General features: G+C 58.8%; 57 protein-coding genes and 2 pseudogenes (2 of these 59 running past the window's edge). 24 read left to right on the top strand and 35 right to left on the bottom strand.

All coding sequences use genetic code 11. The features are described from left to right. The 6 genes from FHT86_RS14700 to FHT86_RS14725 form a co-directional block, all read left to right on the top strand. Positions 1-1,298 carry the 3' portion of a PLP-dependent aminotransferase family protein gene (locus FHT86_RS14700; RefSeq protein ID WP_133707537.1) on the top strand. It extends 124 nt beyond the left edge of the window, so the window shows 1,298 of its 1,422 coding nt (coding positions 125-1,422); its start codon lies beyond the left edge, outside the window; it ends in the stop codon at positions 1,296-1,298. 97 nt (positions 1,299-1,395) lie between these two features. After that, on the top strand, positions 1,396-1,830 hold the full coding sequence (locus FHT86_RS14705) for a carboxymuconolactone decarboxylase family protein (RefSeq protein ID WP_133707538.1): 435 nt from the start codon (positions 1,396-1,398) through the stop codon (positions 1,828-1,830). A 205-nt stretch (positions 1,831-2,035) separates the two neighbouring features. Beyond that, complete coding sequence (locus tag FHT86_RS14710) at positions 2,036-2,356, top strand: DMT family transporter (RefSeq protein ID WP_133707539.1); 321 nt, start codon at positions 2,036-2,038, stop codon at positions 2,354-2,356. A 296-nt stretch (positions 2,357-2,652) separates the two neighbouring features. After that, a complete protein-coding gene (locus FHT86_RS14715) occupies positions 2,653-2,862 on the top strand; it encodes a cold-shock protein (RefSeq protein WP_133707540.1) in 210 nt (69 codons plus the stop codon). A 136-nt stretch (positions 2,863-2,998) separates the two neighbouring features. Beyond that, positions 2,999-3,223: a hypothetical protein gene (locus tag FHT86_RS14720; protein ID WP_133707541.1), complete on the top strand. Its 225-nt coding sequence runs from the start codon at positions 2,999-3,001 to the stop codon at positions 3,221-3,223. A 403-nt stretch (positions 3,224-3,626) separates the two neighbouring features. After that, entirely contained in the window at positions 3,627-3,902 is a 276-nt protein-coding gene (locus tag FHT86_RS14725) for a hypothetical protein (RefSeq protein ID WP_133707542.1), read from the top strand. A gap of 187 nt (positions 3,903-4,089) precedes the next feature. On the opposite strand, the pseudogene FHT86_RS14730 reads toward FHT86_RS14725, so the two are convergent. The 3 genes and pseudogenes from FHT86_RS14730 to FHT86_RS14740 form a co-directional block, all read right to left on the bottom strand. Then, positions 4,090-4,969 (bottom strand): annotated as a pseudogene (locus FHT86_RS14730) (SMP-30/gluconolactonase/LRE family protein). 51 nt (positions 4,970-5,020) lie between these two features. Beyond that, a complete protein-coding gene (locus tag FHT86_RS14735; protein ID WP_133707543.1) occupies positions 5,021-6,052 on the bottom strand; it encodes an L-idonate 5-dehydrogenase in 1,032 nt (343 codons plus the stop codon). Positions 6,053-6,062: 10 nt separating this feature from the next. After that, on the bottom strand, positions 6,063-6,446 hold the full coding sequence (locus FHT86_RS14740) for a hypothetical protein (protein WP_133707544.1): 384 nt from the start codon (positions 6,444-6,446) through the stop codon (positions 6,063-6,065). Positions 6,447-6,534: 88 nt separating this feature from the next. On the opposite strand from FHT86_RS14740, the gene FHT86_RS14745 reads away from it, so the two are divergent. Beyond that, positions 6,535-7,293: an SDR family oxidoreductase gene (locus tag FHT86_RS14745; protein WP_133707545.1), complete on the top strand. Its 759-nt coding sequence runs from the start codon at positions 6,535-6,537 to the stop codon at positions 7,291-7,293. Between the two features lie 203 nt (positions 7,294-7,496). Continuing rightward, positions 7,497-8,528 (top strand): LacI family DNA-binding transcriptional regulator, encoded by a 1,032-nt coding sequence (locus FHT86_RS14750; protein WP_133707546.1) that lies wholly within the window; start codon positions 7,497-7,499, stop codon positions 8,526-8,528. 84 nt (positions 8,529-8,612) lie between these two features. On the opposite strand, the gene FHT86_RS14755 is transcribed toward FHT86_RS14750, so the two are convergent. Continuing rightward, a complete protein-coding gene (locus FHT86_RS14755) occupies positions 8,613-9,941 on the bottom strand; it encodes a pilus assembly protein TadG-related protein (RefSeq protein WP_133707547.1) in 1,329 nt (442 codons plus the stop codon). Between the two features lie 530 nt (positions 9,942-10,471). On the opposite strand from FHT86_RS14755, the gene FHT86_RS14760 reads away from it, so the two are divergent. Together FHT86_RS14760 and FHT86_RS14765 are read left to right on the top strand one after the other, a co-directional pair. Next, a complete protein-coding gene (locus tag FHT86_RS14760) occupies positions 10,472-11,458 on the top strand; it encodes an AraC family transcriptional regulator (RefSeq protein ID WP_133707548.1) in 987 nt (328 codons plus the stop codon). Positions 11,459-12,017: 559 nt separating this feature from the next. After that, the gene (locus tag FHT86_RS14765) at positions 12,018-12,365 is read left to right on the top strand and encodes a helix-turn-helix domain-containing protein (protein ID WP_133707549.1); all 348 of its coding nucleotides are present in this window, start codon (positions 12,018-12,020) and stop codon (positions 12,363-12,365) included. 109 nt (positions 12,366-12,474) lie between these two features. On the opposite strand, the gene FHT86_RS14770 is transcribed toward FHT86_RS14765, so the two are convergent. Then, on the bottom strand, positions 12,475-12,951 hold the full coding sequence (locus tag FHT86_RS14770; protein WP_133707550.1) for a cupin domain-containing protein: 477 nt from the start codon (positions 12,949-12,951) through the stop codon (positions 12,475-12,477). 401 nt (positions 12,952-13,352) lie between these two features. Then, entirely contained in the window at positions 13,353-14,249 is an 897-nt protein-coding gene (locus FHT86_RS14775; RefSeq protein ID WP_133707551.1) for an SDR family oxidoreductase, read from the bottom strand. Positions 14,250-14,343: 94 nt separating this feature from the next. Between FHT86_RS14775 and FHT86_RS14780 the strand changes: the two genes are divergently transcribed. After that, the gene (locus FHT86_RS14780) at positions 14,344-15,168 is read left to right on the top strand and encodes a helix-turn-helix transcriptional regulator (protein WP_133707552.1); all 825 of its coding nucleotides are present in this window, start codon (positions 14,344-14,346) and stop codon (positions 15,166-15,168) included. 221 nt (positions 15,169-15,389) lie between these two features. Continuing rightward, a complete protein-coding gene (locus FHT86_RS14785) occupies positions 15,390-16,493 on the top strand; it encodes a porin (protein ID WP_133707553.1) in 1,104 nt (367 codons plus the stop codon). Positions 16,494-16,555: 62 nt separating this feature from the next. Here FHT86_RS14785 and FHT86_RS14790 read toward each other — a convergent pair whose 3' ends face one another. From FHT86_RS14790 to FHT86_RS14810, 5 genes are all read right to left on the bottom strand, one after another. Next, on the bottom strand, positions 16,556-16,855 hold the full coding sequence (locus tag FHT86_RS14790; protein WP_133707874.1) for a hypothetical protein: 300 nt from the start codon (positions 16,853-16,855) through the stop codon (positions 16,556-16,558). 388 nt (positions 16,856-17,243) lie between these two features. Next, positions 17,244-17,813 carry a hypothetical protein gene (locus FHT86_RS14795; protein ID WP_133707554.1) on the bottom strand — a complete coding sequence of 190 codons (570 nt, stop codon included), beginning with the start codon at positions 17,811-17,813 and terminating at the stop codon, positions 17,244-17,246. 123 nt (positions 17,814-17,936) lie between these two features. Further along, positions 17,937-18,587 (bottom strand): helix-turn-helix domain-containing protein, encoded by a 651-nt coding sequence (locus FHT86_RS14800; RefSeq protein WP_133707555.1) that lies wholly within the window; start codon positions 18,585-18,587, stop codon positions 17,937-17,939. A gap of 68 nt (positions 18,588-18,655) precedes the next feature. Next, complete coding sequence (gene fixJ, locus FHT86_RS14805; protein ID WP_133707556.1) at positions 18,656-19,285, bottom strand: response regulator FixJ; 630 nt, start codon at positions 19,283-19,285, stop codon at positions 18,656-18,658. Beyond that, positions 19,275-20,627: an ATP-binding protein gene (locus tag FHT86_RS14810; protein ID WP_133707557.1), complete on the bottom strand. Its 1,353-nt coding sequence runs from the start codon at positions 20,625-20,627 to the stop codon at positions 19,275-19,277. The genes fixJ and FHT86_RS14810 overlap by 11 nt, the downstream gene beginning before the upstream one ends. On the opposite strand from FHT86_RS14810, the gene FHT86_RS38890 reads away from it, so the two are divergent. Next, positions 20,596-20,931, top strand: a complete 336-nt coding sequence (locus FHT86_RS38890; protein WP_409527600.1) for a hypothetical protein — start codon at positions 20,596-20,598, stop codon at positions 20,929-20,931. The genes FHT86_RS14810 and FHT86_RS38890 overlap by 32 nt on opposite strands. Before the next feature lie 87 nt (positions 20,932-21,018). Here FHT86_RS38890 and FHT86_RS14820 read toward each other — a convergent pair whose 3' ends face one another. The 16 genes from FHT86_RS14820 to FHT86_RS14890 all read right to left on the bottom strand — a co-directional run bounded on the left by FHT86_RS14820 (position 21,019) and on the right by FHT86_RS14890 (position 33,900). Continuing rightward, complete coding sequence (locus tag FHT86_RS14820; protein WP_133707559.1) at positions 21,019-21,693, bottom strand: VIT1/CCC1 transporter family protein; 675 nt, start codon at positions 21,691-21,693, stop codon at positions 21,019-21,021. A 74-nt stretch (positions 21,694-21,767) separates the two neighbouring features. Beyond that, positions 21,768-22,238 (bottom strand): hypothetical protein, encoded by a 471-nt coding sequence (locus tag FHT86_RS14825; protein WP_133707560.1) that lies wholly within the window; start codon positions 22,236-22,238, stop codon positions 21,768-21,770. Between the two features lie 160 nt (positions 22,239-22,398). Then, positions 22,399-22,983 (bottom strand): OmpA family protein, encoded by a 585-nt coding sequence (locus FHT86_RS14830; RefSeq protein WP_133707561.1) that lies wholly within the window; start codon positions 22,981-22,983, stop codon positions 22,399-22,401. Positions 22,984-22,987: 4 nt separating this feature from the next. Continuing rightward, positions 22,988-23,407 (bottom strand): hypothetical protein, encoded by a 420-nt coding sequence (locus FHT86_RS14835; protein WP_133707562.1) that lies wholly within the window; start codon positions 23,405-23,407, stop codon positions 22,988-22,990. Between the two features lie 310 nt (positions 23,408-23,717). Further along, positions 23,718-24,377 carry a 3-methyl-2-oxobutanoate hydroxymethyltransferase gene (locus FHT86_RS14840; protein WP_409527590.1) on the bottom strand — a complete coding sequence of 220 codons (660 nt, stop codon included), beginning with the start codon at positions 24,375-24,377 and terminating at the stop codon, positions 23,718-23,720. Positions 24,378-24,448: 71 nt separating this feature from the next. Then, positions 24,449-25,534, bottom strand: coding sequence for an ABC transporter ATP-binding protein (locus tag FHT86_RS14845; RefSeq protein ID WP_133707563.1), 1,086 nt, complete (start codon positions 25,532-25,534; stop codon positions 24,449-24,451). Next, positions 25,527-26,564 carry an ROK family protein gene (locus tag FHT86_RS14850; protein ID WP_183868809.1) on the bottom strand — a complete coding sequence of 346 codons (1,038 nt, stop codon included), beginning with the start codon at positions 26,562-26,564 and terminating at the stop codon, positions 25,527-25,529. Before FHT86_RS14850 ends, FHT86_RS14845 begins: the two co-directional genes overlap by 8 nt. Further along, positions 26,561-27,286 (bottom strand): ribulose-phosphate 3-epimerase, encoded by a 726-nt coding sequence (locus tag FHT86_RS14855; protein WP_133707565.1) that lies wholly within the window; start codon positions 27,284-27,286, stop codon positions 26,561-26,563. The genes FHT86_RS14850 and FHT86_RS14855 overlap by 4 nt, the downstream gene beginning before the upstream one ends. Beyond that, on the bottom strand, positions 27,283-28,113 hold the full coding sequence (locus FHT86_RS14860; protein WP_133707566.1) for an alpha/beta fold hydrolase: 831 nt from the start codon (positions 28,111-28,113) through the stop codon (positions 27,283-27,285). The genes FHT86_RS14855 and FHT86_RS14860 overlap by 4 nt, the downstream gene beginning before the upstream one ends. Beyond that, positions 28,113-28,931: a sugar phosphate isomerase/epimerase gene (locus FHT86_RS14865; RefSeq protein WP_133707567.1), complete on the bottom strand. Its 819-nt coding sequence runs from the start codon at positions 28,929-28,931 to the stop codon at positions 28,113-28,115. The genes FHT86_RS14860 and FHT86_RS14865 overlap by 1 nt, the downstream gene beginning before the upstream one ends. Next, on the bottom strand, positions 28,931-30,007 hold the full coding sequence (locus FHT86_RS14870) for a Gfo/Idh/MocA family protein (RefSeq protein ID WP_133707568.1): 1,077 nt from the start codon (positions 30,005-30,007) through the stop codon (positions 28,931-28,933). Before FHT86_RS14870 ends, FHT86_RS14865 begins: the two co-directional genes overlap by 1 nt. A gap of 11 nt (positions 30,008-30,018) precedes the next feature. After that, the gene (locus FHT86_RS14875; protein WP_133707569.1) at positions 30,019-30,837 is read right to left on the bottom strand and encodes a sugar phosphate isomerase/epimerase family protein; all 819 of its coding nucleotides are present in this window, start codon (positions 30,835-30,837) and stop codon (positions 30,019-30,021) included. 4 nt (positions 30,838-30,841) lie between these two features. Continuing rightward, positions 30,842-31,591, bottom strand: coding sequence for a carbohydrate ABC transporter permease (locus FHT86_RS14880; RefSeq protein ID WP_312862343.1), 750 nt, complete (start codon positions 31,589-31,591; stop codon positions 30,842-30,844). Then, complete coding sequence (locus tag FHT86_RS38470) at positions 31,552-31,677, bottom strand: hypothetical protein (RefSeq protein WP_281413668.1); 126 nt, start codon at positions 31,675-31,677, stop codon at positions 31,552-31,554. The genes FHT86_RS14880 and FHT86_RS38470 overlap by 40 nt, the downstream gene beginning before the upstream one ends. Beyond that, positions 31,674-32,606, bottom strand: a complete 933-nt coding sequence (locus tag FHT86_RS14885) for a carbohydrate ABC transporter permease (protein ID WP_133707570.1) — start codon at positions 32,604-32,606, stop codon at positions 31,674-31,676. Before FHT86_RS14885 ends, FHT86_RS38470 begins: the two co-directional genes overlap by 4 nt. Before the next feature lies 1 nt (position 32,607). Continuing rightward, complete coding sequence (locus tag FHT86_RS14890) at positions 32,608-33,900, bottom strand: ABC transporter substrate-binding protein (protein ID WP_210297688.1); 1,293 nt, start codon at positions 33,898-33,900, stop codon at positions 32,608-32,610. 233 nt (positions 33,901-34,133) lie between these two features. Between FHT86_RS14890 and FHT86_RS14895 the strand changes: the two genes are divergently transcribed. Both FHT86_RS14895 and FHT86_RS14900 read left to right on the top strand, forming a co-directional pair. Then, positions 34,134-35,282, top strand: a complete 1,149-nt coding sequence (locus FHT86_RS14895; protein ID WP_133707571.1) for a Gfo/Idh/MocA family protein — start codon at positions 34,134-34,136, stop codon at positions 35,280-35,282. 21 nt (positions 35,283-35,303) lie between these two features. Next, complete coding sequence (locus FHT86_RS14900; RefSeq protein ID WP_133707572.1) at positions 35,304-36,254, top strand: alpha/beta hydrolase; 951 nt, start codon at positions 35,304-35,306, stop codon at positions 36,252-36,254. A 14-nt stretch (positions 36,255-36,268) separates the two neighbouring features. Here FHT86_RS14900 and FHT86_RS14905 read toward each other — a convergent pair whose 3' ends face one another. After that, positions 36,269-37,303, bottom strand: coding sequence for a LacI family DNA-binding transcriptional regulator (locus tag FHT86_RS14905; RefSeq protein WP_133707573.1), 1,035 nt, complete (start codon positions 37,301-37,303; stop codon positions 36,269-36,271). A gap of 242 nt (positions 37,304-37,545) precedes the next feature. Here FHT86_RS14905 and FHT86_RS14910 point away from each other — a divergent pair, with 242 nt between their 5' ends. Then, entirely contained in the window at positions 37,546-38,499 is a 954-nt protein-coding gene (locus FHT86_RS14910) for a sugar kinase (RefSeq protein WP_133707574.1), read from the top strand. Beyond that, positions 38,496-39,794, top strand: a complete 1,299-nt coding sequence (locus FHT86_RS14915) for a D-tagatose-bisphosphate aldolase, class II, non-catalytic subunit (protein WP_133707575.1) — start codon at positions 38,496-38,498, stop codon at positions 39,792-39,794. Before FHT86_RS14910 ends, FHT86_RS14915 begins: the two co-directional genes overlap by 4 nt. A gap of 48 nt (positions 39,795-39,842) precedes the next feature. Here FHT86_RS14915 and FHT86_RS14920 read toward each other — a convergent pair whose 3' ends face one another. Together FHT86_RS14920 and FHT86_RS14925 are read right to left on the bottom strand one after the other, a co-directional pair. Continuing rightward, positions 39,843-40,547 (bottom strand): HAD-IA family hydrolase, encoded by a 705-nt coding sequence (locus tag FHT86_RS14920; RefSeq protein ID WP_281413669.1) that lies wholly within the window; start codon positions 40,545-40,547, stop codon positions 39,843-39,845. Continuing rightward, positions 40,544-41,461 carry a sugar-binding transcriptional regulator gene (locus FHT86_RS14925; RefSeq protein ID WP_133707576.1) on the bottom strand — a complete coding sequence of 306 codons (918 nt, stop codon included), beginning with the start codon at positions 41,459-41,461 and terminating at the stop codon, positions 40,544-40,546. The genes FHT86_RS14920 and FHT86_RS14925 overlap by 4 nt, the downstream gene beginning before the upstream one ends. Before the next feature lie 237 nt (positions 41,462-41,698). Between FHT86_RS14925 and FHT86_RS14930 the strand changes: the two genes are divergently transcribed. The 5 genes from FHT86_RS14930 to FHT86_RS14950 all read left to right on the top strand — a co-directional run bounded on the left by FHT86_RS14930 (position 41,699) and on the right by FHT86_RS14950 (position 47,176). After that, complete coding sequence (locus FHT86_RS14930; protein ID WP_133707577.1) at positions 41,699-42,640, top strand: tagatose-bisphosphate aldolase; 942 nt, start codon at positions 41,699-41,701, stop codon at positions 42,638-42,640. Continuing rightward, positions 42,633-44,045, top strand: a complete 1,413-nt coding sequence (locus FHT86_RS14935) for an ROK family protein (protein ID WP_133707578.1) — start codon at positions 42,633-42,635, stop codon at positions 44,043-44,045. Before FHT86_RS14930 ends, FHT86_RS14935 begins: the two co-directional genes overlap by 8 nt. A 228-nt stretch (positions 44,046-44,273) precedes the next feature. Beyond that, the gene (locus FHT86_RS14940) at positions 44,274-45,263 is read left to right on the top strand and encodes a substrate-binding domain-containing protein (RefSeq protein WP_133707579.1); all 990 of its coding nucleotides are present in this window, start codon (positions 44,274-44,276) and stop codon (positions 45,261-45,263) included. Between the two features lie 109 nt (positions 45,264-45,372). After that, positions 45,373-46,437: an ABC transporter permease subunit gene (locus FHT86_RS14945; protein WP_133707580.1), complete on the top strand. Its 1,065-nt coding sequence runs from the start codon at positions 45,373-45,375 to the stop codon at positions 46,435-46,437. After that, positions 46,430-47,176, top strand: a complete 747-nt coding sequence (locus tag FHT86_RS14950) for an ATP-binding cassette domain-containing protein (RefSeq protein WP_133707581.1) — start codon at positions 46,430-46,432, stop codon at positions 47,174-47,176. The genes FHT86_RS14945 and FHT86_RS14950 overlap by 8 nt, the downstream gene beginning before the upstream one ends. A gap of 173 nt (positions 47,177-47,349) precedes the next feature. Here FHT86_RS14950 and FHT86_RS38050 read toward each other — a convergent pair whose 3' ends face one another. After that, a complete protein-coding gene (locus FHT86_RS38050; RefSeq protein ID WP_246779514.1) occupies positions 47,350-48,387 on the bottom strand; it encodes a mechanosensitive ion channel family protein in 1,038 nt (345 codons plus the stop codon). Positions 48,388-49,716: 1,329 nt separating this feature from the next. Here FHT86_RS38050 and FHT86_RS14960 point away from each other — a divergent pair. Both FHT86_RS14960 and FHT86_RS14965 read left to right on the top strand, forming a co-directional pair. Then, positions 49,717-50,429, top strand: a pseudogene (locus tag FHT86_RS14960) (SDR family oxidoreductase). Positions 50,430-50,434: 5 nt separating this feature from the next. Beyond that, entirely contained in the window at positions 50,435-51,757 is a 1,323-nt protein-coding gene (locus tag FHT86_RS14965; RefSeq protein WP_246779515.1) for a multidrug effflux MFS transporter, read from the top strand. A 51-nt stretch (positions 51,758-51,808) separates the two neighbouring features. On the opposite strand, the gene FHT86_RS14970 is transcribed toward FHT86_RS14965, so the two are convergent. The 4 genes from FHT86_RS14970 to FHT86_RS14985 form a co-directional block, all read right to left on the bottom strand. Beyond that, the gene (locus FHT86_RS14970) at positions 51,809-53,062 is read right to left on the bottom strand and encodes a flavin monoamine oxidase family protein (RefSeq protein ID WP_133707583.1); all 1,254 of its coding nucleotides are present in this window, start codon (positions 53,060-53,062) and stop codon (positions 51,809-51,811) included. 203 nt (positions 53,063-53,265) lie between these two features. After that, positions 53,266-54,378 carry an ABC transporter permease gene (locus FHT86_RS14975; RefSeq protein ID WP_133707584.1) on the bottom strand — a complete coding sequence of 371 codons (1,113 nt, stop codon included), beginning with the start codon at positions 54,376-54,378 and terminating at the stop codon, positions 53,266-53,268. Position 54,379: 1 nt separating this feature from the next. Continuing rightward, positions 54,380-55,531 (bottom strand): ABC transporter permease, encoded by a 1,152-nt coding sequence (locus FHT86_RS14980; protein WP_133707878.1) that lies wholly within the window; start codon positions 55,529-55,531, stop codon positions 54,380-54,382. Further along, on the bottom strand, positions 55,531-56,056 hold the end of the coding sequence (locus FHT86_RS14985) for an ATP-binding cassette domain-containing protein (RefSeq protein ID WP_133707585.1). 1,217 nt of this gene lie beyond the right edge of the window; the window shows 526 of its 1,743 coding nt (coding positions 1,218-1,743); its start codon lies off the right edge, out of view; it ends in the stop codon at positions 55,531-55,533. The genes FHT86_RS14980 and FHT86_RS14985 overlap by 1 nt, the downstream gene beginning before the upstream one ends.

The following is a 56,056-nucleotide window of genomic DNA, read 5'->3' on the forward strand; positions in this document are numbered from 1 at the left end:
GAATCCCCTCGGCAAGAGCGCTGACAAAGGAGCTAGGCCTGGCAAGAGGCACCATCGAGGCGGCTTATTCCCTGTTGGCTGCCGAGGGCTACATTCAGGCCCGCGGCCAGGCAGGAACAATTGTCACGCCGGACCTCAAAGCACGAACGCCTGTTTTAAGCCCGATCCCTCCGTCGGATGGCGGCATGGCATCAACGAGTTTTCGTCCCAACTCGATTTTGCCCTTCCAGATGGGTTTGCCGGCGCTCGATGCGTTTCCCCGTAAGATCTGGGCGCGGTTGGGGGCACGATGCGTGCGCGCCATGCAACCATCCGACATGGTTCACCCCTCCGTCTACGGCTTGCCGGCCCTGCGCGCCCAGATCGCGGCCTACCTGCAGGTCTCGCGCGGGATCAATTGCTCGCCATCTCAGGTGTTCGTGACGTCGGGATATCGCCACTCCATCGCGTTGATCGCTCATGCATTGTTGAAGGCGGGCGATCGCGTCTGGCTCGAAAACCCCGGATATCCGCCGACGCGTGACCTATTCGGACATATGCATATTGCGAGTGTCGCAGTGCCGGTCGATCGGGATGGCATGGTGATTTCCGATGGGATCAAGCTGGCGCCCCGGGCGCGTGCGGCGGTGGTGACGCCGGCGCATCAGAGTCCGCTGTGCGTGTCGCTATCCTTGCCCCGGCGCCTGGCGCTGCTGGACTGGGCTGGCCGAAACAACGCCTGGATCATCGAGGACGATTACGATGGCGAATACCGATATGTCAGCCGCCCTCTGCCTGCGCTGAAGAGCCTGGATCGGGATGGGCGAGTGCTCTATGCCGGCACCTTCAGCAAGTTGCTTTTTCCGAGCATCCGGCTTGCCTATCTCGTTGTGCCGGAAGCGCAGATTGAGCGATTTGAAGAGATTGCCGACGTCTTTGTGGGCGGCAGTCCCGAGCTTACACAAGCTCTCGTCACCGCCTTTATCACGGAAGGGCATTTCGCGCGGCATATCCAGCGCATGCGCAGGCTCTATTCCGAGCGTCGGGACCTAGCGGCAGCCGGCTTGGAAAACGTGCTCGCCAAACATATGCGAGTTGATTCACAGCCCGGCGGAATGCATCTGATCCTGCGGCTGCAGGGCAAGCAGTCGGATCGCGAGCTTTCCGCGCGTATGCGAAAGGAAGGCCTCTATGCGGAAGCATTAACGGACTGGATGCTGGAGGGCGAGGGGGCCTCGGCCCTGCTTCTCAATTTCACCAACATCAACTCTGAGAGCACCGCCGAAAATCTCGCAACGCGTATTTCAAGGCTGATATGACCTCGCGTCATGGCCTAGTACAGAATGCGGTTCTTGGATCTTCTGACATAGGCCAAGATGCGCCATGCTGGGCTCCTTCAATGAGAAAGGAAGCGTCATGACCAATCGTATCGACTACGCAAATGCCTCGCCTGAAGGTTATAGGGCTTTCGGGGGCGTGTACGTCACTGTTCAGAAAAGCGGCCTGCCGAAAGAACTGGTCGATCTGGTGTATCTCAGGGTGTCGCAGATCAATGGCTGTGCATTCTGCATCGATATGCATTCCCGCGATCTGCTCAAGTCCGGCCTGACGGTGGACAAGCTCGTGCTGGTGCCTGTGTTCAGCGCCCGCGAACGCGCGGCGCTTGCTTGGGCGGAGACCGTAACGCGCGTCGCAGAGACTGGCGTTCCCGATGCCGACTATACAGCTGCTGCCGCCGAGTTCGACGACAAGGAACTTGCTGATCTCACATATGCGATTGGCTTGATGAATGCCTTCAATCGGTTCGGGATCAGTTTCCGCTCGACCCCCGCTGCGGTCGCCAAGGCCTGAAGCGCCTCTGACGCCGGGGCTCGCGGCTTGGCAGTGTCTATTCGCGAGCGCCCGCTGCTCCAGGAAGCATCCGGTTTTTAAAGCCTCTCCGGTCCGTCTTTGCGTTACCCGATCGAACCGGATGCGGTTTCCTGTCTGACAATGGCTCTCACCAAAGCTCGTCCGGCCAGTAGGCCTGGCCGGTCAATGAATGGATCAGTTTCTCATGGCTTGGGCACTTCTCAGCATCGCCGGTATTCTCGAAATCGCCTTTGCCTTCAGCATGAAGGCGTCGGACGGTTTCACGCGATTGATACCCGGGTTCTTGACGGTCGCCACCGGCCTGTCGAGTGTTTTTCTTCTTTCGCTCTCGCTCCGTACGTTGCCGGTGGGGACAGGCTATGCGGTCTGGACCGGTATCGGCGCGGCAGGTACCGCGGTCCTCGGAATGGCGGTGCTGGGCGACTCCGTCGAACCGACGAGGGTGGGTTGCATCGTTCTCATTTTGGCAGGCGTTGTCGGGCTCAGGCTCGTTTCGGGAAACTGAGATCCTCTTTATGTCAACTGATGTTGGTCATGCGCTGTCTCGTATCGCCGCAACGGCGATGGAGGGAAGACGTCGTGGATACAACCATATGCCGAGAATGCCTGTTATGGAAAACTAAAAGTTGACAAGATGATGCAGGAACCCTATATACCGGTTGTCGATATTTGCTTGCTGAGCTTTGGTTACCGCGTGTTTGGCACCGCGCCCTGAACGAACCTTCCTTTCAAAAATCGCTATCATCATCTGCAGCGCCGTTTGGGCGTTGTGGTCCCTCTATTGCTATGAAAGGGTTCATCATGACCACTGGCACAGTTAAATGGTTTAATTCCGCCAAAGGCTTCGGCTTTATCCAGCCTGACAATGGCGGCACTGACGCATTCGTCCATATCTCTGCCGTCGAGCGCGCTGGTATGCGCGAAATCGTCGAGGGCCAGAAGATCGGCTACGACCTTGAGCGCGACAACAAGTCGGGCAAAATGTCAGCTTGCAACCTTCAGGCTGCCTAACTCACTCGGCATCTGCTTTCCGTTGACCACGGATGTACTGGCACTGTGAGAGCATGACGCCAATCAGGGTCAGGCAGCTAGCCTGGCCTTTTTTATTGCCGCAAGACACGGAGCGGCTATGAGTTCAGGAAACACCATGACACAGACATACAGCAAATCCCGCCAAAAGGCGGAGATTGCCTTCAGCAATGCTCAATCGCAATTCTTCGCGCGCACCAGCGCTGTCGAAGAACCCGACCCTCTCGTGCGCTCCCGCAATGAAAAAACTCTTCGGCTTCGTGAAGCGCGCCAGGCAAAGGAATTGCAGGATCGCTTGACATTAAGCGCCGCGCTTGCCGCCAATCGCGCTAAGAAAACCTGACTTTACGGGTATCAGCCGCGAGTGTCGACAGGTCGATGACGGCTCCAGCAGCTCCCGCCACCCGCCCAGCAAGCAAACTGGAGCCCGACGGTGCGTGCGGCTTCGACTTTGGCTGCCAGGTGGTTGCGCATCGTTGATGTTTCTGAACCGCCGTCGAAAAGACTTGATCCCGGAAGGCATCCTTGAGATCGAAAGCTGCCGCAGAACCGAGATGGTAGGGTTCTGCCGTAAAATGGCTGCAGTGCAACATTGCACATCGATTTTCGGACCCGCTTACCTCCTGCCGCGCCGGGCTTTTTCTCTTCAGAGCGAAGGCGACGTCAGTCGTGCATCGCGCAGGTTGCGTGACAGGAAAGCGCGAATCTGTTTCTTCCGGGACCGGTGAGTTTTGGAAAATGCTAATATGGATGGTACAGACAACGACCTGCGCTTGATCGCCGTCATGCGGCGCTATCTCGCAATCAAGACGGAGCTGACGGATTTGAAGTCGTCGCTTGAGGAGAGGCGGAAGGCGGCGGGGATAGCCGTTGGCGAGTTCTACTACATTCGCCGGGATAGCGAGCATGCGGATAATATCAGCCGGACCGTCGCCCTTAAAAAGGAGATGAGCCAGTTGATGGGCTTGGCCGAGGCTTGGGCGCGGGACGAAATCATTAGTCTTGAAACCTCATTCGATTGATCCGTCGACGGCCTGCGACGTCAAGGTAACGGCCCTTTCCGGCAAGCGTGAGTGAGCCCCCCAGGGACGCAACTATTATGAGATGGCTACCGTCTCCCTTGCAACTGCCCAGATGAAACCGGCGAGTTCCCGCACGACTACCGTAGGCACCACCGTCGGCTTCTTTCCCCGGTGGCCGGGCACAGGCTCAAAGCGCCCCGTGCCTGTTGAGCGAAATCGCATAAACGCTGGTGGTTGCCGTAATGAACAGCTTATGTTTGCCGCGTCCGCCGAAGCAAAGATTGGATGGTCTCCGGCACCCGTATTTTACCCATGAGATGTCCGTCCGGCGAAATGCAATGGACGCCATCCCCGGCCGAGGACCAGAGATTGCCGTCGCTGTCCATCCGTATTCCGTCGGCACAGCCCGGCGAGATTTCATGAAAGACGTCACCACCGGCTAGACGCCAGTCTGCTCCGACGCCAAAGACGCGGATGTGGCGTGGATCGTCGGTGTGCATCCGGCCGGTGTCGGCGACATACAGTTTCTTTTCATTCGGGCTGAACGCCAGCCCGTTCGGGCAATTGAAATCGGTGAGCACGGCTACGATCGAACCCGATGGATCGACGCGGTAGACGTTGCAGGGCAGTTCCTGCTCGCTTTTGTACCCTTCGTAATCCGTGGCGATACCGTAATGCGGGTCCGTGAACCAGATGGCGCCATCGGACGCCACGATGACATCGTTGGGCGAATTCAGCCGTTTGCCCTGGTAGCCGTCGGCAATCACCGAAATCGAACCATCAAATTCCGTTCGCGTCACGCTCCGGCTGCCGTGTTCGCAGCTTACGAGGCGGCCCCGTCGGTCGCGCGTATGGCCATTCGCAAAGTTGGATGGTTCACGAAAGACGCTGGTGCCGACACCCGGTATCCAGCGCATGATGCGATTGTTGGGGATGTCGGAAAAGAGAAGGCAATTCAGGTCGCCGAACCAGACGGGGCCCTCAATCCAATCGAAGCCGTTAGCGATCGATTTGACGGGAGCATTGCGAGGACGAACCTAGAAAGCCGGATCTACAATTTCGAACATTTTGCTTATCTCTCATCATGCTGCATGGCTTATCGCTCCCTGAGCCGCGCTTCAGGAGAAGACGATCTGTGCCTTCATGGCCCTGCTGCGGTCGGATGCGATGTCGAAAGCGCCGATCGCGTCGGCGAGCGGCACGGAATGGGTGATCAGCGGCCTGACATCGATCAGACGCTTGCGCATCAGGTCGACGCCCACGGCAAATTCTTCGTGGAAGCGGAATGAGCCGCGCAGGTCCAGCTCTTTCGCGGTGATGGTCAGCATTGGCAGCGCCATGTCGCCCCCGATGCCCAATTGGACGATGATCCCGCGCGGCCTGAGTGCTGCGATCCCGCTAACGAGAGCGGCGGCAGCCCCCGAGCATTCATAGAGGATGTCGAAGGTTCCCTTGTCTGCCGAATAGGCGGTGAGCGCATCGGGTTCCTGCTTTGAGTTGATGACCCGGTCTGCGCCGCATTGCTTGGCCAGTGAAAGGGTGAAGTCCGAGAGATCGGTCGCCACGATTTCCGCCGCTCCGGCGCGTCGGGCGGCCAGGATGGACAAGACACCGATCGGTCCGCAGCCGGTGACGAGAACCCGCTTGCCCAGCATCTCGCCAGCGCGCTTCGTCGCATGCAGGGTGACGGCCAGCGGTTCGGCCATCGCCGCTTCGCCGGCCGTCAGGCCGTCAGCTGGGACGCATTGAATGGCATCGGCGACAAGTGTTTCGCGGAATGCACCCTGAATATGCGGGAAAGGCATTGCGCTGCCGTAGAAGCGCATGTTCAGGCACTGATTGTGCAGGCCTTGCTGACAATAGCGGCAGGTCCGGCAGGGGCGCGACGGTGAAACGGCCACGAGCTGGCCGACCTCAAGTCCTTGGACGCCAGGGCCGAGTGCCGCAACTGTCGCGCTGACTTCGTGGCCCAGGATCATCGGCTGCCTCAATCGAACCGTGCCGAAACCGCCGTGGTTGTAGTAATGTAGATCGCTGCCGCAGATTCCGCCGGTGGCGAGTCTGAGCTTGACTTCCCCCGCACCCGGTTCCTGTTCGGGATGTTCCTCAATGCGTATATCTTTGGCGGCGTGAGCGACGATGGCCTTCATGTCTTTCTCCTCAAAGAACGGGTGTGGGCAGCGGCTGGCCGGCAAAATGGTCGGCGAGATTGTCGCGGACAAGCTGGCCCATGGCCTTACGCATCTCGACGGTGCCCGAGGCGTGGTGGGGCTGCAAAAGAACATTGTCCAGCGCCAGAAAGCGCCGCGTCGAAGCGACACCATAGACCGAAATCAATTCCAGATTGGGGCAGGCTTCGATCATGGCCCTGTTGGCGCCGAGTTCGCCGCGCGTGGCAATCGCTTTTATGGTCAGACCGACCTCCGCCAAAAGGGCGGCCTTGTCCGCGGACTCGAAATAGCGGTAGACGCGAAACGCCGCATCCAGGGGTTCCTGATCCCATTGCGGATAGGGTCCTACCTGAAGGATAACCGGCTTTTCCATCTTTTCGATTCCTCCCTTGACATCGAATGTTATCGATAACATAAACAGGGACAACGACATTTGTCGAGATGAAAAAATGGAGTAAACGGTGTCTCTTGGCCTCTTCGATCTCAAAGGGCGGCGCGCGCTTGTGACTGGTTCGTCGCAAGGCATTGGCTTGGCCCTTGCGCAGGGTCTGGCGGGCGCGGGCGCCGAGCTGGTGCTCAACGGCCGCGACGCGGAAAAGCTCGGCAACGCCGCAGCTCAGTTCGACGGCACGGTTCACGTTCTGCCCTTCGACGTGACGGATCATCAAGCTTCTCATGACGCCATAGACAAATTCGAAGCCGAGACCGGAGCCATCGACATATTGGTCAACAACGCCGGCATGCAGTTCCGCACGCCGTTGGAAGATTTCCCAGCCGATGCATTCGAACGTCTTCTTCGAACCAATATATCGAGCGTTTTCAACGTCGGCCAAGCCGTTGCGCGCCACATGATCAAACGCGGCGCCGGCAAGATCATCAATATTGCCAGCGTCCAGACCGCACTGGCGCGCCCGTCGATCGCGCCCTACACGGCAACGAAGGGCGCCGTCGGCAATCTCACCAAGGGCATGGCAACGGACTGGGCGAAATACGGGTTGCAATGCAATGCCATCGCGCCGGGCTATTTCGACACGCCGTTGAATGCCGCACTGGTCGCCGATGCCGATTTTTCGGCATGGCTGGAGAAGCGCACGCCGGCCGGGCGCTGGGGACGCGTCGAGGAATTGGTCGGCGCCTGCGTCTTTCTGGCCTCCGACGCATCCTCTTTTGTCAACGGGCATGTGCTCTATGTCGATGGCGGCATCACAGCGTCACTCTAAAGCGATGCTGCCGCGACGGTTCGTCATCATTCATCACCACGTTACAGTGGCCCATGAATTTGCGTTATGAATTCGCTGTCCAACACGATGTTCGACGCGGGGCCGAAAGGTTCCGCGTTTTCGTTTCGGCATAAGAAGAAGGTGCTCTTGCCATCGGCGGGAAATGCATATTACTCTTGTGGTATCGATAACATGGACCGTTGATGAGCAATAATCGCAAGCCGCCAACCATGGCTGACATAGCCCGCGTCATGGGGGTTTCTCCCATGACGGTGTCTCGCGCATTCAAGGCGGACAGTCTGGTCAGCAAGGAGACCAGGGAGGCGATCCTCAGCGCGGCCGAGGATCTGGGTTATGTCTTCGACAGCACCGCATCCAACCTGCGCTCACAGAAGTCCGATTTCGTCGCCGTCACCATTCCTTCCATCAACAACGCCAATTTTGCGGATACCGTTGGCGGGCTCTCAGATACCCTGGCCTCGCGCAGCATGCAGATCCTGTTGGGATATACCAACTACAACATGCAGGAGGAGGAGCGGCTCATAGAGCAGCTTCTGCGTCGCAAGCCGCAGGCGATTGTCGTGACCGGCGGCAAGCATACACCACGCGCCCGGCGTCTGTTGGAGACGGTCAATATCCCGGTGATAGAGACGTGGGATATTCCCGCCGAGCCAATCGGTCACTACGTGGGATTCTCCAACGCCGGCGCCGTTCGCGATATGGTCGATCATTTCGTCCGCTCAGGGTACCGCCGCATCGCTTTCATCGGCGGTGATGTCGGACGCGATACCCGCGGTAGCGAGCGGCGGACCGGCTTTGTTGCTGCAATGCAAGCGCACGGGTTCGATGCGTCACGCCTGATTGCCGCCGGGCTGCCGCCGATTTCGATGCGCGAGGGTGCCAATGCAATGGCGAAGTTGATCGAAACCTATCCGGACACCGAGGCAGTTATCTGCGTGTCCGACCTTGCGGCCTATGGCGCGCTGACGGAATGCCGCCGATTGGGCGTTCCCGTCCCGGAGCGTTTCGCGATCGGTGGATTCGGCAACTATGAAATCGGCGAGGTTTGCGTACCGACGCTGACCACGATCAACGCCTTCGCGCGTGAAATCGGCGAAAAGACCGCCCGATTGATCCTCGATATCCTTGATGGTGGGCAGAGCGTGGACGATGTGAGGATTTCGCCTGAACTGATCGTGCGCGACAGTAGCCGACAAGCCTTGCTCATTGGTTGAACGCAAAAGCGCGGCCGGTGAAGAGAGGCTATGTTATCGATAACATTCCGTCAAGAGGCTCTGCGCCCGCACCCCTTACGACGATTATCCCGTGAGCCGCGGCGAGCGAATGACCTTGAGAAACAGTGCATTCATCGCATCGACAATGCCCTGTGTCGGACTGACTTCAAAATATAAGCCGGGCGAGGCGCAGCTTTGGAGGCGCGTGGAAATCTGCGACTGAAATGGTGCTATCCAGGTATTGTACCAGCCGTTTTTCGGCAGTGGCAGATAGGTCGTGTAGAGTATGGCGATCTTGATGTTCTGGTTCTTCAGGGGTTGGCAGAAAGACGTGTCGATCGGTTCCTGGCATCGGCCGCCGCTCGTCAACGTCTTCGTGCATGTGCTTGGCTTATGGCTGTCGCCAACCCCATCGGTCACGAAGAAAAGCACTTTTGAGCGATCGGTATTGGTCGTGCCGCTGCCGCCGGTGCCCATCACCGTCTTCAGTTGCGACAGCATCGTGTCGAAGCTGGTCAGCTGGTCGCTGAAGTAGTTTTGATAGGGAGTGGTCATCAGATCCACTGCATCGGTGGAATTTTTCACTTGCGTCATGTCGGCCGATAGGTCGGATACGGTTGTTAGCCCTGCCTTTTCGGCCTGGCTTCCGAAGGTGTAAACGGCCATGCGATATTGGTTAGGGCTCGAACGGTTGGCGGTGGCTGTCTCCGTTAGCTTCTGGGTGGCCTGACGCACGACGTCGATGCGCATGCTGACGCCGAGTTTCTTCGCCAAATTGTAATAGTTGTTTGTCGTATCCAGGTTGTGACATGCAAACGCACAGCTATCGCTCGTATTGTTTTGCATGGTCGTTATGTCGGTCGACGTCGCTCCGACGCCCATTGAAGGCGAATTGTCGAGAAGCATGTAGAAATCGATGAAATTTGCAGTCTGGTACTGAGCGGTAGCGTATCCGCCTATCGGTATAGAGGTCTTCCCCAAAATCTGCAGAAGCGTGGTTGGTACCGTGGCGTTGAAGGTCACCGTGGACGTAACCATGTTCGCAGCTTTCGTCACGGCAATATCGATGTTGACGGGTATGTTTCGAAGGTCCGCGGATGCCTGGCCGAAGAAAAGCTTTCGCGCGTCATCCTGGCCAACCGTAACAGTGCCGTCACCGGACATGGCCATTGCCGCGGCCACTGCGGGGGAGGAATCCGCAACTGCGCCGATCGCTGCGGCATCGGCTGCGTTGTAAAGCTCCGTTCTGACCAACAGCGCATTTGTAACGTCCAGTGCCAAGCCGGCCGTTGCCACGAGAGGAACGGCGAGCAAGACCGTTATCCCGCCAAAATTTCCCGATCTATCGACGATCAGCCGCTTCGAAAGCTCGTATAATTTGCCGAACGGCTGTCTGCGGATTTTTTTCGTCATGCGGCGCCTTAACCGTATAAGATTGCAACGCCGTGCTTCATTTGGAGCACGGGTTCTGGATCTGCGAAGTTTTTCGCAATAAAAATCGCGGATAGAACGTCAAAAAAATTGATGGGAGTGGAGTTTATTGCGATCTATGCCGACTTGTTCAACAAAGGTCGATCTCCGAGGTTTTGCCTTCTAGAACTACTTTGATGTCGGTGCTCGCCGATAATAATTACTTAACATGCAATTCGATGATCCGGATTTGCGAATTTATATTCGTAAAAAGGATATGGAATACGCTAAGTGGATAAAAATGGACTTCGGGGAGAGCGTTTGGCGCTACTTCCACGCCTTGTGTTTGACAAACATCAGGAAGCATCTGTCCATCTTCCTATTGCGTTTTGGGCAGTGTTTCGGCCGATGATGCATTCACGCCGCCGTTCGTCTAGGATTACGGATAGGGATAGTGGGATCTGCGGTCTGCTCTCATGTGGTTTGGGGTAACCCTGAGAGCGTCCTTAAGGATCGCTGGTTTGGGGAAAATAATGAGGTACGTCACTCATTCCGTATTCAGAATCGTGAATGCCGATGCCGACGAAATGACGGAGCACTATGCAAGAACCTTGTCGCCCGCGAAGGTGGAGCCCCTCCAGCGCGGCGCATTGATCTCGGTAGAAGACCAGCATTACGCCGTTGGACGCTGTAGCGTCTGGAACGGAAGATGCCATTCCGGAATGAAGGTCACGCTCTCAGGCGGGCCAGACGCCTACGCTCTTTACCTTCCGTCCTCAAGCGTGATGGCAATCGACACGGGCCGAAAACAGCTCGTGTCGGAACCGGCGACGGGCCTCTTGGGTGACATGTCGTGCTTCGATAAGCTGGTCCTTCATGAGGGTCGCAGCCACATCGGCATGGCGTTCGAAAAGTCCGCGATGATCCGGCAGTTGAGTGAACTGCTGGATGCGCCGGTCGCCAGCAGCATCGATTTTGCCGACGTGGTGAACCTGACAACTGTAAAAGGTTCGCGGATAGCGGCACTCGGAAATCTTGTCTGGAGTTGCCTGGACATTGACCACGAGCATCAGCCCTCGTCGACGTTCATCGAACGCCTGTTGCAGGCGATGATGACCATGCTGCTGGAAACCGTGCCAAATAACTATTCCGTGCGGCTGGCAAAACCAATGTCTCCAGCGATACCAAAGCGCCTGAAGAGAGCAATCGAATATATGCACGCCAATATTTCGTCTCCGATAGGTATCACCGATGTCGCTGAGGCGGCTGGCACCAGCGTGCGGGCATTGCAGGCGGCCTTTCAGCAGTTCAAGGACACCACGCCTCTAAATTATCTGCGGACCATCCGCCTGGAAGGCGCTCGCAAAGCGCTTGCCGATCCGGCCATTTCTATGTCGGTTGCCGAAGTCGCGCGGAGCTGGGGGTTCTCCCATATGGGACGTTTCGCAGCGCTCTATCACCAATCCTTCGGTGAAATGCCATCCGATGCGGCGAAACTGCGTCGGAGTGGGAGCAAGTAAAACACCGTCAGCAGCATTGCTAAAGGTGCGGCTTGAACAAGCGGTCGAAGGCGTGGCGGTTATTCAGCGATCATCGATCGGCAAAGCCTAAGGACACGGCAAGGCATCCACCGTTGCCGACGAGATATGTTCGCATAACGCAAATATTATCCTGAATGCGCAGGAAAGCGAAACGCAAGGTTACGGCATGGAGCAATCCCTGTTGAAGTTTGACATGCGGGACGGCAGTCATGGACAGTGGGTCCTGTGGTTATGATGTCCTCGGGATCCCGAAGCAGCCCCCCGCCCATCGATTCCCCAAGCTCGATGGGCGGTCTTGCTGCCCATTCAGACTGTCGATTCAGCAAGCCTTCGTCGAGATGGTGTCAACACTTTCGACGTTGCGGGCAGAGAGCGGAAACACAGGAGGTCGACGCGTATCGACCTATCGCTTTCCTATCAAGTTTGCTGTGTCTGTAAGCGTCGAGGCACCGTCTGCCAGAAAGAGAGAATCGTGCATAAGGGTCCAATTAAGAAGGATCCGAGCCCGATTGATGTCGAAGTCGGGAGACGTATTCGAATGCGGCGTCGCATATTGGGCATGAGTCAAACGAGGCTCGCAGAAGGGCTGAATGTGACGTTTCAGCAAGTGCAGAAATATGAAAAAGGCGCAAACCGGGTCGGCGCCAGCCGGTTGCAAAGCGTTGCAAACTGCCTTGATGTGCCGGTTTCATATTTCTTCGAGGACGCCTCTGTGCCGCCAGAGACTATTGGGGAAGAAATTATTGCTGCTGGGAATGGCCTAGCTGGCTTCCTCGCCTCAGGGGAGGGCATCGAACTAAACCGCGCGTTCGCCAAGATCAAAGACGCACGGACGCGGCTTAGAATCATAAGTCTGGTTAAGTCGCTGGTGGGTTCTTCTAGCTGACGGCGGATGTGTTCATCCGCGCAACGCCGGCACTCGACGCTGGGGGCGCACTACGATCGTCAGAAGGGCGGCTCGGCCGCCCCTCCAACTCAGGAGAAGGCAAAGCCCATCACATTTTTTTGCGAGGATCGTCCTTCGGGTTGACGTATTTAAGGCCCCATGGACCCACGGTATTGATCTGAATCACCGTCTCTTCGTCTGTGTAGACATAGTGGACCATACCGGGCGGTAATGAAAAGAAGCTGCCGGCGGGTAGCGCCTTAGCCTTGCTCTTGTCGGCAGCCTCTCCCATGCCGAGTTGGAACCTCCCAGAGATAACGGTCACGTTCTCGTCCACTGGGTGCGTATGGGGAGGAACGTGATATCCACGTGGCAATTTGAGCCGAAGCGCGAATTGACCCTCCTTGGCCGGATCGCCATAGAGTACCGCCGCTTTAGCTCCGGCTGGAAGCACCGGGGGAGCAGGCCCCCATTGGACCTTGTCAGGCAAAACAAGGACATGGTCCTCCGCCGCTTGGGCTGGAGCCATGAACAGGCTGACCCCCAGCACAGCAGTCCCAATCAACAATGTCTGCGCAATTTTCATGGCAAATCCCCCTTCTGAGGTCGGCTGCGTCCTCAACGAACCACCGGGAGCTCCTTCGAGAAGGGTCGCTTCGAAGCGAAGCGACCGACGAACAAGCCAGACTATTCAGGGGCGAAAGTATAGTCGATATTGGCGCGGATTGGTAGCGCAGGCGGCACATGCAGCCGTGCCCAAGCAATGTCTCAGGTCGCGAATTGCGACTAATGCCTCCAAGCAGCCGATACACAACGAATTCGAAGAACCAGGAAGGAAATGTGGCGCTTCTTAAGCTCGTCCGCGATAGTCGAGGACGAGCGTAGGCAGGACAGGCCAAGTGCTTGCAGAACTTGCCAGTTCGCTTTCACCGGCGTTGGCGCAGATATATCGCACCCTCGCTTGTTTCTGTGGAAACTCCCGCAAGCTCAGGTGTCGGCGCTGCGCAACAGTTCGAGATCGGCGATCAACCCGGGCCCAATCGGCTCCCACTTAAGCTTCCTCCGCGTTTGCGCGCTGGAGGCAGGCATGTCGTGCCCAGCAAACATTGCGAGCCAGCCGAAATAGGCTTGGGCCTCTTCCGGGGCGATGGATTTGACCGGCAGCTTCAGGCGTCGACCAATAGCTTCCGCAATATCGCGCATCGGCACACCGTCTTCCGCGACCGCGTGATACTTTGCGTTCGGCTCAGCCTTTTCGATCGCCAGCCTGTAGAGGCGGGCTACATCGAGAATGTACGCCGCCGGCCAGCGATTTCGTCCGTCTCCGACATAGGCGCACACGCCCTTCTCGCGATACATCTCGATCACAGGGGTAATGAGACCCTGCTTGACGGTGTCGTGAACCTGCGGAAGTCGCACCACCGAGACATTGACCCCGTCGGCGGCGACAGAAGCGGCCTCCTCCTCCGAGGCTGCCCGAGGATGCACGTCCGAACCGAAGGTCGCATTGCCTTCCTCGGCCGGCTGACCGGGCACGGTGTTGGCTATTGGCGTCCCAGAGGTCACGATCAAGGGGCGGTTGGAGCCGGCGAGCGCGGAGCCGAGCGCCCTGATCACACGGCGATCGTCCTGACAGTTCGTCACGAATTTCGAGAAGTCATGGTTGAAGGCCAGGTGGATGACGCCATCCGACCGCTCGGCGCCCTCCCTGAGGCTGTCCAAGTCCTCAAGCGATCCGCGCAGAACCTCGGCACCGGCGGCAGCCAGAGCTGCGGCTTTCTCTTCCGAACGAGCAAGGCCGATCACTTGATGGCCAGCCGTAATCAGGTCCTTTACAACGGCCGAGCCGATGAAACCGGTCGCGCCGGTGACAAATACACGCATCAGTACAGTCTCCATGGTTTCGTTGGAGACAGATGTGTACTTATAGATTATCCTGGTAAAGTAGTGAGATTATCGTGGTATAATGGCTAACAAGATGGGTGAGCACGTCACGAGCGAGAATCCGCTTGGGATTTATCTGAAGGAACGGCGCGCGAAGCTCGATCCGGCTGCCTTCGGTTTTTCTCCAGCGCGCCGCCGCACGGCTGGCCTGCGTCGCGAGGAGGTGGCGCAACGCGCCAATATCAGCCCAACCTGGTACACATGGCTTGAACAGGGGCGAGGCGGGGCGCCTTCGGCTGATGTGCTCGACCGGATCGCCCGCGCCCTTATGCTGACGGACCTCGAGCGCGAGCATCTCTTCCTGCTCGGGCTCGGTCATCCACCAGAGGTGCGCTACAGGAAAGATGAAGGTGTCACGCCGCGGCTGCAGCGCGTGCTGGATGCCTTGGAACCGAGCCCCGCCCTCATCAGGACGGCCATATGGGACGTTGTCGCCTGGAATCGCGCTGCGACCGTCATGCTGATCGATTACGGATCGCTGCCGCCGGAGCAGCGCAACATCCTGCGCTTCGTCTTCCTCGACCCGAGCGCCCGGGCTGTGCAGTATGATTGGGAAAGCGTCGCGCGCTTCGTCGTGGGCGCGTTCAAGATAGACGCGGCACGAGCAGGGGCGGCGGCGGATGTGGAACCCCTCGTCGACGAACTCTGCCGGCTAAGCCCCGAGTTCAAAGTGATGTGGGGCGACAACGACCTTCGCAGCCATGGCGAGGCCGTCAAGCACATAAAGCACCCGGTTCTCGGCCCGATCGGGTTCGAATATTCAGCGTTTGCCGTTGATGGCCGTCCCGATCTCAGCATGGTGGTCTACAATCCGGTTACGCAGGCGGATCTCGACAGGATCAGATCGCTCATTGAGTGATGATTTTCCAGCCGCGACAGCATGTTACGCACAACTCGGGCCGCTAAGATGCACTTGCCATAAGCGATACTAAAGCAACACGTGAATTTAATTGTGCACCAGGCTGCAATTTGCTCGCCTGGACAGTTGTCGACATAGTGCCGATGAGGCAAGCTTATGTGGGGTTGTGGTTCGATACTCTTTTTCGCTCTAGGTGTGCCATTTGGCATGGGGAACCTACAATGAAGATCAGTCGCATTTTTCTCTGCGCCTCTGTGTCCCTTGTTGCCGCGCCTGGGTTGTACGCGGCCGATGCGATCGTCGCCGCCGAGCCGGAACCGCTTGAATATGTCCGGATTTGCGACGCATTCGGGCTTCAGTATTTCTATATACCGGGGACCGATACCTGTCTAAAATTGAGCGGTAGGGTGAGGACGCAGGGCGAATGGTACGACGCCTACAATCCTGATTCCGATTTCGGAACGCTTTGGCGCAATCGTGCCGAGTTGGGCATCGATACCGCAACGGACACGGAATACGGCCCGTTGAAGACCAACACGGTCCTGCGTTGGCAAACCAAGGACACCACGTTGCAGGAGAAGCTGCTGTTTGCCAACATCAGTCTGGCCGGCATCACCGTCGGCAAGCTCGACTCGCAGTTTATTTCCTATACCGACTATGCCGGCAACGTCGCCAACGACGACGTCATCTACGACGGCCCATACGAGCTCAACCAACTCACCTATATGTATGACGCCGGCAACGGTTTCACCGCGGTGGTTTCGCTCGAAGATTCCAACTCTTCGGACAATGCCACATATTTCGGTGATCCCGATCCGGCCGCAACGCATGACTGGGTGACCTCGAAGGCCGATCACTATATGCCCGATGTCGTTGCAGGCGCCGGTTACAAGGCCGATGTCTGGGAGCTGAAGTTCGTCGGCGGTTATGATTCCATTGTCGAGGAAGGTGCGATCAAGGCACGCATCGATGTCGCCTTTGGCGATTTCAAGGTCTTCCTGATGGGCGGCTGGAACACCGACGGCGACAAGCTCAACAACTATGCCGGCACCAATCTCGCCAGCGGCGCCTGTCCGGTTGATCGCGCAGACTGCGGCTGGGGTGACTGGGCACTGTGGACCGGCTTTACCGAACCGATTTCTGACAAGCTTTCGGCCAACGTTCAAATTGCCTACACGGATTCCAAGATCTTCGCGGGAACGGCAAACGTGCAGTGGCGCCCGGTAGAGCATCTGCTCGTTCAGCCCGAAATCTCGTACACGAACTGGGATGCGGCCAATACGGATCAGGTGGCCGGCATCATGCGCTTCGAACGCAAATTCTAAGCTGGAGGCGTGGCTAGGGCCAACAACTGCTCCGGTTTACTGGGACCTGTTGAAGCGGCGGGTTAGGGCTTTAGACTATGGGCCTGACCGGCGGCACGCAGTTGCTCAAGGGTCTTGCCAGCACAGCTACCTCCCCCTGGCCCCCCAACCGCCTTTGCATGGCCGTCGAGCGAAATAGTCCCCGCGATCTTGTCCGAGGCGACGTAGGTCGCCGTGCCGTCCTTCGTGACCCTGGAGAGGTAGTAGGCGTGATGCGTGCCCTTGTTTTCACAGCTGATGACAAACGGGAAGTCGTCAAAGATGTCATGTTGGGCGTAGGCTCTTGGCGCCGACAGGCTGAGTGACAGGCAGGTCGCGGCCATGATTGTGGCCACCGATTTGGACGCTGTGATCATAGACGGACGAGCCATGCGAAATCACCTCCAGAAAAGGATGCCGGAGCGCGGGCGCAAGATCGCATGCGCATTGCCGCAGAAACAGGCTGCGAGCAACCGGGCAACGCACTTGCGGGGACGTGCCGGACGATTTGAGCGAGAACGAAGCGGCCTCGCCTGAATAGAGTGATATAGCGCTTTCCGGTGGCTGCAAATTGTGATGAATCACTACGCAATTCCACGTAGGGAGGATGCGCCGTTATCGCGCAAATATCGCGGGCCAACTTCGGATGGCGCCGATCTTCCCGTTTTCGGCCAGCACGTCGGTTCCGCGATGATTTTCGGCCGTTCGTCGCCGGGGGTGGACCCCCGCACCTCAGACGATCAAATGAAAGAAGAATGACCGCAATGGCTTCACCAGCGCGAGGATGATGATCGCCACCAAACCCAAGGGCACACCGATCGACAACAGCATGTCGCGATAGTTAAGTGACTCTTCCGAAGGGGAGGGCGGACTCTTGGACGCTGTCGCACTTGGCAGGTCGTCTTCGCCTGAATGCGCTTCTCCCCGGGCAAAAGCCGCATTGCCTTGGTGGAAGCTCGGAATACATCCCGTCTTGGCAATAACAATTCGGATGGGATTGTCTTTGCCGGCCGTAAGATAGTAGCGCACAAGGGCGCGGCGTGTGCGGCCGGCTTCGATACGGACAACGGGGTCGTTTTCCGCGTCGTAAGACGAATCTCTGTCGAATACGAATTGCGCGATGGTACGGACGTCCAGATGTTCTTGTCGCCCGGCGAGCACTTCTCCAACCACATACTTTAGAAAGCGCCGTCCGCGATCGAACGCCTGAAATTCAGCGCTGTCGAAAATGCGGTCGAGTTCCCCATAAATATGTCGGGCATCGGGCGGCGTCCTTGGGCTATCATCGTCTTGCGGTGCCATCCAAGCCCTCCCGACAGAGCGTGGCCTGCTTCCTTCCTGCCGAGGGTTGCGAAAGGGAATTTCGGCGCAGGACGTGACGTCATGACAGGAGCCGATGTTCAATACCACGATCGGCACGGAATTTCACCTACAGAGCGCGGCAAGGCCGTCGGAATTGACGATACGAACATAACGTTGGCCTCGTCCCTGCAGGCGAAGGATGCCGTTTGTCCGCAGCTTGGTGAATGCGCGAGCGACGGACTCGACTGTCAGCCCGAGATAGTCGGCAATATCGGCGCGCGACATCATGAGCTCAAATTCACTCGCGCCGAAATGGCGGCTCGCCATCTCCTGAATGAAGACGGCGACACGTTCGAGCGCGCTCTGGCGGACAATCATGAGCTGGCGGGAGTTCGCGCAAGCAAGGCTGCTCAGTGCGATGCCAAGCAGGCTGACCGGCAACATTTGCGAGCCGGCCACGGAAAATGACCGCACATGGCTCTCACAGATCGCTTCCGCGAAGTCGTCGTGGAAATGGCCATCCTGCAGACCGAACCATTCACCCGGTCCATAAAACGACAGGATATGCCGGTGACCGTTTTGCATAAGCCGATAGACGCGCACGGCACCAGACTGCACCTGATAGATCGAGGCGGCACGCTGGCCCTCGCGATAGATACCCTGGCCGGCACTCACTCTCAGACTGGTGCTTGGCGGCAGCTTTCGCTCCCCTATGACATCCATGCCCCTCGGTGCAAGTAGACGGTGATCGACGGCTTGGCTCATGGTCGTCATCCAAATCTCCTCCGCGTACTCCCATACCAATACGAAATTGGGAGCGACGAAAAAATTCGGAACAACCACTAAGTACTTATACGGTGCCTTGGCATCGCATCACAGGCGATGGCCATTCGGACAAGCTCGGCCAGATTGCGCGCGCCCATCTTGTCCATGACGTTCGCACGATGGACTTCGACGGTCCTGGAGCTGATACCCAAATTGAAGGCGATCACCTTGTTCTGAAGCCCGTTGACAATCCCGTCGAGAACCTGATGTTCGCGTTCCGTCAACAGACCTAGGCGCGACGCGATCGCCTCAATATTTGCGTCGGCTACCGCTCTCTCTTTTCGACCAGCGGCTTCATTTATGGCCGCGATCAGCACCTTGTCCTTGAAGGGCTTTTCGATGAAGTCGACAGCCCCCGCCTTCATGGCTTGAACAGCCATTGCTACGTCGCCGAGGCCGGTAATGACGATGGTCGGGATATCGATATTCATGCTGCGCAATCGCTTCAACAGCTCGACCCCATCCATATGCGGCATTCGAAGATCGGTGACGAGGCAGGCTTTCCTAGGCAGCGGCAGCAGGGCCAGAAACGCAGCGGCCGACTCGTGCGCGCTGACTGCGAAACCTGCGGATGCCAATAGAAACGTCAGCGATTTTCTAAATGGCTCCTCGTCGTCGACGATATGGACGGTCAGGTCACTGGACATGGGGCGGTCCCTCTTTCAAGGGCAAGGAGAATGTGAAGGTCGAGCCTCCGCAAGCCCTGCGCCGGCCATTTATGCGACCACCGTGCGCCTCGATAATCCGCTTTGACATCGCGAGACCTATCCCAAGACCGCGGGGTTTGCTGCTGACAAACGGACGAAACAACACGCCTTCGACTTCGGCCGAGATGCCGGAACCGGTGTCGGACACCTCCACGACGATGGTATTGTCGCTCTCGTTTCGTGTCGTGATCGTAAGCTTGGGATCTTCGATCGAATCCATGGCTTCGATTGCATTCCGAATAAGGTTCATCAGCACCTGCTCGATCTGGATCCGATCGACCAGCGCGAGATCGCGCTTCGCCTCGAAACACAATTCAGTCTCGATGCCGGCCAGACGCGAGCCCATGAGGGCAAGCTTCATTGCCTCTTCGGTGAGTTGCTGGATGTGTTCGAGCCTCTTCTCGCCACCGCCTCGGGTGATGAACTCGCGCAAATGTCTTATGATGTCGCCCGCCCGCAAAGCGTGCTGCGTGATCTCCTGGAGCACGTTCTGCAGCTGTTCGCCGGTCTGCGTATGTTCGCTCGCCATCAGGCGGGAGCACCCCTGCGAATAGTTCGCGATCGCCGCGAGCGGTTGTGTAAGCTCGTGCGCCAATGTCGACGCCATTTCTCCCAGCTCGTTCAACCTTGCCAGACGCGCAAGCTCGCTTTGAAGCTCTTGTACCTGCCGCTCGGCATCGTCGCCAGCGCCGAGGTCCTGTAGGACCGCTGTCGTGAAGGCGTCGGTTGCGGTTCTGTCGGTCACCATGGTCAAGGCAGCCGGAAACGAGGTACCGTCTTTTCTGATCGCAGTGCCTCTGCGCGACCAGCCGCGCGTTGCCCATCGGCCATTCGACCGGAATTCGCTCGGCCTCGGTCCCCACAGGAGGCCGATATCGTTACCGATGATCTCCTGTTCCTCGTATCCGAACATGGATAAGGCGGTCTTGTTGCACGCTGTAACCTTCCGGTTCTCATCCAGAAGGAAGGCGGCTTCTGGCATGACGTCGAAAATTTGGCTGATATGCCGGTCTCTTCGGGCGCGAAGGGCATCTACGGGCAGCGCCGCGGGCGGGCTGGTTGGATGCTTGGCGGGGATGCGAAACGGCTCGGTTTTCTTTGCGCGCCACAGCTGATGCCAACCGGTTTTTGATAAAACCGCGCGCAGAACACTCAGAGAAATTACTTCTGTCCCCACGCGCATCGAAGGCGCTCCCCTCAACTCAGGATAATATAAGCGCTTTCTACTGCAAAAAAAAGACGGCGGCGCAGTGATCCGCATCAAGGAACTCTGCTTTCTCATAGGCTATCCTTTGCAATCCGGCCGGCCCGCGCCTGCCGTCCGGCCGAGCCGCCGCAGCATGAACGCACGAGTGGCTTTTACCGTGAGGTGTCAGTGGATGTGGCAGGTTATCATCGAAGCCCCGTTTGCAGAGGATATCGAACTCGCCGTGATCGACGACGAAGGCGTGCATGCGTTGGTCTTCCCCTGCCAACGTATACCCGTGGGTTGGATTGATGCGAGAACCGGAGAAATCCTGGATGTGCATCCGACCCATTGGCGCACATGGTCTGACCGGACCGCGCTTGCCACCGACGCCGATTGAGCTGAAGGATCAATCTGACATGCCGAATTGGCCGGGCAAGCCGGGAACGGCAGGGCACCATTTCGTGCGAGAGATCTGACGCCAATCTCAGCCGCCGAGAGCGACTGCTATGCCCACCAGGATCAATCCGAGGCATGTCATCGTAACGCCTGCATAAAGTGGCCGGGCATCGGAAAAGCTCGCCCATGCACAGCCCGTCAGGAACAGCAATGCGATCAGCAACAGGTTGCTGGCTCGCAAGGCGAGGTCGGCATTGTCGATGAGCAAGAAGGGGACGACCGCCGGAAGGGACGTCGTCGACACCAAAAGGAAAACCGCCGCCGCGGCAAGGAGGTCACTCTTGGAGAGAGCGACATTCACCGGATCCGCCCGCTTGGCGAGGGCAAGCAGGGCCTTATAGAGCGCATCTGTGTCGGCAGCCTTGGGAGAAAGCGGCGCCTCACCGATTGGGAACTCTCTCATCAGTGCGGCAAGCGTTTCGGGTTCGCTTTTGGCCGCCTTGATCTGTCGAAACAGCCGCTGGCGCCGGCTTTTATAAAAGACGGTACCCAAGACGAACAATACGGCATCGATGATGCCCCAGGCGACATTGCATCCGATCGTCGCCACGACCAGCTCGTGCACGTCCAGCCCTTCTTTGGTGAAGATGAGCCGCGAGCCGATCGTAAAGGTCAGCGCCATGATCAGTCCGAAGAGCACTTCGCCGAGCGCGTCCTCCGGATCGATCACATCGGTGATGCGATGAACGATCTTCGATGCCATGGATTGCCTGTCCGGCCCCCTTCGTGGCCTCGACCGCCGTTATGCCGGAACGGATGCCGCGCATCGGCATCGCGTTACAGGGAAGAAGGCTCCCACGTGAAAAAGAAGCCGACATCGGCTGGACAACCCCCCGCAAAGTTGATGATCGCAGCCTTGAGCCCGTAGCCGTCGGGTTTGGCGGCTGCTGTAAAGAGATCGCCGAACTGCTTGGCATTGCCTTGGAGCGTTTTGCGCCAGTGAGGGAGATTGTTCTCGATGGCTCGCCCATTGTCAGTGCAGCTGCCGGCGGGAAAGCTGTACACCATGGCTTCGCATTGCCCGTTCGCCGCAGCCTTGGTTATCAGCAGCTTGATCGTCGTGCGTTCCGCTTCGCCGATTTGCCCGCGAAACAGGTCGTCCACAAACGCCGCGTGCTTCTCGGCTTCGCGCGCCTTGGTTCGCTCTTCCCACTCCAGTTCAACAATATGGAATTCGAGTTCACGTCTGCGAAGCTCTTCAGCACTGGTCGTTGTTACTGGAAGGATGCCCGTCGCGGTTGCAGTCATTGCCGTCCTCCACGTACTCGCGGACAATAAGTCGGTTGGCCTGCCCAAACTAGTAAGATACGCGTCCGAAGCGGTAGAATACGGTATGATACTTTGGGTGCCGACCACATACCGCAAATCGCGCGATGCAAGCGTTCACGGCATGCGGGCCTTTCGGATTTCACTGCTTCCGAGTGAACACGCCGAGATTGACGAGCTGCACGCGCCTGTTGTTGGCGGCGTCGGTCTTGGTGCCCTCGATGGGGAAAGCCTCGCCAACGCCAACGGCGTATAGTCGCTGTGGGTCGACGGCGAAGGTGGTTGCCAGGACTTCCTTGATCGCTACGGCGCGCTGCTCGCTGAGGTCGAGATTGTGCTTCGCGTCCCCGGTCGAGCTCGCATGACCGATCACCAGAAACTTGTAGGCCCAAAGGTTGGGATGGTGCAGCGCGTCCGCAATCATCCCGAGGGTTCGATAGGATACCGGCTGGATGGCGACCGAGTCATTTTCGAAATTGATCTCGACGACCATTTGCGGAAGCTTGGCAATCTTGCTCCAATTAGGCAGCGCCGACATCTGCTTGCCCGCCCCGGTGATCGCCTCCTGGCGCAACAGTTCGACATCGATGGCCGGGGCGTTTGCCTTGAGTTTGCCGAGACCCGAAATGATCCGTTGTTGGGACACTTGCTGGGCGAAGGCGAGATCTGCCGGCAGGACGCCGACGGCAAGGAGAACTGCGAGTGTCTTGAAGGAACGCGCTAACATAGTCTTACCTCCAGCCTGCATCGGTGATCGCCTGGCTGCACTTGCCGCTGACCAGTTTGTTCTTGACGAGGCAGGCGAGAATATTGCCGTCGCCCTTGATGCCTCTGCAGCGCTGGGCGATGTCGCCCTTGCAGACGTCGCTATAGGCCGCCTGCGCCTGCTCGCGCAGGCTGATCGACTGCACGACGCTGGCGACCGAGGCCTTGCAGGTCGGCGACACCTTTGCCGCATTCTGCTCGAGGCAATCGGCGATGCGGCCACCACCAAGATTCAAGCCTTTGCAAAATTTGCGAATATCACCTCCGCAATCGTCCGCAAGTTTTGTGATCGCATCCGCATAGCTCATGGTCTCGGCCTGCACGAGCCCGGCGTGAGCAATGCAGGCGAGCGTAACAGCGGCGAAAAGGTTGCTTCTCCTCGACATCCCTGCCCCCATAGAGATTTGGTACGCCGGAATCGGCGTCCCGGTGAAACCTGCCCGAAACCTGAAGCACGAGGAAGTATGTTACGGTAACGTCGCTGTGGACACGCCTGCATTGCGCGCCGACACGGATTGCACGCCAGGCTCTTTGAAAGCGTTCCGCTTGCCAAATTGCAAGTTTAGCCCAAGCGCTTACCTCAGGACGAGAAGGCAATGTGTAAGCTACCGTAAAATACGCCGCTGCAGTCTGGCAGAGGCGCGCATGGAGATGGCTTTGGCAGGCCAGGATTGCTCTCCCTATGGCAACACATGGCTAAATAGCCGCCGGCGCCGAAGAGCCTCGATGCCTGACAGACTGACGCCTTGACCGGACTTGGCCAAATGTTGGTGCCTTTACGCCTTGATGCTCGCTTCGAAGCGTGCGAATTCGGTGTCTGTTATGGGCACGACATGCTGGAGCCGGGTAGGCGCCCGTCTCCACGTCCGAGATAAACTCCTTGAAGGCAGCCACCCTTTCCTGCTGCAGTCGTTCGTATTCGGCTGCAAAGTTGCGATAGGTCTTTGCATGTCTCGGCTTATGGCCTGTCGTGTAGCCGAGTATGTCTTCGGCAAAAAGATATTGAGCATCCGCTCCGGCTCCTGCACCCATGCCAAGCATGATCATGGGGGTGCTCTTGGAAATCGCCTCCGCGACACGGTCCGGAACCACCTCGAGCTCGGCGCCGAAGCAGCCGATGGTTTCAAGCCGTTTCACATGATCCCACACTGCCTTGGCACTTTTGGCAGTCTTTCCGACGACCTTGAAGCCGCCTGTCCAGGTGCACTGGGATGGGATCAGTCCAACATGCGCTACGACCGGGACGGCGTTGTCGCAAAGCAGTTTCTGGATATCGAGCGAGGCGGCGCAATAAAAACAATCGCCGCACATCGTGCCGCCGGCAGGCCGGCGCCGAGGTTCTGATCCCGAAGTCACGCCAGCAGTCCGACCGTTGTCATCAAGCAGTTTGGAGATCTGCGATCTTCTGCCATCTCTTATCGCGATGCCTAGTTCAATCCAGCGAGCGATTTGCCGTCCACATCGAAGAGATGGCAGATGGTCGGGTCGATCTGAAGAGAAAGCGGCGTATGCAGCGGGGTCGCATCGGTACCTTCCGTCTGGATGACGAGAGACTGATCGGATGCGATGTCGACGTGAAAAATCGTCAGGCCACCGAGCCGCTCGGCAAGAATTGCCTGCCCCGCAAACTGACCATCTTGGCCAATGCGGATATGCTCGGGGCGGATACCGAGCGTCAGTTTCGAGCCGACTTTCGCCGTTCCGGCAGAAACCGGAACGGTGATCGTGTTTCCACTCGCCAGCGCGACGGATACGCCGTCGGAGCTGGTTTTTTTGACGGTCGCGGGCAGAAAATTCATCTTTGGCGAGCCGAGGAAGCCGGCCACGAAGATATTTGCGGGGCGATTATAAAGCTCGAGCGGCGAACCGACCTGCTCGATACGGCCGTTGTTCAGAACGACGATCTTGTCGGCCATCGTCATCGCCTCGATCTGATCATGGGTGACGTAGATCATCGTCGCAGCCAATCTTTCGTGCAGGCGCATGAGTTCCAGCCGCATGTTGACGCGCAGCGCCGCATCGAGATTGGAGAGCGGCTCATCAAACAGAAAGATTTTCGGATTTCGCACTATCGCCCGGCCGATGGCCACGCGCTGGCGTTGGCCGCCCGACAGATCCTTCGGCCGACGGTCGAGCAAATGCGACAACTCCAGAACCTGGGCGGCTTCTTTGACCTTGTGGTCGCGCTCGCTTAATGAAACGCCGGCAATTCTGAGCGCGAAACCCATGTTTTCCGCCACCGTCATGTGAGGGTAGAGCGCATAGGATTGAAACACCATTGCCAGGCCGCGTTGCGATGGATCGATATCGTTGGCACGGGTGCCGTCGATCATAAGGTCGCCATCGGTGATTTTCTCCAGGCCCGCGATCATGCGCAGAAGCGTGGATTTGCCGCAGCCGGAAGGGCCGACGAAGACGACGAATTCACGATCGTCCACATCCAGGTTGATGCCCTTGATTACCTCGAGGGCGCCGTAGGACTTACGCGCATCGCGGAGTTTGAGATTAGCCATCGCTGGTCTCCTTTTTGCCGGCGGATATCGCCGCGCCACGACTGTCGGAATCTTCAGGACTCAATGACCCAAGGCCGATTTTGTCTTCACTCCTCAGAATGAGACTGGCTGCGCCGATCAGACCAGCGTGACGTCCGAGTTGCGCGGGAACGATCGGCACGTCGCGATAGGCCGGCATGGCGCGATCGTGAACGGTCGCCGTCATGGCATCCCGCAGGAGGTCGAAGCCATGTGATATGCCGCCACCCATCACCAGGATGTCCGGGGAATAGAGGTGAAGCAGATTGGTAAAGCCGATCCCCAGCCAACGCGCCTCGGCATTGAGGAGTTCCAGGGCCTGGGCATCGCCCTTTCGCGCGGCTTCGACAACGTGCCGTCCAGTCACATCCGCGTCCGCGGACAGTTCACGCAGCGTCGATCCGTCAGACTGTCGGGTGCGTGCCGTTGCCCGCCTGCCAAGCGCCGTGCCTGAGGCGACCGCTTCGAAACAACCGATCGCACCCCAAAAACACCGTTCTCCCTCGTTGGTAATCGTCATGTGGCCGATTTCCGCGGCCAGACCACGTCTGCCATGCAAGATCCGCCCATCGGCAATCACGCCACCGCCGATCCCTGTCGATACGGTGACGAACACCATCGACCTTGCGCCGCGCCCGGCACCGTATCGCCATTCGCCAAGTGCGGCCGCATTTGCATCGTTTTCAAGCCGCACCGGCAGTTGGAAACGGTTGGAGAGGATGTCAGCCAGCGGAACCTCGTACCATCCGGCCAAGGTCGGCGGCGCAATAACGATGCCGGCTTCGGGATCGAGGGGGCCGGGCGCGCCGACCCCTATACCGACAGGAAAAAGATCGGGCGTTTGCGCCAGCACCGCAGCCGCCAGCAATTCGATCTGCTGGATCACTGCGGCCGGCCCTTCGGCTGCATGCGTCGGAACAACCGAGAACGATAGAAGGCTTCCCTCGTCGCTCACCAGTGCGGCGCGAAGCTCCGTTCCACCGAGATCAAATGCAAGGGCAACCTTTTTCACGAAACGCGGCTCTCCAGTCGATGTAGCCAAGTCATCCGGTCACCCAGGTTCTTGTCGCCGAACGCCAGCGATCCAAGAACAACCGTTTGTGCTCCGGCTTGCCGCAGAAGCGGCACGGTCTGTTCGCGAATACCGCCATCAGCCGCCAAGATGACTTGATCTTCCCGGCCGGACTGCTTCAGCAGGGAGCGCGCCTCGATCAAGCGGTCGCATGCCTTTTCGGAAAGGCTTTGCCCTTTGACGCCAATCGAGGTGCCAAGCAGGGTCACGAAGGCGACATGGTCGATGAACGGCCTGACCGCCGAGACCGGCGTTTCGAGGCGCAGCACGACGCCGGCCTCCGCACCGAGTTTCTTGGCAAGCGCGATCGCGCGCAAACCTGCTTCATTATTCTCGGCATGAACGCTGATCAGATCGGCACCCGCCTCGATGAACTGGCGCGTCTGTTCCTCGACGATTTCGGCCTCGACCATCAGATGAACGTGGATCGGCCTGGCAGTTGCTTTCGCGATGCGCGCGACGAAATCCGGAAAGAACAGGAAGCCCGGGGTAAAGCGTGCATCGGCGACATCGATATGATGCAGGTCGGCATAGGGCTCGATGCGCCTGAGATCGGCCTCCATGTTGGCAAGATCGGCCGACCACAGCGAGAATTCGCCGAGCAGTCGGTCGCGGGGAAGTGCTGCAATGGCCGCCGGGCCTGAAAGAGTCTTGAGTGTCATGATGAAAAGAGGCTCCGGATGGTCTTGGTTGCGAGGAAGGTGGCGATCGCGTCTTGGACTTCGGCGAAATGGCGTTCCTTGTCGGATGCCTTGGGGGTGACTTCGACAAAACTTGCATTGGCAATGGTATCGGCGAAAGTACGTGCACAGGCGAGCGGGTGGATCGCGTCCTTTTCGTTACCGATGACGAGGGTAGGGACGGTGAGAGCGGCGGCGGCTGCTTGCGTCACACCCGGGCCGTCAGCCGCAATATCGGCCAGCACGGATGCGAAAGCGACCGCATTCGGCCGGTCGAAATAGCCGAGCAGGGAGGCAAAGTTATCGGGCGCGTTCGCGCATATCCGCATGCCGATCTCCGAACCGGCGAAGCGCTCCCTGGCTTCTCCGATCGAATGCGAGCGGAGCAAGGCCGCGACAGTGCGGATCGGCTCCAGATTGTCCGGCGCGGCGGTAAAGGTCCAGGCGGGGCGGACAAGAACGAGGGCTGCGACGCGATCCGGGTGGCGCTGGGCGAGATGCAGGGCAAGGGCCGCCCCCATGGAAATACCGCCGGCGACAAAGCGATCAAATCCACGATCTGTCGCCACGGCCAGAGCATCCTCGGCAAACATCCCAAGTGAAAAGGGCCGTGCGTCGCCAAGCGACGACGCGCCATGTCCGCGGCACTCGACCGTGATGCGCCGCGCCGCTCCAAGCGTTGGAAAGGTCTGCGCAACCTGCGCTTCATCGCCGCCCAAGCCATGCTGAAAGAGGACCGGCAGCCCTTGGCCGCTGTCGAAAACGGCAAGGCGGGCATCGCCGCGCATGAAACCTGTTGCGGCAGCCATCAGACCAATTCCTTGAGAAAGGCCGCGACGTGCGGCGCCTCTGTGGCCGAAAGGCCGTGGGTGACGAGCGGACCGTCGAAACCTACCGAGCGCAGCCGTGCGATAAAATCGGGGAAATCCACAACGCCCGTCCCGGCGGTTGCAAAGCGCCCGTCGGCATGGCGATCTTTGGCATGGGCCATGACGATATGCCCGGCCGCGGTTTCAACCGCGCGCTCGACGATGGCGCGCGCTTGTGGTGGCGCGGCGCTTTCGAAGAGATTGGCCGGGTCGAGGACGATGCGCAGCCTTTTCGATTTCATCTCGGAAATCAGCCGCCTGGCGTCCGCAGCCGATCTCACGATATTCGCCTGCTCCGGCTCGATGCCGAGATCGACGCCATGCTCTTCCGCTAGCGCCAGCGCTTTCGACATCTCCGTCGCCATATCGGCCCAGGCCGTGGGATCGGTGTTTTCAGGGTGATGCGCCCACTGATCGCTGGGATGGCGCGTGCCGGTGCAGAGCGTGACGAGCGGTATGGAAAGTGCTGCCGCCGTCTCGATGACGACGGCGAGTTGGCGCAGGCCTTTCTGACGGACCGACGGGTCGGGATGGGCCATGTTGTAGGTGCCGGACAAGGCGGCAAGCACAACACCCGTTGATTGCGCCGCCGATCGGGTTGCGGTTACCAAAGGCTCCGGCACGGCGTCCGGCATCGAGGGCAGTCCGCAGCAGGCGAGGTTGAACTGCGTGCCGGCATAGCCGCTGTCGCGCACCGCAGATAGCACGCTCAAGGGGTCGGCTCCGGGAAAGGTCTTGGCGAAGATCCCGACCTGCATCAGACGGCTCCCGTCACGGCTGCGAGTTCGACGCGCTCGCCGGTCTCCACCGACCGCGCGATCGCCACCATCGCCCGGATGGAGGCGATACCGTCGTCGACATTGGCGCCACGCATCGGAGCGCCGTTCAGTGCCGTATCGGCGAGGCCTTCGAGTTGCCGGCGGAAAAAATGCCCGTCCGCACCGAGCGGCTTTCTACTCGTTGCATCCTTCTCATGGAAGATTTCAACCTCGCTGGAGCGGAAGTACCAGGGATTGAAGGTCTTCGCGAGCACGGAGCCGTTTTCGCCGTAGAGCTGGAAACCTTCGTGCCAATCCATGCGGACGGCAACCGTCAGGTCGAGATGGCCGAGGGCACCATTGGCGAATTCGGTTTCCACGAACCAGCAATAGGCGCCGGCGCGCTGCAGCAGACGGGCGCGCACGGCGATGATATCGCCGCAGAAGAAGCGGGCGGTGTCGACCAGATGTGAGCCATGCGCCAGCATGAAATATTGCCTGAGATCGGCTTTCGGATTGCCAGCCGGCTTGCGCGCAAGCTTGCTGGTGACGGGAAGCGGCTGTACCGCATCGGTGTTGGTGTAACGGTGGGTGGAATCGCAATACCATGCCTTCAGCGCGAGGATCTGACCGATATCGTCGCGGACGAAGTCGCGCGCGGCCTCAAGTGCCGGATCAAAACGCTTCATGTGCCCGACCTGCAAAATCTTGCCGGAGCGTTTGACGGCGTCGGCAAGCTCCTTGCCTTCCTCGACCGAAACGCCGATGGGCTTTTCGCAGAGCACGTGTTTGCCGGCTTCGAGCGCCTTGATCGACATCGGCACATGATAGGCATCGGACGTTGCAACAATGACCGCTTCCAGCTCGGGGTCGGCCAGCATGGCGTCATAGTCGCTGAACATCTTCTGCGGCTGATAGGTTGCACCCATGCGCGCGAGCAGATCGGGTGCTGCGTCACAGATTGCATAGAGATCGGCATTCCCAGCCTTCACGCAGGATTCCAGATGCGCAAACTGGGCAATCGGTCCGCAGCCCAGTACACCAACGCGAAGACGACGATTTTCCTTCTCGATCATGGTCCTTTTCCTTACGCGCCGTAGGTGCGCATCGTGTCACGGTTGGTCTTTATGGCTGCGGCGGGATCACCTGCGGCTGTCTCGGATTCTTCTTCCAACACCAGCCATCCGTTGAAGCGTGGTGCCCCCGCGACGAGATCGATCACCGCTGGCGCATCGAGAACGCCTTTGCCGAGCATCGCCCAGCGGTCGTTCGCATCGACGTCCTTGAGGTGCAGATAGCGAATGCGATCCTGGTAGGTTCGCATCGTGTCGAGGATATCGGCGTGGCCACGCAGGATGTGACCGGTGTCGGGAACCCAGCCGACCAGCAGGGGATCGAGCAGAGCGAAGATCCGATCGTAGTCGGCGCGATTGAAGAGCAGGGTGTTGTGATGCGAACTCGGATGGACGGCAACATCGACGCCGGATGCCTTGCCGAGCGCGCCGGAGCGATTGTAGAACTCGGCCGCGATGGCAAACTTGTCGTCGCGCGATCCTTCCGACACGACAGTTGCCGAGCCGATCGATACAAGCGCGCCCGGAAACTGTGCGGCGTAGTCGATCCAGCGTTGCGCCGTGGCCAGATCCTTTTCCATCGCGTCGGCAACCGTAAAACCGCTTTTGGAACCAAAAGCGAAGGATACGAGCTGCAACCCCTTGTCGCTCAGGGCCCCGGCGAATTCGCCAGGCTTTGTGGCGTAGTGACCGATCATCGTGTCTGTGATTTCGATGCCCGAATAACCACCGGCGGAAATCGCTGCGAGCAAATCGTCGGGCGTTCCGGTCCAGACTTCGCCAAGCATTTCCCATGTAAACGTCTGGCAGGCGACCTTCAAATCCTTCGTCATGTCGTTATTCCTTGATTCCGCCCTGTGTCAGGCCTTCGATAATGTGTCGTTGGAAAAACAGGACCAATACAATCAGCGGCACGGTGACGACCGCCGAGGCTGCGGCGATGTCTCCCCAGGGCACGTAATATTGGTTGGTGAAATTGGCGATGCCCACAGGAATCGTCTGGCTATCGCTGTCCGACGTGAATGCGAGCGCGAAAAGAAATTCGTTCCAGGCGGTAATGAAGGCAAGCAAGCCTGTGGTGACCAGGCTCGGAAGCGACATCGGCAGGATGATATGCCACAGCAGGCCGACGACGCCCACGCCATCCATGCGCGCGGCTTCATCGATTTCGCGCGGGAGCGTTTCGAAATAACCGAACAGAACCCACGTGACGAGCGGCAGTCCAAGCGCCAGATAGGTAATGATCAGGGCTCTGTAGGTATCCAGAAGCCCAAGGTCGGAGGCGATCAGATAAAGCGGCCCGACGAGCGCGATCTGCGGGAACATCGAGACCGAAAGGATCACCATGAGGATCCCAAATCGTCCCTTCACCTCGAGACGCGAAAGCGCAAAGGCGGCAAGCGAACCGACGATCAGGCAAAGGGCGGTGGTGGCGAGCGATACGACAAGCGAATTCAGCACATAGTGGTGCAGGCCCTTTTCCACGAAGGCATTGTAATAGTGCTCCAGCGTGAACGGGTCCGGGATGAGCGAAGGTGTTCCTTCCGTCAGCGCTTTGTCGAGCTGGACGAGGTTGAGAACTGCCACAGGAACGGGCCGGCGGACCAAATGAGAATGAGGAACGCGCCGACATAGATCATGATGCTTTGAAAGACGGTGCGGGTGTCGTTCATGTCGTCTTCCTTATCTGCCTGACGAGGAAGAGGCAGAACACCACGGCGATCATCCCTTCGGTGATGAACATTGCGGTGGAAACCGCCGAGCCGTAACCGAACTGCAACGTCGAAAAGAGAATCTTATAGGACAGCGTCGAGAGGGTTTCCGTGGAATCGGCCGGACCGCCGCCGGTCAGCACATAGACCAGATCGAAGACGCGAAACGCGTCCAATGCCCGGAAAAGACCGGCGATCAGCAAGGTTGGAAGCAACAGGGGCAACCGAATGTTCCAGAAGATCGTCCACGCCTTGGCGCCGTCCATGCGCGCGGCCTCGATCAATGATTTCGGAACGGTCTGAAGACCAGTCAGCAACAGCAACGCCATAAACGGCGTCGTCTTCCAGACATCGGCGAGGATGATCGTCGTCAGCGCAGTATCGGGCGAACCGTACCAGTTGACATTTTGATCGATCAATCCGGCGTGGAGCAGGATGAAGTTGATGATGCCATGCTGTCCGTCGAACAGCCATCCGAACATTTTCGAGGTGACCACGGTTGGCATCGCCCAGGGAACGAGCATTGCCGCGCGGATCACACCGCGACCGCTGAAGCTTTCGCAAAGGATCAGCGCCATGGCCAGACCGATCAAGGTTTCAAGTCCGGTTGAGGCTATCGTGAACCAGATTGTATGCCACCACGCATTCCAGAACGGCGGATCGGCCAGCAGTTGCGCGTAGTTGGCAATGCCGACGAAATCATTGTCCTGTGTGATCAGGGAACGGTTGGTAAAGGACAGGTAGATGCCATTGACGATCGGATAGAAGGAAACCGATCCTAGCGATATGAAGGCCGGCAGCAGCAAGAGCCAGGGCCAGAGGGCGCTCGGAAGCGCCCTCGTTGATTTTTGCGTTCGGCCGTCGGCGGGGGCCGTCACTGCGGTAGCCATGTCAGGCAACGATCTTGTTGATCTGTTCGGCAGCAGACTTCAGTTCAGCCTCGACTTTGCCGCTGACCAGTGCTTTGGAAATACCGGACTGCAGAGCCAGCGTCACCTTGGCGTATTGCGGTGTGATCGGCCGGGGTGTGGCGCCCGTAAAGACATTTTGAAGACTTGCCATGAACGGCTGTTCGGCCTTCAGTTTCGCATCCTGGAAGATCGCGGGTCTCGAGGGCGCAAGGCCGAAATTCAGGGCAAGACGGGTTTGCGTTTCCGGAGAAGACATCCATGTCAGGAACTCGATCGCTGCTTCCCGCTTCTTGGAATTGGCATTGACGCCAAGCTGATAGCCGCCGAGGCATGCGGCACTTTTCCCACCGGCAAAATGCGGCAGCGGCGCAACGGCGACCTTGTCCACGACGTGCGAGGCTTTCGGGTCCTGCGCGATCGGATAGACATAAGACCAGTTGCGCATGAACATGGCTTCGCCAGAGGTAAAGGGCTGACGCGAAGGCTCCTCATCCCACGAGAGGACGTTCTGCGGGCTGATCTTCGTCTTGTTGATCGTGTCGTACAGGAATTGGATCGCCTCGACCGCGGCCTTCTCGCCGAGGATCGAGGATTTGCCGTCGGGCGCCAGAATGGAGCCGCCGTTCGATGTGATGACTTCCACCGCATCGCAGATCAGAACCTCGGCCTGCTTGCCTTGCCAGAGATAGCCGAACTTGGCATCGCCGGCCTTCTGGGCCGCAGCAGCGATGGTCGCCATATCTTCCCAGGTTTCGGGAACCTTGCCGCCATGCTTGTCCACAAGATCCTTGCGGTAATAGAACATGCCGGAATCGACGAACCACGGAAGCGCAGTCAGCTTCTCGTTGTAGGTGCAGGCAGCGACCGTTCCGGGAAAATAGTCGCCGCGTTTTTCCTTCGGGAAATACTCATCGAGCGGCAGCGCCCAACCTGCCGCCGCAAATCCGGCGATCCAGATCACGTCCTGGCTGAAGACGTCGGGGGTTCCGTTGCGGCGGGCCAGTTGTTGAATCAGGCCCTGATAGACCTCAGTCGACGAACTCGGCGGCGGAAGCTCGATGAATTTGACCATGATGCGGTCTTGCGACTCATTATAGGCCTTGACGAGATCACCAAGACCCTCCTTGCCGAAGAAACTTGCGCTGGCAAAGCTGATCTCTGTGCGATCTGCAGCGCGTGCAGTGCGCATTCCAAGTCCCGACGTGACACCGAGGGTTGCCGCACCGACCGCGGCGCTTGCGGCGCCAAGCAGCAATTGGCGACGGTCGAGCATTGTGGAAAATCCGGTCGTGCTTGAACCGGATGACGCTTTTTTGAAATCAGGGATGGTTTCCCTCCCAGGAAAGACTGGCGACCTCCATAATCTCCGTGCCAGTATTGTCATATGTTTCATAAAAAGTTGTCGCGCGTCAAGAAATAAGATGCTTTAACTCAGGTCGAGGCAGATCGGGCAGGTTGGCCCGTCGAGCACGCAGCAGTCATCGGATTTAGGGAGGATTAGGAAATATGGTAGAGAAAACAAAAGGAAAGCTTGGTATCGGTATCATCGGCTGCGGCAATATATCGATGACTTACCTGCGCAACGCCGCACTGTTTACCGGTATCGAATTGCGCGCCTGCGCCGATATTTCTGCTGACATCGCAGCCCTTCGCGCCCAGGAATATGGCATTCGCGCTGAGAGTGTCGACCAGCTCCTTGCCGATCCCGAGGTCGACCTCGTTCTCAATTTGACCGTTCCCGCCGTGCACTTCGACGTTACCATGTCCGCTCTGTCCGCGGGCAAGCACGTCTTCACGGAAAAGCCACTCGCAACGTCGGCTGCAGAGGGTCGGACGTTGGTGGCGGAGGCGAAGGGCCGCGGTTTGCTATTGGGCTCGGCGCCCGACACCTTCCTTGGCGCCGCCGGCCGGCGCGCTCGCCGTCTGATGGAGGAAGGCGCAATAGGCCGCCCGGTGAGCGGGACGGCCTTCATGATGGGGCGCGGCATGGAGCACTGGCATCCCAATCCGCAATTCTACTATCAGCCAGGCGGCGGTCCGATTTTCGATATGGGGCCCTACTACCTGACGATGTTGGTCAATCTGCTAGGTCCGGTGGTGCGCGTCATGGCGATGGCGACGAAAGGCCAGGATGAACGCCTCGTCACCGCCGACGGCCCGTTCAAGAATACGACGTTCAAGGTTGGCACGCCGACCAACGTTCTGTCGTTGCTGGAATTTCAGTCCCGCGCGACTGTCAACTTCGGCGCGTCCTGGGATGTCTTCCGCCATTCCAACCATCCGATTGAGCTGCACGGCACTGAAGGCTCTCTGCGTCTGCCGGACCCCGATACATTCGGTGGAACGGTCTCTTTGTCCGAACGGGGCGCAGAGTGGCGCAATTTCGAAAGTGAGGACGAGCTTTATGGCAAAAGAAATTGGCCGTTTGCGGCGCCCGATCGCGCGAATTACCGTATGCTCGGCGTCGCCGACCTCGCGCGGTCGCTTGAGGAGAACAGGCCGCCACGCGCATCCGGCGACCTCGCCCTTCATGTCCTCGAGATCATGGAGGCCATTCTCGCATCTGGTGAAAGCGGGCAATCGGTCAGCGTTCGTGAGAGTGTGACGCGGCCGCCGCTTCTCGGCGAAGACGAAGCGCGCAGTTTTTTGGCCTGATCGCTGAAGGAGGAAGCCGACATGACAGACCAGCTCGATGAGAGCGCTCAACTCCTTCTCGATGTAAGCAATCGGTCGAACGCTCGACCGATTGAAGCCGGCACGCCTCTGGAAGCTCGCAGCAACTACAATGCGGGCTTTCCTGTCATTCAGGGTGCTCGAGAGGCGGTCGCTTCGGTCGAAGATCGCCAGATCAGCGGCCTCAACGGTTCGATCACTGTGCGCATCTATCGAGGCATCGGCGCGCCTTCCAAGGATAGTCCGGGTCTTCTCTATCTTCATGGCGGCGGCTGGGTGATCGGCAATCTGGACTCTCACGACGAGATTTGCCGATGGTTCGCCAATCTTGCGGGATGTACCGTGATCTGCCCCGATTATCGCTTGGCACCGGAGCACAAGTTTCCCGCCGGGCTGATGGATTGCGCTGCGGCGCTGGCATTCGTGGCGAAGTCCGCCACGGATCTCGGCGTCGATCCCAAACGGATCGCCGTGGCTGGTGATAGTGCAGGCGGCAATCTTGCGGCTGTGCTCGCGCTAATGTCGCGTTCAGGCGACGCCCCGCGGCTTGCGGCTCAACTGCTCATCTATCCCAATACGGACGCCACGCAGACCGCCGACAGTTACCGCCGTTACGCCGCTGGCTTCGGTTTGACCGCGGCGGCGATGAAATGGTTTCGTGATCACTATGTTCGCGCCGCAGCCGATATCGTCGATTGGAAGGTGTCACCCTTGCTGGCTGAAACTCTTGTAGGGGCGGCGCCAGCGTTCATCGCCACCGCCGGATACGACATTCTCGTTGACGAAGGCCTGGCCTATGCCACGCGGCTGCGGGAAGATGGGGTTCGCGTCGTCCCGCGCCATTGGCCGGGCCAGATTCATGGCTTTGTTTCGATGGGGAAATACATGCCCGAGGCACGGCAAGTGATAGAGGAAGCGGTGGCGGCCTGGCGTAGCTTTGAAGCCATGGATTAAACGGAGGCTCCACTTCATGCCGATTGCCGCATGACCAGCGTCCCATCCAAACTGATCTTGAGTGCGATTGTTGGAACCGGCGCCTCTGTATCTCCGAGGAGCGCCAGTAGCGTATCGACACTGTTCGCCGTCATGGATGCAAAATCCTGCGCCATCGTCGTCAGCGGCGGGCAGGTGTAGCGGCTCAAGGGGTGATCGTCATGGGCCGCAATGCGGAGGTCGTCGCCCTTCTTGCGCCCGACCTTCAGCCGGTGCGCGAACGCCGCTGCCATCACGCCGAAGGCGAGACGATCGTTGGCACAAAGGATGGTTTTGCTGGGAAGCTTTTTCGCGTCGAGGATGGCGTCCATCTGCTCGTATCCGATGCGCTCGAAATCCCACGTGTAGGCGGCATTGGTCTTGATCACCACGGGCTCGTAGCCCGAGGCCTCCATCGTCGCGACGTAGCTTGCCAGTCTCTCCGGCGAGTTGTGATTGACGTGCGGAATGTCGAGATAGGCGGGCGGCTCTCCGGACCTGCAGAGATACTCTACAATTGTCGCGACGCTTTGGTAATTGTTGTTGCCGATGAATGGAGTGCTGCCCTCGATGTAGGTGTCGAAATAGACGATGGGCAGATTCTGCGCGAGTTTTTCGAATGCGCGCGGATCGGATTTTTGCCCGAGCGGTGCGGCGAGTGCACCTGCCACCTTCAACGACAGCATCGTACTGACGGCCTCGGCTTCCAGTTGCGGCAGCCCGTGCGATGAAAACACGATTGGCCAGTATCCCTCGTTGCGCAGCCGCAATTCGAGGCGATTGACCATTTCGGCATAAAATGGGTCGGTGAGAGCCGGAACCAGAATACCGACGTTGCGCGTTCTTTTCCGATTGAGGTTTCGCGCGTAAAGATTAGGCTGATAGTCAGACGAGCGGAGTGCGGCCTCGATCAGCGCGCGTGTTGCGGGCTTCACGCTCGTCGGATCATCGAAATATTTGGAAAGGGTCGGGCGCGAGACGCCGCAGGACTTCGCGAAATCTTCCATTGTCCTATGCGTCAATTTTTCCATCGGAGGTCGACCATTTTTCAAACCACTCTTGCTGCCAGTGATCGTTATGCGTCTGCGTGGAAAGAGGCGCAACTGGCGACGTAAGTTTTATGCAAGTTCTTTCGGGCCTTACGTCACCCGAAAACATTACGTGCGCAAATTTATTAATTGACGCATAAAAATACAAGCCATAGAAAAGGTGCTTGGTTGACCGGCCCGTCAACCATCAAAAGAGATTCCTCTGGAAGCGAGTTCAATCCCTCATGAAGAAGATCGTCAGCGCCGGGGAGATCGTTGTCGAAATCATGGCAGATCGGCTCGATCAGAGCTTAGCCGAGCCTGGGCTGCTTCACGGGCCATTTCCATCCGGAGCGCCGGCGATCTTTATTGGCCAAGCTGCGCGACTGGGCCAGCCGGCGGGCTTGATCAGCGCCGTTGGTGAAGACGATTTCGGTCAGATGAACATCGACCGGTTGCGGAATTGGGGCGCCGACGTCTCCGCGGTCACCGTTCACAAGGGGCAAGCGACCGGCACGGCCTTTGTGGCCTACCGGGCAGATGGCTCTCGCCATTTCGTCTTCAATATCAAAAATAGCGCGGCTGGATTGATGGAGATCGGCCACGCTGCGCAAGCCTTGCTGGCCGGCGCCGATCACTTTCACGTCATGGGCTCTTCCCTGTTTTCCGAAAGGGCGATCGCCGTCATTCTTGCGGGCATCGAGACGATCAAGCGCCAAGGCGGCACCGTTTCCTTCGACCCGAATATCCGAAAAGAGATGATCGAATTGCCTGGTATGCGTGAGGCGCTGAATCAGGTTCTGGCACGAACCGACCTCTTCCTGCCGAGCGGTGAAGAGCTTTTCATCTTCACCAAGGCCGCAGACGAGGCATCCGCAGTCGCCGAGATGCTAGGGCAAGGCATATCGGCAGTCATTGTAAAAAAGGGATCGGAGGGCGCCGTTTACTACGATCGGCACCGTCGGGTCCCCGCGATCGGATTCTCCGTCCAGGAGGTTGATCCGACGGGCGCAGGTGATTGTTTTGGCGCAGGCTTCGTTACTCATTGGCTTCGGGGTGCCAAGCCCGAGGAAGCATTGAGGTTCGCCTGCGCCTGCGGGGCCCTGGCGGTGACGCGTAAGGGACCAATGGAGGGCATCGCCACCTTTGGCGACGTACAGGCCTTTATTTCCAATTCGACAGAAGGTTCATCGTCATGAGCGCGGCGACAAAACGACTGGCAAGCATGCCGCATAACCGTGGCGCCGGTCTGCCGTCCGGCATTACCTCGGTCTGCTCTGCCCATCCGGTGGTGATCGAGGCAGCGCTGATGCACGGGAAAAACCGAAATGCCGATGTGCTGATCGAAGCGACATGCAATCAGGTCAATCAGGAGGGTGGCTATACCGGCATGAACCCCGCTGCTTTTCGCGCGTTCGTCGAAAAGATCGCGGTAAAGGTCGCCTTTCCCCTGGATCAACTCGTTCTTGGCGGGGATCATCTTGGGCCAAATCCCTGGAAGCATCTGGCCGCCGGCGAGGCGATGCGCAAAGCCAGCGAAATGATTGATGCCTACGCATCCGCAGGCTTCACCAAACTCCATCTTGACACAAGCATGGCCTGCGCGGGCGATCCTCAGGCCGTCCCCAATGAGACGATTGCATCCCGGGCAGCCGAATTGGCTGCGGTGTCGGAAGCAAGGGTGCGCCAATCCGGCATGCAAGCGCCGAGCTACGTCATTGGCACTGAGGTTCCTGTTCCGGGCGGCGCAGTCGAAGCACTCGACCATTTGCATATTACCACCCCTGCGGACGCGCGCGAAACCGTGGAACTTCATCGCGCTGCATTCTCCCGGCTCGGGCTGGACGAGGCTTTCGCACGCGCGATCGGCATTGTTGTCCAACCGGGCGTGGAGTTCGGGAATGCCGAGGTTATTGGCTATGAGCGCGAAGCGGCGGCGGAACTCGTGGCCACTTTGGGCGACATCCCCCAGTTTGTTTTCGAGGCCCATTCGACGGACTACCAGAGCCAGCGGGCGCTCTGCGACCTTGTCGGTGACGGCTTTGCGATCTTGAAGGTCGGTCCTTGGTTGACGTTTGCTCTGCGCGAGGCACTTTATGGACTAAGCGCCATTGCCGGGATCCTGGTGCCGAACGCGATCCACGAACCCCTACCCACCGCGATGGAGCGCATCATGCTGTCATCACCGGATCATTGGCAGAAATATTATCCCGGAGATGCGCGTCAACAACATGTCCAGCGGCATTATTCGTTCAGCGACCGCATCCGCTATTATTGGACAGCACCTGCAGCGCAAAATGCAGTGAACGAACTTATGTCAGCTCTTCAGGGACTGACAATTCCGCGCCCGCTGATGAGTCAACATCTCGGCCATCTGGAGCCGATGGTCGCATCTGGATCTCTGGCGCCACAGGCGGATGCAATTGTCCTCGGCAGTGTCACTCGCGTGCTCGATATCTACGCGGACGCTATCAATTCCGCTCCGCAAAGGTAGCTCAACGCAAATGAGCGTCGGAAAACCTTCGTTTCGACGCGGGCCAATCTAGCGGCGCGTTTGCGAGATCTGAAGTGATCCGTCGTGCGCGATATCTGCGATCAGGTCATCGTAGCTCGCAACGCTCGGATGCCGTGTCTGCAACAATGTACGATGGGTCGCGGTGATCACCATTACGGCAGCGCCGGCCGTTTCGGCGGCCTCGATTCCTGCCGGCGCATCCTCGAAGATAAGGCAGTCTTCTATGGGTTGAGCCAATGTCTCTGCGGCCAATAAAAAGCAATCCGGCGCCGGCTTCCCGTTCTTTACATCCTCGCCGGCGATCAAGAGTGGCGGCCATGGAAGGCCCGCGGCTTTCAGCCGGACAACCGCCAAGTCTCGCGGCGCCGATGTTACGATCGCCCAGCGATCGCTGGGCAAGGCCTCAAGGAAGCGGCCCGCTCCTGCTATCGGCTCGATACCTGCCACGTCGGCGATTTCGGCCAATGTGAGAAGCCTCATTTCTTCGGCCGGATCAATCCCAGGCAAGCCAAGCCGCGTGATTGTTTCGACCGCTTTTCTTCCATGAACCGTCGACAACAAACTCTCGACATCGACGTTGTGCCGCAAGGCCCATGCCGTCCAAACCCGCTCCGCGACTGCGATCGAATTCAGGACAGTTCCGTCCATATCGAACAGGAAGGCGCTGAAGGATCGGTCGGGGTAGAAATCAATGCGTGACCGATCGAAACCCCCTGACGGAGAGGTTTTCAAGATGTTTCCTCGCTCTTCTGGGAGGCGGATAGACGATCAAGAATGGCCTGCGCCGTGTTAGCGTCGGTCACGAGGGCATTGATCATGCCTGATCGCGCTGCGCCAATGATGCCGGCGGCCTTGGCAGGCGTTGCGGCAACCGCAATACACAAAGGAACCTGCCGCAATTGCTGCGGAGAGGCGGCAATCATGCGCTCCTCACCGTCCCAATGAAGGATTTCGCCAGCTTCAGTCACGTAGTGGCGCAGAACATCGCCCGCGGCCTGGCTCAGGGCTTTCTCTCCTGGAAGAGCTGCCGTCGCTTCGGACGGATTTGCCGCGTGCCTCAGACCTACGCCGACGATCGCGGCATCCAGCTTGTTCCAAAGCGACGTCACCTGCTGCACCGTGGGATCGGCGAGAAAAGCGTCGCGTAGCTCCGAAGATGAAATGTAAGGGGCGTGCAAGAAATGCGGTATTCCGCCCATCTGTTCTGCTGCCAGCCGCACAAATTCGTTGATTTGGAAATGTGGCGCTGCCTGCTGCATCCCGCCGTTAAGGGCAGTGGTCACGATGCCGGGCAACCGCGGCAAGCCCGCAAGTGTAACTTCCCGAACAGCGCGCCCCCAACCGATGCCAAGCGTCGAACCCGATCGCAGGCCTGCTTGTTGCAGCATTGACCCGACCGGCGGAGCAAGCGCGCTGAGGACATTGGATGAAGGGGTGTCTATCACGGCAGCCGTACGCAATTTCAAGCCGTCAACCAGCGCCGCACTCAAATCCTCCGACGGGGAGAGATCAATCACCTCAATCCGAACGATCCCGGCCGAGCGGGCTTTTTGGAGCAATCGTGAAACCGTAGCCGTTGATAATCCTAGCTTTTTAGCAATGTCGACTTGCGACATGTCGGATTGGTAATGCAGCTTTGCAACCATATGCAGCAAGGCACGGTTTGTTGCAGCCTCTTGAGACTGAGACGAATTCAGGTTGAAATTCCTTTCTGCAATGTGTTACAGATACGGCACATGAAGGAGTTATCGCTCAAAACAGCCGATTTCGCAACGATTATGCGGCGCATGAGGGATCTCAATGTTCACTGGCCATCCCTTGCGAACCCTGGAGTGGGATGGGCTTTCAGCATCTTGTTTCGAGCGCGCTAAACGGAGGATTAGATGTCCAGATTGACGACAGCCGAAATGCGAGGTTACCAGCAGATTTGCGGTAGTGACGGAGCCATGATGGTTATCGCCTGCGATCAACGCGGTGGTATGCGTAGTTTGCTTGCAAAGGATCCGGAGGCACAAGCAGCCATCTCCGACAAGACTCTCGGCGACACGAAGGCCGACATCGCCAGATTTCTGGCAAGCAAGGCATCCTGTGTGCTGGTCGATCCGATCTGTGCTGTTCCGGCTTTGGTCGACGACCGCATCATTCAACGCGATACAGCACTTCTGATCGGCCTGGATGCGTCAGGCTGGGACACGTCGCCGGACGGATATCGCCTCTCCAAGCTGGTTCCGGGCATTTCGGCCCGTAGCGTCCGCCAACTCGGCGCTACCGGCGGCAAGATCATGGTCTATCTCCGCTCGGACCGGGAAGAAGCCAACATTCACAACATTAAAATCCTGCGCCAATGCATCGACGATTTCGCGCGAGAGGACCTGCTGCTCGTTGTAGAATTCCTGACCTACAGGTTTGATGGTGAAGACGAAGCCGAGTATAAGGCGAAGCTGCCGTCGCTGGTCATCGGGGGAAGTAAGATTTGCCTGGATTGCGGAGCGAAGGTGCTGAAGATTCCCTATCCAGGAAGCGCTGAAGCCTGCGCGGAAGTCACGAGGCTTTCAGGGGACGTGCCGTGGGCCGTTTTGTCCGCTGGCGTCGACCACTCCACGTTCCTGAAGCAAGTTGAAGATGCCATGCGCAATGGGGCTTCCGGCGTCATCGCAGGCCGGACATTATGGAAAGACTGCATTTCGCTCGATCGTTCCGTCACGAAGGACCGATTGCAGTCGGTAGCGGTTCCGCGGCTTCGCGAAATTCAAGCTGTGATATCTGCCCATTTCAAAGGCGTTAAGTCTGAAGGTGTCGACCAAGGACAGAAAGCAGATGCCTGAAATAGCCATCGGCGTGGATATTGGCGGTACGAACATCCGTGCTGCGCTCGTCTCCAGTGGAGGCGAGATTCTCAAAAAGCTATCGGAGCAAACTCCGACCGATCCGTTGCAGGTCGTCGAGCAAGTCAAGGCAATGGTGACACAACTCGACGTGGCCGGAATTGCTGGGATTGGAATTGGCATCCCTGGCCGTGTGGACATCGCAAATCGTACGGTTCTATCCGGCGGCATTCTGAACTTGGCCGGCATCGACTTCGCCGATCGGCTGGAGGCAGGTCTCGGCAAGAGGATTGTTCTCGAAAACGATTGCAGCATGGCGCTCATAGCTGAAATGAGCATTGGTGCCGCCAGGGGTTTCCAAAACGTCGCGATGCTGACCATAGGAACCGGCATTGGCGGCGCGGTTGCCAACAACGGCAGGATTTATCATGGCCATAGGACCGCCGGGCAGTTGGGTCATATCTCCATCCTGCAGGATGGCCCGCTGTGCGCGTGTGGAAGACGCGGCTGTGTGGAAACCTTCAGCTCGGGAACGGCGCTGCGCCGGCACATGAAAGCGGCAGGGCTTCCGGCCTCATCCGTTAGCGACGTTTTTGAAATGGCCTCCAGAGGAGATGCGGCCGCGAGGGCGGTGCTACACGCTTGGGCGTCCCCTCTGCGCATAGCGCTCGACAACATCGCAGCAACGATGGATCCGGAAATCATTGTATTGGGCGGCGGCCTCGGCTCCGACGCGGCGCGAGCCCTCGCCGATCTTCCGGCAATGGCACCATGGTTTCGGCCAACGATTGTGCCAGCGAAACTCGGAGACGACGCCGGGGTGATCGGGGCGGGCCTATCGACGTTTGCGGATGCCGACCGCTCCGTCGAAAAGCGCGTTGTGCTCGTCAACGGTGTGCCGGCATCCGGAAAAAGTCACCTGGCAAAATTGTTATCGCAAAGGACCGGATGGCCGGTCCTTTCTCTCGATGGCATCAAAAATCCCTTTCTGGAGCACATCGGCGGTGTGGACCGGGACTTCAATCGGACATTGGGAAAAGCAAGCTACCAAGCGATTTGGATGTTTATTCGTGAGGCGCCGGCCGGATCTACATTTATCATCGACGCCTGGTTTGGATTTCAGCCAAAAGCCGTGCTCGAAGCCTATATCCAGGACGCTGGCGTCGATCGCGTCGCAGAGCTTTGGTGCAAGGTCCCCGGCGCGATAGCCGGCGAGCGGTATGCCGGTCGTTTGAAGAACAGGCTGCCGGGCCATCCGGGGGCCGAATACGTCTCGGAACTGGTGGCGCTCGCCGATCGCGCAGAACCCATGACGTGTGGTCCGGTGATGGCAATCGATCAAACAAAGGAGCCGGATATGGACAACATAACGGCCTGGGTTTCTAAGGTATTTAGCCAGGCATGAAAGCGGCCGCCTTCCAGGCGACCGAGAAAGCTCGACCTGACTTCAAACCGCCGCCCAGCACTCTGTTGGCGGCATGGTGCGGAGCGTCGTCGATCCCGCCGATTGTCGAGTTATTTCAAATAGATATTAGAAATTCGTTACAGAAAAAAATTACTTGACGGCCCGCTATAAGCCGCTGATTATCCGTTCTGCCGGACAGGGGAGGTTCGGTTTCAAGAGGAGGAAATTATGGAGCGTCGTTCATTTCTAAAAGCCACCGCTGTGGCAACGCTTGCCACTGGGGTGTCGGCTGTTGCCGGAAGCGCCAAGGCACAAGACAAGAAATTCACCATTGCCTTGATTCCAGGCCTGACTACGGACGCCTTCTACATCACCATGCGCAAGGGTGCCGAAGCGGCTGCCAAGGCGGTGGGTGCGGAGCTAGTGTTCCAGGGCGCGCCCGACTTCAATCCGGTCACGCAGGTTCCGGTTCTCGACGCTATCATCGCGAAAAAGCCCGATGCGATCCTGATTGCGCCGACCGACAAGGATCAGCTTATCCAGCCGTTGAAGAAGGCTGCGGATGCGGGCATTCCGGTCATTACCGTCGATACGTTCATCGGCAGCGGTGTCTACCAGACGGGCAGCGGCGATGCCGATTTCCCGCTTTCCTATATCGCCTCGGACAACCTGCTGGGAGGCGCAATCGCTGCACGCGCGCTTGCAAAGGCCGTCGGCGAAAAAGGCAAAGTCTACGTTTCAAACGTGAAGCCCGGCATCTCGACGACCGACCAGCGTGAGCAGGGTTTCAAGGACGAGATGAAGAAATATCCGAACATCACCGTCCTGGAAACGCAGTACAACGACGATGATGCAAACAAGGCGGCGTCCCAGCTGCAGGCAGTCTATGCCCGCAATTCCGATCTCGACGGCGTTTTTGGTGCCAATCTGTTCTCCGCTCTCGGTGCTGCGAACGGCGTTCAGCAGGCAGGCCAGACGGGCAAGATCCGCGTCGTCGCCTTCGATGCGCCGACGACGATCGTCGACAACATCAATTCCGGTCTTGTCGATCTTGCGATTGCCCAGCATCCGGCCGAAATCGGTTACTTCGGCGTGATGGCAGCCTATGCCCATCTGACCGGCAATTCTATTCCGACTGCCATCGGAACCGGCTTCACAGTCATCGACAAATCGAATGTCGCCGACAAGAACGTCGCGAGATTCATCTACTCCGATTGATCGGATGGAGTCTGGCGCCCCGCTCGATGGGCGAGGCGCATCTTTGACCACGGTAGAGAAAATGAGCGTGGCGATTTGTGTGCGTCCTCGCTCGGGTTCGGGTTGATCCATGACAATCGACAATATCGAGGCCCGCAAAGCGGACCCGCATGTGGCGCCGCAGGCAGACCACGGCGATCAGGCAAAAACCATCGTCAACCGCATCGCACAATTGCGTGCATGGCTCTTCCTTGCCGCGCTGATCGTGATTTTCGAGATCTGGGCGCGCATCGATTTCGGCGGCACTTTCGTCGGCTCAGCCTTCAACTGGCAGTCGGTTGCGGTTTTTGCCGTGGCGCCCCTCCTGCTTGCCATCGGCCAGACTTTCGTCATCATATCCGGCGGCATCGACCTTTCGACTGGCTTCATCATGGGTTTCGCGGCGGTCATTGCCGCGCATGTCACCAATATCGCCGGTCTCTATATGCCGCTGCCGGTGGCGATGGTTCTCGGAATTCTCGTGGCAATGCTGGCCGCCGCCATACCCGGTCTCATCAACGGCCTGCTGATTTCCCGCCTCAAGGTCCCGCCCTTCATCGGCACGCTCGGCATGTTCGGCGTCGCCCGCGGTACTGCATTTCTTCTCGCCGGCGGCACGACCGTGCCAGTCAAGAATTCCTATTTTGCCGAGCTTGGTAACGGCCGCTTTTACGGCGTACCTTATCTTGTCATTGTCACCATCGTCTTTGTTGTCATCATGCATTACCTGCTCAGCCAAACACGCTTTGGCCAGCACAATTATGCGATCGGCGCGAACGCACAGGCCGCGCGGCGGGCCGGCATCGATATAAGAACCCACCTCCTGCGGCTCTACATACTTTCGGCAGTTTGCGCGGGCCTTGGTGGTGCGCTCTATGCCGCTCGTTTCACCGCCGGCGCTGCCCAGGCCGGCGAACCGCTGCTGCTCGATAGTGTCGCCGCGGTCGTCATCGGCGGTGCCAGCCTGTTCGGTGGTTCAGGCACGATCGTCGGCACCATCGCCGGCGCGCTGGTCATCGCCGTCATTCAGTACGGTCTGGTTTTCATGAATGTCGAGCCGTTCTGGCAGTTCATCGCCGTCGGTATCGTCATCATCATTTCGGTGCTCATCGATCAGGCACAGCGCCGGTTCAGCGGAGCAAAGCAGGATGAATAGCGAAACACCTCTTCTCGAAGTCCGGAATCTGTCGCGGTATTTCGGAGCTGTCCGCGCGCTCGACAATTGCTCCATGATCGTCCACCCCGGCGAGGTCGTCGCGTTGGCGGGAGACAATGGTGCGGGCAAGACGACGATGATCAAGGCGATCTCCGGCGTCTATCCGCCAACGGCCGGTGAAATCCTCATTGAAGGAAAGCCTGTCACCTTCTCCTCGCCACAGGATGCGCGAGAAAAGGGAATAGAGACGATCTACCAGGATCTGGCGCTTGCCGACAATCTGACGATCGGCGCCAATATCTTCCTTGGCCGCGAACCGATGAAGAAGCTTTTCGGCTTTCTCCCCGTCCTCGACCGGAAGGCGATGGCGGAGGCGGCCCGCGAAACGATGGCGAAGCTTGACTTCCATGTGAAAAGGCTCGATGCGCCGGTCAGCAACTTTTCCGGCGGCCAACGCCAGGCGGTCGCAATCGGCCGCGCGGTCTATTGGAACGCCAGGATTCTGATCATGGACGAGCCGACTGCAGCTCTCGGCGTGCCGGAACAGCGCAAGGTGGTGGCATTGATCAAGTCGCTGAAGGCACAAGGTCGTGGCGTAATCTTCATTTCCCACAATCTTCAGGACATTTTCTCGGTGTCCGATCGGATCGTCGTCCTTCGCCGTGGCATCGTTGCGGGGGAGCGTAAGATCAGCGAAACCACCCACGAGGAAGTCGTCAAGCTGATGATTGGCGGCTAGTCGCGTTACCACATCGGGCGGGGTTCTGTTCCCGACGGGACGAAATGTGCTGATGGGTGGAAAACGGTGGTGCTCATTTCTGATAGCGCATAAGCCAACCCTCACCCTGATCATCACCGGGGTATTGCTGGTGGTGTAACCTGACAGCCCATGCTTTACCGTGCGCTAGCCGACTATCCAGCTTCCGTCGGTTCGGCGTTGGCGGTGAGCGGCTTTGGTACGGCATGAATGCCATTGTCGCGAAATGCATTTTGCACTGCCATCAACGCTGCTCTCCGGATCATGGACTGCTTGCCAGGCTTTGCCGTGAATTTGGCCTTGATAATCAAGGTCCCGTCCTCGACCTCGCCGATCCCCTGGCTCTTGAACGGCTCAATAAGGTCAGGGGCAAGCTCCGGGTTAGCGGCAATGTCCTGCCCGATCTTCTTGAAGAGCCTGCGAACCAGTTCGACGTCGGTGTCGAAGGCAACACGGAATGTCAGCTTTTCGATGACCCAATCGCGACTGAAATTCTGGATCTTGCCGATCTGTCCATAGGGCACTGTTGCGATTGAGCCGCGCGAACTGCGCAGGGAAACAGACCGTATCGAAATCTTCTCGACGGTGCCCTTGGCACCGGACGTTTCGATATACTCGCCAAATCGGAAAGCATCGTCGATCAGGAAGAAAAGGCCAGACACGACGTCTTTCACGAGCGTCTGCGAACCGAAGCCGATAGCCAGCCCAAAGACGCTTAGGCCTGTGATCAGCGGCCAGACATTGACGCCGACCGACACCAGGATCGACAGCAGGGCCAGCGCCAGAATGCTTGATTTTCCCACCGCGCTCAGTAGCGGCACAAGTGTGCCCAGCCTTGAGCGCGGCGCACTCGGTTCATCATGGTCGCTACTGAGGTTGGCACGCTTAATTTGCAAAGCTCGGCCCGTCATCGTGCCAACCACATTCCATAAAAACGCCGCAACAAGGGCAATCAGCACCATTCCGAACGTTCCGCGTGCAACGCTGCGCCATTCGAAGCCTAGTGCGAGTACGAGCGGCGCCGCCCACATTGCTCCCAACAGGGCGATTGTAACGATCGACAGAGTGAAGCGTGCTGTCTGCCGACCAGCGGCCACTGGTATCGAGATTTGGGACGATTCCAATCCCCGCTGCGCCCAGTTCCCGATGATCGCATCCAGATGCGGGGTTGCAAGGAAGATCAGCGCCGTCAATAGAACAGCCGAAGCCGGAAGCGCCTGACCTATTGTGAGGGCTGTCTGGATGCTGAGAAACGTGACGACGATGAACGCGATAACGATTGCCGGCCACAACCTGGCAAGTCGGTTGCGCAAGCGGGCTCGCGGGCGCGGACCAGCGACAGCCGCCGCCAGCGTCCGCCTGTGTCGCCACATGGCTCCTGCAAACAGAAGGTAGACGGGAATTCCCAGACCTGTGCGGACCAGGTCCTGGAGTCCAGGCCCGCCACCCCAAAGCTGCAATGTCGCACCGACCGCAACGCTGACCAGAGCCCAGCCGATCGCGATCGACAGGTCACGCGTAAAGGCCAAAGTATGGTGCGAGCGCTCATGAAACTGCGGAGGCCGCGATGCCATCAGTAGGGCTCGCACCAGGAATAACACGATACAGCCAACAACGGTCACAACTGCCCAGAGTCGGAGGGTCCGCAAGACCAAGCCCGAAGGCGCAAGAAGCCATGCGGCAGTGAGACCGACCACAAGGGCCGCGAGCGCGGCTGCTACATTGAAAAAAATTCTTTGCCACGCACGACGCGCGGCCTTCCCTCTCCTTGCCTGATGAGTGAGCAAAAGGCATGTACCGGCTGTCAGAGTTGCTACCACAATGGCTTCGAAAAGAAGAAGCAACGGTGTCGTAGACGCGCCCGTCAATGAAGTCCGCAGGCGTTCAAACTCGGCAGGCATGTCCGACAGCGCGGAAAGCCGCGAATGCAGACCAGTTACAAAGCTCCCCGCAGCCTTCTCAATGCTGGATATCGCAGCATTGACGTCCATTTCGGTTCCGGTCTCGCCACTCACGTTCCGTGTCCTCTTTGCGTCGATGCGAAGATTGGGCACCAGTCCAAGCCTGTCAAAGCACGCGCCTGCCGAGCACTTTAACTCCACGAGGGCTCTTCTGAGCAGTATATTACTGTAGCGTACTTACAGTCCGTGGCGTGTGTGGGCGTGAGATAAGGACAGCGCGCAGGGATAGGCTCCTGCGGTTGGATTGAATTCATAGCGATCAAACAATCGATTGATCTGATGAGCGCCATTTTGCAGCCGCGCCCATGGCCTTGGGCGAGGTTTCCGCCACGGGATCAGCGCATCCTGCGGGCAAGACGAGAGCGGCACAAAGCAAAAGCCGCGGAAGAAAGTTCGGGAATTTGCTGAATGCAATATCGGGCAAGGACGTACGCCGCAGTTGCAGGCCCGCGTCGATTGATGCAGGTGTTGCGCGCCTGCGACACTTCCTCCGAGTGGGCGGCCGGAATACATGAATTGAATTCATAACTTCATGCGGGTTGTGCGGTCTAATCGACATGGATGTACCAGCGTATCTTCCACACATCCCAAAGCCTGAGCGCTCGAAATGCGAGCAGGAGGAATACTATGAAGAAACGCGCACATGGTGCCCGACGGATCGACAGGCTCCGGGCGCTGGCGAAAGAGCTAAATCTTCCAGACAATGCAGTTGTCCTGACGGATGTTACTGACTGCGAACAGGTCAAGCGCCTCGTGGATGAGGCTGTTGTCGCACATGGCCGAATTGACGTGATCATCAATAATGCCGGCGTGATGCCGCATTCACCGCTCGAACGCGGCAAGGTCGAAGACTGGGATCGCATGATCGACGTCAATCTTAAAGGTGTCCTCTACGGATTGCGGCCGCTTTGCCGCGTATGAAGGAACAAAAGAGCGGACACATCATCAACGTCTCGTCTGTCGCCGGCCAAGTGCGGCCGGGCAGCGCCGTCTACGCTGCCACAAAGGCTGCGGTCCGGATGTTGTCTGAGGGGCTGCGCCAGGAGGTCAAGCCTTACAATCTCCGCACCACGACCATCGCGCCCGGCGCCGTCGAGTCCGAACTGCCGCAGAGCGTAACCGAAGCGGACGTCGCCAAAGGCATCCAGGACTTCTACGAATCCTATGCGATCCCGGCCGAGAGCCTCGCACGCGTCGTTGCCTTCGCCATCAGCCAGCCTGAGGACGTGGATGCGAACGAAATCCTCTTCCGTCCGACTGCTCAGGAGCTGTGAGAGCGATGCTCGACCATGTAACGGCCGAAGAACAACAGGCATCGCCCGAAACCGAAGCGACGTCCTTGATGGCCGACGTCCTTTCGGGCGATGCGAGGGAATCCACGCCGATGATGGCGGCGGAAAGATCGACGCAAAACGACGCGGCCTCGCATGGCTGGCGTGTGCTTGCGGTACTTAGCGCATTGATGGGCTTCGCCTCCATCTCAACCGATCTTTATCTTCCCGCGATGCCGGCGATGGGCAGAGATCTCGGTGTCGACGCGGGCGTGATGCAGCTGACGGTCTCAGGGTTCCTCATCGGCTTCAGCGTAGGACAGCTCCTCTGGGGACCGATCGGCGATCGCTACGGGCGACGCCTTCCGGTTTCGATCGGGCTCATGCTCTTTATATTGGGCTCCGCAGGCTGCGCCATGTCGGGCAGCGCCTCGTCGATGATCGGCTGGCGGATGGTCCAGGCCGTTGGCGCCTGCGCCGGTGTCGTTCTTTCGCGCGCCATGGTGCGCGACCTATATGCGGGCAATCGCGCGGCACAGATGCTTTCCACATTGATTACCGTGATGGCGATCGCACCGCTGCTCGGACCTATTGTTGGCGCTCAAATACTTGCAATCGCGGGCTGGCGGGCCATCTTCTGGACCTTGGTCGGTGTCGGACTGCTGACCCTTGCGGCACTCTTCACACTACCCGAGACGCTTCCAACCGAGCGCCGCAATCAGCAATCGTTGGCGCGCGCGATCGTCAGCTACGGCACGCTGCTCCGTGATCGCCGCCTGCTCGGCTATGCGGGCGCGGGCGGTTTCTTTTACGCTGGCATCTATGCCTATATCGCCGGCACTCCGTTTGCTTACATCACCTATCACCACGTGCCGCCACAGCTCTACGGACTACTGTTTGCCGTCGGGATCGTTGGCATCATGATGATGAACCTTGTAAATTCACGATTGGTGATGCGTGCCGGAAGCGAGCGGCTGCTGGTCTATGGTACGGGTGCCGCTGCATTTGCAGGCATCCTCCTTGGCGCGGCGGCTTGGACCGGCTGGGGCGGGCTCTGGGGTCTGGCTGTGCCGCTCTTCCTGTTCGTCTCGGCGAGCGGGCTCATCATCGCCAATTCCATTGCGGGACCCCTTGCCGATTTTCCGGAACGTGCTGGCTCGGTTTCCGCGCTGGTCGGCGCGATCCATTATGGCAGTGGCATCTTCGGTTCGGCACTTATTGGCACCTTCGCTAACGGCACGCCCTGGCCGATGGGGTGGGTTATCGGCATTGCTGGGGTCGGCAGCTTTCTCTGTGCGGGGGTGGTCTCTTCGGCACGAAGACAGACGTGAGCCGGGTTGCCCCGTCTGGATGCGCCATAACGAAGAATCGGCGCGACGCCATCAGTCCTTCTGTCGCAAGCGCGGGACGAGTGCATTGATCGCTTCCTCAGCAGCGCGGACACCGCTCTCATAGCCACCGTGCGCCGTCGAAAAGTCGCTTGTGTGCGTTGCTTCACCTGCAAAGAACAGGCGGTCGTCGAATGGCCGAGCCAGTGCAACTCGAGCGTCCGCCTGGCCTGGCAGCGCGTGGCTGTAGCCGCCGCCGATCGATGGCGTATGAGCCCAGTCGGAAGCGACGAGTGGCTGAAGGCAACGGCGCGCTGAAGAGCCGAAGAGCGAGACCAGTTGACCTATCGCCCGCTCGAATGCCGCACTGTGCCCTTCCGCGGCTGCGACCCGTGCACCGGCCCCTCCGAGAAAGCATTCGATCACAGGTGACCCTAACGGGCGAATATAGTAGGTGCCGGTGGCCGGATCATGAGGGTCACCGAGGACGTGACTCTCGGGGGCGAAGGGGCCGTCGCCGACAATCTCCAGGAACAGCTTTTCGTTATTGCCAAGCGGCAAGCAGGCTGCGGCGTCGCGCCATGGGTCGAGCGCCGAGGGCAAGGAAATTGCGCCGCCCGCAAGAACGTTTGTCGACACAGTAAGAATGACTGCGCGGGTTCGCACGGTAGCACCCGCCGTCCGGAGCACGATGCGGCGCTCATCGAGTGTCAGAGCGTCTACAGAGGTGGCGAGATGAAGCTCGACGCCGGCCGGCAGGCTCGCCGAAATCAGGGCGCCGTAGCCAGCCGGTACGCGCCAGTTGCAATTGGTGGACGCTTCGTCATACGCCGCATAATCCTTCGCTGAGATACGCTCAAGCTCATCGCCGCTGATATACCCGCTCAAGGCTTGCAGATAGGCTGTCCACGATCCGTCAGGTTCCAGCGCGTCCGCCGCTTTGTCACTGGCCGGCGCTGCCGTCGCAACTCGGCTGCTCCACAGCGCGAAGGCGCGTCGTGCGTCCTCTCGTTCGGCTTTTGAAAACCCGAGGTCGCGAAATTGCTCGCCCCAGGCAGTTAGGCCACGATCGACCTTGAAGCCCGATTCTTCGGCGATACGTGTCCACGGATTGCGATCGGCGGAATGAAGCCAGCCACAGCCAAGATCGACAGGCCCTGCCGATGTCTCGTATGTCCAGGCGCGGCCTCCAAGGCGCGGAAGGGAATCGAAGATCGATACGGAAAGACCGGTTCCGGCGAGGCGCCGCGCGGCGCCGATGCCGGCTGCCCCGGCGCCAATGATTGCGATGTCTGGTTCTGAATTCATTGCCGAAACTAGGACTCGATGTGGTCACGCATCATGCGTTAATCCTGGTATGCTGCGCAAGCGACACAGACTCGTATTGGCGCGAAATCCCGATCCATTGCGCTGGAAGCCTCTGGCAGAGGCAAGGTTCCCGACGATCAGCGCGTCGCAGTCCGCACCGATGACAACCCCGGCTGCGCGACGACTGGAGATATCGTCCCGGGCTACTCAAGCCTACGACGGAACAGCCACGACGCGGCGCTAAGGGTTACCGCCGCTATCACTAGGAGCGGCCATGTCTGGTTGAGCACCTCGGCGGACGGAATATCCTTGAGAAAGACGCCTTTGACGATCACCAGGAAATAGCGCAGCGGATTGATGACGGTCAGCGGCTGCAGCCAGTTGGGCATATTCTCGATCGGCGTGGCGAAGCCTGAAAGCAGCATGGCGGGGACCAGAAAAAGGAAGGCGCCCAGGATTGCCTGCTGCTGCGTCGTCGAAAGCGCCGAAATGAAGAGGCCAAGACCGGCAACGGAGGCGAGATAGAAGAGCGAACTGCCGTAGAGCAGGAGCAGCGAACCTCGTAATGGCACGCCGAAGATGAAGATCGCCGCAAGGATATAGATCGTCATGTGAAAGAGGCCGATCATCATCGGCGGAATGAACTTGCCGATCAGGATTTCGTGGGTGCTCAAGGGCGACACCATGAGCTGGTCGAACGTGCCGAGTTCCCGCTCGCGCGCAATGGAAAGCGCGGTGACGATGAGGCCGATGAGCAGCGCGATGCTGGCAATCAGGTTCGGTACCATGAACCATTGAAAGATCAGGTTGGGATTGAACCAGTTGCGCGGCACGACGACGACGGATCGTGCAGCCGCGCGTGTCCCTGCGGGCGTTTCGGCAGCAAGGGTCGCCACGATCTGGTTCAGATAGCCGGCGACGATCTGAGAGGCGTTCGAACGTCGGCCGTCGAGAATGATCTGCAGGTCGGCGGGCCTGCCCGCCTCGATATCACGCGAGAAATCCGGGCCGACGACGAGAGCGGCGGTGACGCGCTGCCGGTCGACCGCTTCGCGCATTTCGGCGAGATTTTGTACCGACGAGATGCTGCGGAAAGTCGGGGAGCCTTCGATGCGCTGGACGAGTTCCTGTCCCCAGTGGCCGCTGTCGCGGTTCAGCAACGCAATATCGACGTTGCGCACCTCCAGGGTCGCCGCATAGGAAAAGACCAGAAGCTGCACGATCGGCGGGCCGATCAAAATCAAGCGGCTCTTCGGATCGCGCAGTACCGCCAGCAGTTCCTTGATGATGAGCGCCTTCAGCCTCGACCACCACATCTTAGGCGATCCTTTTTTTTGTGCTGCGCGCGGCGAGCAGGAAGAAGATGCAGCCGATGGCAAACATGATGGCGATCGCTTGCAGGAACATCGGCCAGATATCACCGGCAAGAAAGACCGTCTGCAGGCTCGGAATAAGATACCGGGCCGGTACGATGAAGGTGATCCACTGGATGACCGTCGGCATCGAGTTGATCTCGAAGAGAAAACCCGACAGCAGGAAGGCCGGCAGGAACGCTGAAATCAATGCAAGCTGCGAGGCGAGAAACTGGTTCTTGGTCACGGCCGAGATCAACAGGCCCTGGCCAAGAGCCGGCATCAGGAAAACCGCCGACAGGGCGTAGAGCGCCAAGACAGAGCCCCGGAACGGTACGCCGAAGAGGAAGACGGCGAGCAGGACGCAGAGTGTCATCGAGGTCAAGCCAAGCAGGAAATAGGGCAACAGCTTGCCGGCAAGCAGCTCGGCCGCCGTGACCGGCGTTGCCATCATCGCCTCCATGGTGCCGCGTTCCCATTCGCGCGCGACCACCAGCGATGTCAGCAATGTCCCCACCAGCGTCATGACGATCGCAATGGAACCGGGCACGAGGAAGGAACGGCTGGTAAGCTCCGGGTTGAACCAGAAGCGTTGTTCGACGGTGATAGCCGGGCCGCCTCCCATCATTTCCGCCTGCCGCTGTAGCTGCCAGTTGGTGACCGCGCCCTGGGCATAGTTCTGCACGAAGTTGGCGGTGTTGGGATCCGAGCCGTCGACGATGACCTGAAGCTGCGGGCGATTGCCCGCCATATAGTTCGTCGTGAAGTCCGCCGGTATGACGATGATGCCGCGGATACGCGACAGGACCAGCTCCTCCTCGAACTGCCGGCGGTCGCGACCGCTGACGACCGAAAAATAGCGGGATGCCCTGAAGCTGGCTGCGAGATCGCCGGTAAGCGGCGTCGTCTCCTCCATGACCAGGCCGACACGCGTCAATTTGGTATCGAGCGAAACGCCATAGCCGAACAGGAAGAGCAGGATGATCGGAAGCACGAAGGCGATGAGGATGCTGCTCGGATCACGCATGACCTGGAAGCTCTCCTTGCGCACCAACGCGGTGAAGCGGCGGACGCGCTCGCGCCGCGACGAAGCGGTTGCAGCCGGGGAAGGGGACATCATGCCGCCATCCTCTCTTCCGACGCCTGGACGAGGGCGATGAAGGCATCTTCCATGGTCGGATCGGGGTTTTCCGCATTGGCAACCCCGGCCTTCAATTCGTCAGGCGAACCCAGCGCGATCGAGCGTCCGCGGTAGATCAACGAAATGCGATCGCAATATTCGGCCTCGTCCATAAAATGCGTAGTGACGAGGACTGTGACGCCCTTTTCGACGAGCGCATTGATATGGGTCCAGAATTCGCGGCGTGTAATCGGGTCCACGCCGGACGTCGGCTCGTCGAGGAAAAGCACCTCCGGCTCGTGCATCACCGCGCAGGCAAGCGCGAGCCTCTGTTTCAGGCCGAGCGGCAGGTCCTTCGCCGACATGGACAGCCGGGAACGAAAATCGAAGATCGATGTCATCAGGTCGACACGCTCACGCTTGTGCGCGCCGCGCAGACCGTAGACGCCGGCGAAGAATTGCAGGTTCTGGGAAACGCTGAGGTCGCCGTAGAGCGAGAATTTCTGCGCCATGTAGCCGAGA

This window comes from Rhizobium sp. BK313 (genome assembly GCF_014193655.1).
Taxonomy (GTDB): domain Bacteria; phylum Pseudomonadota; class Alphaproteobacteria; order Rhizobiales; family Rhizobiaceae; genus Rhizobium.

Bases quoted from the DNA above. Each gene is read 5' to 3' on its own strand.
- FHT86_RS14900 (WP_133707572.1), top strand. From the start codon at position 35,304: ATGACAGACCAGCTCGATGAGAGCGCTCAACTCCTTCTCGATGTAAGC.
- FHT86_RS14820 (WP_133707559.1), bottom strand. From the start codon at position 21,693: ATGGCATCGAAGATCGTTCATCGCATCACCGATGTGATCGATCCGGAG.
- FHT86_RS14965 (WP_246779515.1), top strand. From the start codon at position 50,435: ATGCTCGACCATGTAACGGCCGAAGAACAACAGGCATCGCCCGAAACC.
- FHT86_RS14890 (WP_210297688.1), bottom strand. From the start codon at position 33,900: ATGCTCGACCGTCGCCAATTGCTGCTTGGCGCCGCAAGCGCCGCGGTC.
- FHT86_RS14825 (WP_133707560.1), bottom strand. From the start codon at position 22,238: ATGACTGCAACCGCGACGGGCATCCTTCCAGTAACAACGACCAGTGCT.
- FHT86_RS14780 (WP_133707552.1), top strand. From the start codon at position 14,344: ATGGGTGAGCACGTCACGAGCGAGAATCCGCTTGGGATTTATCTGAAG.
- FHT86_RS14910 (WP_133707574.1), top strand. From the start codon at position 37,546: ATGAAGAAGATCGTCAGCGCCGGGGAGATCGTTGTCGAAATCATGGCA.
- FHT86_RS14830 (WP_133707561.1), bottom strand. From the start codon at position 22,983: ATGTTAGCGCGTTCCTTCAAGACACTCGCAGTTCTCCTTGCCGTCGGC.
- FHT86_RS14775 (WP_133707551.1), bottom strand. From the start codon at position 14,249: ATGCGTGTATTTGTCACCGGCGCGACCGGTTTCATCGGCTCGGCCGTT.
- FHT86_RS14765 (WP_133707549.1), top strand. From the start codon at position 12,018: ATGCGGCGTCGCATATTGGGCATGAGTCAAACGAGGCTCGCAGAAGGG.
- FHT86_RS14870 (WP_133707568.1), bottom strand. From the start codon at position 30,007: ATGATCGAGAAGGAAAATCGTCGTCTTCGCGTTGGTGTACTGGGCTGC.
- FHT86_RS14785 (WP_133707553.1), top strand. From the start codon at position 15,390: ATGAAGATCAGTCGCATTTTTCTCTGCGCCTCTGTGTCCCTTGTTGCC.
- FHT86_RS14865 (WP_133707567.1), bottom strand. From the start codon at position 28,931: ATGCAGGTCGGGATCTTCGCCAAGACCTTTCCCGGAGCCGACCCCTTG.
- FHT86_RS14835 (WP_133707562.1), bottom strand. From the start codon at position 23,407: ATGTCGAGGAGAAGCAACCTTTTCGCCGCTGTTACGCTCGCCTGCATT.
- FHT86_RS14940 (WP_133707579.1), top strand. From the start codon at position 44,274: ATGGAGCGTCGTTCATTTCTAAAAGCCACCGCTGTGGCAACGCTTGCC.
- FHT86_RS14875 (WP_133707569.1), bottom strand. From the start codon at position 30,837: ATGACGAAGGATTTGAAGGTCGCCTGCCAGACGTTTACATGGGAAATG.
- FHT86_RS14950 (WP_133707581.1), top strand. From the start codon at position 46,430: ATGAATAGCGAAACACCTCTTCTCGAAGTCCGGAATCTGTCGCGGTAT.
- FHT86_RS14705 (WP_133707538.1), top strand. From the start codon at position 1,396: ATGACCAATCGTATCGACTACGCAAATGCCTCGCCTGAAGGTTATAGG.
- FHT86_RS14925 (WP_133707576.1), bottom strand. From the start codon at position 41,461: ATGGTTGCAAAGCTGCATTACCAATCCGACATGTCGCAAGTCGACATT.
- FHT86_RS14800 (WP_133707555.1), bottom strand. From the start codon at position 18,587: ATGACGACCATGAGCCAAGCCGTCGATCACCGTCTACTTGCACCGAGG.
- FHT86_RS14795 (WP_133707554.1), bottom strand. From the start codon at position 17,813: ATGGCACCGCAAGACGATGATAGCCCAAGGACGCCGCCCGATGCCCGA.
- FHT86_RS14720 (WP_133707541.1), top strand. From the start codon at position 2,999: ATGACACAGACATACAGCAAATCCCGCCAAAAGGCGGAGATTGCCTTC.
- FHT86_RS14885 (WP_133707570.1), bottom strand. From the start codon at position 32,606: ATGGCTACCGCAGTGACGGCCCCCGCCGACGGCCGAACGCAAAAATCA.
- FHT86_RS14855 (WP_133707565.1), bottom strand. From the start codon at position 27,286: ATGACACTCAAGACTCTTTCAGGCCCGGCGGCCATTGCAGCACTTCCC.
- FHT86_RS14895 (WP_133707571.1), top strand. From the start codon at position 34,134: ATGGTAGAGAAAACAAAAGGAAAGCTTGGTATCGGTATCATCGGCTGC.
- FHT86_RS14810 (WP_133707557.1), bottom strand. From the start codon at position 20,627: ATGAGAAAGCAGAGTTCCTTGATGCGGATCACTGCGCCGCCGTCTTTT.
- FHT86_RS14975 (WP_133707584.1), bottom strand. From the start codon at position 54,378: ATGTGGTGGTCGAGGCTGAAGGCGCTCATCATCAAGGAACTGCTGGCG.
- FHT86_RS14905 (WP_133707573.1), bottom strand. From the start codon at position 37,303: ATGGAAAAATTGACGCATAGGACAATGGAAGATTTCGCGAAGTCCTGC.
- FHT86_RS14770 (WP_133707550.1), bottom strand. From the start codon at position 12,951: ATGAAAATTGCGCAGACATTGTTGATTGGGACTGCTGTGCTGGGGGTC.
- FHT86_RS14760 (WP_133707548.1), top strand. From the start codon at position 10,472: ATGAGGTACGTCACTCATTCCGTATTCAGAATCGTGAATGCCGATGCC.
- FHT86_RS14970 (WP_133707583.1), bottom strand. From the start codon at position 53,062: ATGAATTCAGAACCAGACATCGCAATCATTGGCGCCGGGGCAGCCGGC.
- FHT86_RS14755 (WP_133707547.1), bottom strand. From the start codon at position 9,941: ATGACGAAAAAAATCCGCAGACAGCCGTTCGGCAAATTATACGAGCTT.
- FHT86_RS14740 (WP_133707544.1), bottom strand. From the start codon at position 6,446: ATGGAAAAGCCGGTTATCCTTCAGGTAGGACCCTATCCGCAATGGGAT.
- FHT86_RS14860 (WP_133707566.1), bottom strand. From the start codon at position 28,113: ATGGCTGCCGCAACAGGTTTCATGCGCGGCGATGCCCGCCTTGCCGTT.
- FHT86_RS14790 (WP_133707874.1), bottom strand. From the start codon at position 16,855: ATGGCCGCGACCTGCCTGTCACTCAGCCTGTCGGCGCCAAGAGCCTAC.
- FHT86_RS14735 (WP_133707543.1), bottom strand. From the start codon at position 6,052: ATGAAGGCCATCGTCGCTCACGCCGCCAAAGATATACGCATTGAGGAA.
- FHT86_RS14715 (WP_133707540.1), top strand. From the start codon at position 2,653: ATGACCACTGGCACAGTTAAATGGTTTAATTCCGCCAAAGGCTTCGGC.
- FHT86_RS14930 (WP_133707577.1), top strand. From the start codon at position 41,699: ATGTCCAGATTGACGACAGCCGAAATGCGAGGTTACCAGCAGATTTGC.
- FHT86_RS38470 (WP_281413668.1), bottom strand. From the start codon at position 31,677: ATGAACGACACCCGCACCGTCTTTCAAAGCATCATGATCTATGTCGGC.
- FHT86_RS14710 (WP_133707539.1), top strand. From the start codon at position 2,036: ATGGCTTGGGCACTTCTCAGCATCGCCGGTATTCTCGAAATCGCCTTT.
- FHT86_RS14845 (WP_133707563.1), bottom strand. From the start codon at position 25,534: ATGGCTAATCTCAAACTCCGCGATGCGCGTAAGTCCTACGGCGCCCTC.
- FHT86_RS14915 (WP_133707575.1), top strand. From the start codon at position 38,496: ATGAGCGCGGCGACAAAACGACTGGCAAGCATGCCGCATAACCGTGGC.
- FHT86_RS14935 (WP_133707578.1), top strand. From the start codon at position 42,633: ATGCCTGAAATAGCCATCGGCGTGGATATTGGCGGTACGAACATCCGT.
- FHT86_RS14750 (WP_133707546.1), top strand. From the start codon at position 7,497: ATGAGCAATAATCGCAAGCCGCCAACCATGGCTGACATAGCCCGCGTC.
- FHT86_RS14945 (WP_133707580.1), top strand. From the start codon at position 45,373: ATGACAATCGACAATATCGAGGCCCGCAAAGCGGACCCGCATGTGGCG.
- fixJ (WP_133707556.1), bottom strand. From the start codon at position 19,285: ATGTCCAGTGACCTGACCGTCCATATCGTCGACGACGAGGAGCCATTT.
- FHT86_RS14725 (WP_133707542.1), top strand. From the start codon at position 3,627: ATGGATGGTACAGACAACGACCTGCGCTTGATCGCCGTCATGCGGCGC.
- FHT86_RS14980 (WP_133707878.1), bottom strand. From the start codon at position 55,531: ATGTCCCCTTCCCCGGCTGCAACCGCTTCGTCGCGGCGCGAGCGCGTC.